This is a genomic window from Methanobrevibacter curvatus (assembly GCF_001639295.1).
GTDB classification, from domain to species: domain Archaea; phylum Methanobacteriota; class Methanobacteria; order Methanobacteriales; family Methanobacteriaceae; genus Methanoflexus; species Methanoflexus curvatus.
This window is the reverse complement of record NZ_LWMV01000170.1, coordinates 1-53,628: the sequence shown is the minus strand read 5'-3', so window position 1 is coordinate 53,628 and position 53,628 is coordinate 1. Positions and strand designations below refer to the sequence as shown.

At 25.1% G+C, this 53,628-nt stretch carries 50 protein-coding genes and 1 pseudogene; 30 read left to right on the top strand and 21 right to left on the bottom strand.

Translation table 11 applies throughout. From position 1 onward, the window contains the following. The first annotated feature begins 280 nt into the window (after positions 1-280). Positions 281-2,812: a RecQ family ATP-dependent DNA helicase gene (locus MBCUR_RS05645; protein WP_067091358.1), complete on the top strand. Its 2,532-nt coding sequence runs from the start codon at positions 281-283 to the stop codon at positions 2,810-2,812. A gap of 110 nt (positions 2,813-2,922) precedes the next feature. Here the strand turns inward: MBCUR_RS05645 and MBCUR_RS05640 are convergent, their stop codons facing one another. After that, entirely contained in the window at positions 2,923-4,029 is a 1,107-nt protein-coding gene (locus tag MBCUR_RS05640; protein ID WP_067091355.1) for a DUF362 domain-containing protein, read from the bottom strand. 298 nt (positions 4,030-4,327) lie between these two features. Between MBCUR_RS05640 and MBCUR_RS05635 the strand changes: the two genes are divergently transcribed. From MBCUR_RS05635 to dph5, 5 genes are all read left to right on the top strand, one after another. Then, positions 4,328-4,939: a hypothetical protein gene (locus tag MBCUR_RS05635; protein ID WP_067091353.1), complete on the top strand. Its 612-nt coding sequence runs from the start codon at positions 4,328-4,330 to the stop codon at positions 4,937-4,939. After that, positions 4,939-5,604, top strand: a complete 666-nt coding sequence (locus MBCUR_RS05630; RefSeq protein ID WP_067091350.1) for a hypothetical protein — start codon at positions 4,939-4,941, stop codon at positions 5,602-5,604. Before MBCUR_RS05635 ends, MBCUR_RS05630 begins: the two co-directional genes overlap by 1 nt. A gap of 389 nt (positions 5,605-5,993) precedes the next feature. After that, positions 5,994-6,455, top strand: coding sequence for a hypothetical protein (locus MBCUR_RS05625; RefSeq protein WP_067091346.1), 462 nt, complete (start codon positions 5,994-5,996; stop codon positions 6,453-6,455). A 4-nt stretch (positions 6,456-6,459) separates the two neighbouring features. Beyond that, positions 6,460-7,143, top strand: coding sequence for a hypothetical protein (locus MBCUR_RS05620; RefSeq protein ID WP_067091344.1), 684 nt, complete (start codon positions 6,460-6,462; stop codon positions 7,141-7,143). A gap of 110 nt (positions 7,144-7,253) precedes the next feature. After that, positions 7,254-8,135: a diphthine synthase gene (gene dph5, locus MBCUR_RS05615; protein WP_157077686.1), complete on the top strand. Its 882-nt coding sequence runs from the start codon at positions 7,254-7,256 to the stop codon at positions 8,133-8,135. Positions 8,136-8,842: 707 nt separating this feature from the next. Here the strand turns inward: dph5 and MBCUR_RS05610 are convergent. Continuing rightward, a complete protein-coding gene (locus MBCUR_RS05610) occupies positions 8,843-10,456 on the bottom strand; it encodes an ATP-binding protein (RefSeq protein WP_067091338.1) in 1,614 nt (537 codons plus the stop codon). An 860-nt stretch (positions 10,457-11,316) separates the two neighbouring features. Between MBCUR_RS05610 and cas10 the strand changes: the two genes are divergently transcribed. From cas10 to MBCUR_RS05550, 12 genes are all read left to right on the top strand, one after another. Further along, positions 11,317-14,085 carry a type III-A CRISPR-associated protein Cas10/Csm1 gene (cas10, locus tag MBCUR_RS05605; protein WP_084269540.1) on the top strand — a complete coding sequence of 923 codons (2,769 nt, stop codon included), beginning with the start codon at positions 11,317-11,319 and terminating at the stop codon, positions 14,083-14,085. Then, the gene (csm2, locus tag MBCUR_RS05600) at positions 14,072-15,310 is read left to right on the top strand and encodes a type III-A CRISPR-associated protein Csm2 (protein WP_067091336.1); all 1,239 of its coding nucleotides are present in this window, start codon (positions 14,072-14,074) and stop codon (positions 15,308-15,310) included. Before cas10 ends, csm2 begins: the two co-directional genes overlap by 14 nt. Before the next feature lie 10 nt (positions 15,311-15,320). Next, positions 15,321-16,100: a type III-A CRISPR-associated RAMP protein Csm3 gene (gene csm3, locus MBCUR_RS05595; protein WP_067091333.1), complete on the top strand. Its 780-nt coding sequence runs from the start codon at positions 15,321-15,323 to the stop codon at positions 16,098-16,100. A 35-nt stretch (positions 16,101-16,135) separates the two neighbouring features. After that, positions 16,136-17,125: a type III-A CRISPR-associated RAMP protein Csm4 gene (gene csm4 / locus MBCUR_RS05590; RefSeq protein ID WP_067091330.1), complete on the top strand. Its 990-nt coding sequence runs from the start codon at positions 16,136-16,138 to the stop codon at positions 17,123-17,125. Beyond that, a complete protein-coding gene (csm5, locus tag MBCUR_RS05585) occupies positions 17,125-18,354 on the top strand; it encodes a type III-A CRISPR-associated RAMP protein Csm5 (protein ID WP_067091328.1) in 1,230 nt (409 codons plus the stop codon). Before csm4 ends, csm5 begins: the two co-directional genes overlap by 1 nt. 64 nt (positions 18,355-18,418) lie before the next feature. Next, the gene (locus MBCUR_RS05580) at positions 18,419-19,795 is read left to right on the top strand and encodes a TIGR02710 family CRISPR-associated CARF protein (RefSeq protein ID WP_067091325.1); all 1,377 of its coding nucleotides are present in this window, start codon (positions 18,419-18,421) and stop codon (positions 19,793-19,795) included. A gap of 81 nt (positions 19,796-19,876) precedes the next feature. Further along, complete coding sequence (locus MBCUR_RS05575) at positions 19,877-20,125, top strand: AbrB/MazE/SpoVT family DNA-binding domain-containing protein (protein ID WP_067091323.1); 249 nt, start codon at positions 19,877-19,879, stop codon at positions 20,123-20,125. Next, positions 20,112-20,504, top strand: a complete 393-nt coding sequence (locus tag MBCUR_RS05570) for a type II toxin-antitoxin system VapC family toxin (RefSeq protein ID WP_067091320.1) — start codon at positions 20,112-20,114, stop codon at positions 20,502-20,504. The genes MBCUR_RS05575 and MBCUR_RS05570 overlap by 14 nt, the downstream gene beginning before the upstream one ends. 122 nt (positions 20,505-20,626) lie before the next feature. Further along, positions 20,627-21,295: a CRISPR-associated endonuclease Cas6 gene (locus MBCUR_RS05565; protein WP_067091368.1), complete on the top strand. Its 669-nt coding sequence runs from the start codon at positions 20,627-20,629 to the stop codon at positions 21,293-21,295. 284 nt (positions 21,296-21,579) lie between these two features. Further along, complete coding sequence (gene cas2, locus MBCUR_RS05560) at positions 21,580-21,864, top strand: CRISPR-associated endonuclease Cas2 (protein ID WP_067091318.1); 285 nt, start codon at positions 21,580-21,582, stop codon at positions 21,862-21,864. A gap of 590 nt (positions 21,865-22,454) precedes the next feature. Continuing rightward, a complete protein-coding gene (locus tag MBCUR_RS05555; RefSeq protein WP_067091315.1) occupies positions 22,455-22,727 on the top strand; it encodes a DUF6364 family protein in 273 nt (90 codons plus the stop codon). A 1-nt stretch (position 22,728) separates the two neighbouring features. Further along, entirely contained in the window at positions 22,729-23,136 is a 408-nt protein-coding gene (locus MBCUR_RS05550) for a type II toxin-antitoxin system VapC family toxin (protein ID WP_067091312.1), read from the top strand. A gap of 140 nt (positions 23,137-23,276) precedes the next feature. Here the strand turns inward: MBCUR_RS05550 and MBCUR_RS11020 are convergent, their stop codons facing one another. The 4 genes and pseudogenes from MBCUR_RS11020 to MBCUR_RS05540 all read right to left on the bottom strand — a co-directional run bounded on the left by MBCUR_RS11020 (position 23,277) and on the right by MBCUR_RS05540 (position 25,692). Continuing rightward, entirely contained in the window at positions 23,277-24,086 is an 810-nt protein-coding gene (locus MBCUR_RS11020) for a PD-(D/E)XK nuclease domain-containing protein (RefSeq protein ID WP_245637293.1), read from the bottom strand. 165 nt (positions 24,087-24,251) lie between these two features. Continuing rightward, a pseudogene (locus tag MBCUR_RS11125) lies at positions 24,252-24,461 on the bottom strand (AAA family ATPase); the annotation flags it as partial. Positions 24,462-24,472: 11 nt separating this feature from the next. Next, positions 24,473-24,841 carry an AAA family ATPase gene (locus MBCUR_RS10935; RefSeq protein ID WP_084269534.1) on the bottom strand — a complete coding sequence of 123 codons (369 nt, stop codon included), beginning with the start codon at positions 24,839-24,841 and terminating at the stop codon, positions 24,473-24,475. A 206-nt stretch (positions 24,842-25,047) separates the two neighbouring features. Further along, positions 25,048-25,692 (bottom strand): hypothetical protein, encoded by a 645-nt coding sequence (locus MBCUR_RS05540; protein WP_067091310.1) that lies wholly within the window; start codon positions 25,690-25,692, stop codon positions 25,048-25,050. Between the two features lie 381 nt (positions 25,693-26,073). Between MBCUR_RS05540 and cas1 the strand changes: the two genes are divergently transcribed. Beyond that, positions 26,074-27,075: a CRISPR-associated endonuclease Cas1 gene (cas1, locus tag MBCUR_RS05535; RefSeq protein WP_067091307.1), complete on the top strand. Its 1,002-nt coding sequence runs from the start codon at positions 26,074-26,076 to the stop codon at positions 27,073-27,075. 397 nt (positions 27,076-27,472) lie between these two features. Here the strand turns inward: cas1 and MBCUR_RS11120 are convergent, their stop codons facing one another. Next, complete coding sequence (locus MBCUR_RS11120; RefSeq protein WP_449405515.1) at positions 27,473-27,607, bottom strand: hypothetical protein; 135 nt, start codon at positions 27,605-27,607, stop codon at positions 27,473-27,475. Between the two features lie 282 nt (positions 27,608-27,889). On the opposite strand from MBCUR_RS11120, the gene MBCUR_RS10350 reads away from it, so the two are divergent. Together MBCUR_RS10350 and MBCUR_RS10345 are read left to right on the top strand one after the other, a co-directional pair. Continuing rightward, positions 27,890-28,174 (top strand): hypothetical protein, encoded by a 285-nt coding sequence (locus MBCUR_RS10350; protein WP_157077684.1) that lies wholly within the window; start codon positions 27,890-27,892, stop codon positions 28,172-28,174. Positions 28,175-28,186: 12 nt separating this feature from the next. After that, positions 28,187-28,339: a hypothetical protein gene (locus MBCUR_RS10345; RefSeq protein WP_157077683.1), complete on the top strand. Its 153-nt coding sequence runs from the start codon at positions 28,187-28,189 to the stop codon at positions 28,337-28,339. A 174-nt stretch (positions 28,340-28,513) separates the two neighbouring features. Here MBCUR_RS10345 and MBCUR_RS10340 read toward each other — a convergent pair whose 3' ends face one another. After that, positions 28,514-28,705 carry a hypothetical protein gene (locus tag MBCUR_RS10340; RefSeq protein ID WP_157077682.1) on the bottom strand — a complete coding sequence of 64 codons (192 nt, stop codon included), beginning with the start codon at positions 28,703-28,705 and terminating at the stop codon, positions 28,514-28,516. Positions 28,706-28,953: 248 nt separating this feature from the next. On the opposite strand from MBCUR_RS10340, the gene MBCUR_RS05530 reads away from it, so the two are divergent. The 5 genes from MBCUR_RS05530 (at position 28,954) to MBCUR_RS05510 (ending at position 33,423) form a co-directional block, all read left to right on the top strand. Continuing rightward, positions 28,954-29,220 carry a hypothetical protein gene (locus MBCUR_RS05530; RefSeq protein ID WP_067091304.1) on the top strand — a complete coding sequence of 89 codons (267 nt, stop codon included), beginning with the start codon at positions 28,954-28,956 and terminating at the stop codon, positions 29,218-29,220. After that, entirely contained in the window at positions 29,217-29,645 is a 429-nt protein-coding gene (locus MBCUR_RS05525) for an HVO_A0114 family putative DNA-binding protein (protein ID WP_067091301.1), read from the top strand. Before MBCUR_RS05530 ends, MBCUR_RS05525 begins: the two co-directional genes overlap by 4 nt. A gap of 165 nt (positions 29,646-29,810) precedes the next feature. Next, complete coding sequence (locus MBCUR_RS05520) at positions 29,811-30,590, top strand: hypothetical protein (RefSeq protein WP_157077681.1); 780 nt, start codon at positions 29,811-29,813, stop codon at positions 30,588-30,590. Positions 30,591-31,384: 794 nt separating this feature from the next. Further along, entirely contained in the window at positions 31,385-32,302 is a 918-nt protein-coding gene (locus tag MBCUR_RS05515; protein ID WP_067091296.1) for an Rpn family recombination-promoting nuclease/putative transposase, read from the top strand. A gap of 302 nt (positions 32,303-32,604) precedes the next feature. Next, complete coding sequence (locus MBCUR_RS05510) at positions 32,605-33,423, top strand: DUF368 domain-containing protein (protein WP_067091365.1); 819 nt, start codon at positions 32,605-32,607, stop codon at positions 33,421-33,423. A 197-nt stretch (positions 33,424-33,620) separates the two neighbouring features. Here the strand turns inward: MBCUR_RS05510 and MBCUR_RS05505 are convergent, their stop codons facing one another. From MBCUR_RS05505 to MBCUR_RS05495, 3 genes are all read right to left on the bottom strand, one after another. Beyond that, on the bottom strand, positions 33,621-34,661 hold the full coding sequence (locus MBCUR_RS05505; protein WP_067091293.1) for a site-specific integrase: 1,041 nt from the start codon (positions 34,659-34,661) through the stop codon (positions 33,621-33,623). An 86-nt stretch (positions 34,662-34,747) separates the two neighbouring features. After that, positions 34,748-35,086, bottom strand: a complete 339-nt coding sequence (locus tag MBCUR_RS05500) for a transposase (RefSeq protein WP_169805800.1) — start codon at positions 35,084-35,086, stop codon at positions 34,748-34,750. Between the two features lie 542 nt (positions 35,087-35,628). Further along, complete coding sequence (locus tag MBCUR_RS05495) at positions 35,629-36,114, bottom strand: helix-turn-helix domain-containing protein (protein WP_067091288.1); 486 nt, start codon at positions 36,112-36,114, stop codon at positions 35,629-35,631. A gap of 881 nt (positions 36,115-36,995) precedes the next feature. On the opposite strand from MBCUR_RS05495, the gene MBCUR_RS05490 reads away from it, so the two are divergent. From MBCUR_RS05490 to MBCUR_RS05480, 3 genes are all read left to right on the top strand, one after another. After that, on the top strand, positions 36,996-38,429 hold the full coding sequence (locus MBCUR_RS05490) for an ATP-binding protein (RefSeq protein ID WP_084269532.1): 1,434 nt from the start codon (positions 36,996-36,998) through the stop codon (positions 38,427-38,429). 755 nt (positions 38,430-39,184) lie between these two features. Continuing rightward, positions 39,185-40,396, top strand: coding sequence for an ammonium transporter (locus tag MBCUR_RS05485; RefSeq protein WP_067091285.1), 1,212 nt, complete (start codon positions 39,185-39,187; stop codon positions 40,394-40,396). A 536-nt stretch (positions 40,397-40,932) separates the two neighbouring features. Beyond that, positions 40,933-41,271: a P-II family nitrogen regulator gene (locus tag MBCUR_RS05480; RefSeq protein ID WP_067091282.1), complete on the top strand. Its 339-nt coding sequence runs from the start codon at positions 40,933-40,935 to the stop codon at positions 41,269-41,271. Between the two features lie 51 nt (positions 41,272-41,322). Here the strand turns inward: MBCUR_RS05480 and cobM are convergent, their stop codons facing one another. The 10 genes from cobM to MBCUR_RS05430 form a co-directional block, all read right to left on the bottom strand. After that, on the bottom strand, positions 41,323-42,078 hold the full coding sequence (gene cobM, locus MBCUR_RS05475) for a precorrin-4 C(11)-methyltransferase (RefSeq protein ID WP_067091280.1): 756 nt from the start codon (positions 42,076-42,078) through the stop codon (positions 41,323-41,325). A gap of 56 nt (positions 42,079-42,134) precedes the next feature. Further along, positions 42,135-43,277, bottom strand: a complete 1,143-nt coding sequence (locus MBCUR_RS05470) for a site-specific DNA-methyltransferase (protein WP_084269530.1) — start codon at positions 43,275-43,277, stop codon at positions 42,135-42,137. A gap of 23 nt (positions 43,278-43,300) precedes the next feature. After that, complete coding sequence (locus tag MBCUR_RS05465) at positions 43,301-44,080, bottom strand: restriction endonuclease (protein WP_067091277.1); 780 nt, start codon at positions 44,078-44,080, stop codon at positions 43,301-43,303. Between the two features lie 25 nt (positions 44,081-44,105). Continuing rightward, positions 44,106-45,530, bottom strand: a complete 1,425-nt coding sequence (locus MBCUR_RS05460) for a 2-oxoacid:acceptor oxidoreductase family protein (protein WP_245637292.1) — start codon at positions 45,528-45,530, stop codon at positions 44,106-44,108. A 138-nt stretch (positions 45,531-45,668) separates the two neighbouring features. After that, complete coding sequence (locus MBCUR_RS05455; RefSeq protein WP_067091274.1) at positions 45,669-46,832, bottom strand: 3-methyl-2-oxobutanoate dehydrogenase subunit VorB; 1,164 nt, start codon at positions 46,830-46,832, stop codon at positions 45,669-45,671. Positions 46,833-46,836: 4 nt separating this feature from the next. Continuing rightward, entirely contained in the window at positions 46,837-47,085 is a 249-nt protein-coding gene (locus tag MBCUR_RS05450; protein WP_067091272.1) for a 4Fe-4S dicluster domain-containing protein, read from the bottom strand. A 470-nt stretch (positions 47,086-47,555) separates the two neighbouring features. Beyond that, positions 47,556-49,241 (bottom strand): AMP-binding protein, encoded by a 1,686-nt coding sequence (locus MBCUR_RS05445; RefSeq protein ID WP_067091269.1) that lies wholly within the window; start codon positions 49,239-49,241, stop codon positions 47,556-47,558. Positions 49,242-49,413: 172 nt separating this feature from the next. Further along, positions 49,414-49,968 (bottom strand): helix-turn-helix domain-containing protein, encoded by a 555-nt coding sequence (locus tag MBCUR_RS05440; protein WP_067091266.1) that lies wholly within the window; start codon positions 49,966-49,968, stop codon positions 49,414-49,416. Positions 49,969-50,166: 198 nt separating this feature from the next. Continuing rightward, on the bottom strand, positions 50,167-51,837 hold the full coding sequence (locus MBCUR_RS05435; protein WP_067091263.1) for an AMP-binding protein: 1,671 nt from the start codon (positions 51,835-51,837) through the stop codon (positions 50,167-50,169). Between the two features lie 180 nt (positions 51,838-52,017). Further along, complete coding sequence (locus tag MBCUR_RS05430; RefSeq protein ID WP_067091261.1) at positions 52,018-52,572, bottom strand: helix-turn-helix domain-containing protein; 555 nt, start codon at positions 52,570-52,572, stop codon at positions 52,018-52,020. A gap of 529 nt (positions 52,573-53,101) precedes the next feature. Between MBCUR_RS05430 and MBCUR_RS05425 the strand changes: the two genes are divergently transcribed. Next, complete coding sequence (locus tag MBCUR_RS05425; protein WP_067091259.1) at positions 53,102-53,467, top strand: hypothetical protein; 366 nt, start codon at positions 53,102-53,104, stop codon at positions 53,465-53,467. Positions 53,468-53,628: the final 161 nt, after the last annotated feature.

The window sequence follows — 53,628 nt, the reverse complement described above, 5'->3', positions numbered from 1 at the left end:
ATAATGAATATAATGAGTATAATTAATTTAATATTTTTTTAGAACTATAATACATTTTTAAAATTTAATATATTTTTAAAATTTAATATATTTTTAATAAAAAAGATATTATATTTCTATTCTTTTTTTTAAATTTTCAATTATTTAAAATATAATTCAATTATATTTAAGTTTAATGCTATTTTTTCTGTATCATTATGTCTACTTTTAATTTCTTCTTTTTAAAAACTTTAAAATAAGTAAATAGCTATTTAAACTATGTAATTCTAAATATATAATAATGGTAAATCATTTAAATTCATCAAATAATTTAATTAGTTCTAAGGATTCAAAGCATTCAAATAATTTAATTAGTTCTAAGAATTCAAAGTATTCAAATAATCCAAATAATTCAAATAATTCAAATAATTTAGAGCCATTAAAATTTTTAAAGAAGTACTTTGGTTACAATGAGTTTAGAGAAGGTCAAAAAGAAATAATTGAAGCCATTTTATCTGGTCGTGATGTCTTAGGAATTATGCCTACTGGCTCTGGAAAATCTATTTGCTACCAACTTCCAGCAATGATTTTTGATGGAATGTCAATTGTTATTTCTCCACTTATTTCTTTAATGAAAGACCAAGTATATTTATTAAATCAAGATGGAATAAATGCTTGCTATATTAACTCTTCACTATCCAATAAAGAGTTTTTTAGTTATTTAGATGGTATTCGATTAGGAAAATACAAAATTGTATATATTGCTCCTGAAGGAATGTTTTCTAAGACTTTTTTAGATGCAATTTCTGCTGTAGATATATCTATGGTTGCTGTTGATGAGGCACATTGTGTTTCACAGTGGGGGCACGATTTTAGGCCATCATATTTAAAAATTAAAAAATTTATTAATTCATTACCTGCATCTCCTGTAGTATCAGCTTTTACAGCAACAGCTACAAAGCAGGTTGAAAGAGATATTTTAAAACAACTAAAGCTTTCAAATCCATTAACAGTTAAAACAGGTTATGATAGAGGAAATTTATATTTTGATGTTAGGAAAAACTCCAATAAAAATAATGACTTACTTGAAATTTTAAATAATCATAGGGATAAAAGTGGAATAATATACTGCAACACTCGAAAAAATGTTGAATCTGTATATAAACTGCTAATTAAAAATGGATACAATGCAAGCTATTATCATGGTGGTTTAAAAGATTCTATTCGCCATAAAAATCAAGAAAACTTTATTGAAGATATTAACCCTATTATAGTTGCTACAAATGCATTTGGAATGGGAATAGATAAGTCAAATGTAAGTTTTGTAATTCACTACAACATGCCAAAAAATATTGAAGGATATTATCAAGAAGCAGGGAGAGCTGGACGTGATGGGTCTAAAGGAGACTGTATCTTATTTTACTCTCCTCAAGACACAATTACAAACAGATTTTTAATTGAAAAAAGTGGAGATTCAAAGAGTTTAAAAAGTAAAAACTTTAAATTGCTTCATAAAATGGAAAAATATGCTTTAACATCCTCTTGTTATAGAAAATTTATATTAAATTACTTTTCTGATACTTCAAAAGATGATATGGACAACTGTGATAACTGTTACAATTGTAATGGTAATTTTAAAGAAATAGATATTTCTCATGAGACATATTTAATAATGACTACTTTAAGCCAGTTAAAATCAAGAAATAAATCTTTTGGAAAGAATATTATAATTAATATCTTAAAAGGTTCTAACAATGAAAATATACGAAAATATAATCTTGATTCCTTAGAAAGTTTTGGTTCATTGTTTAGTAAAACTAAAAATGAGATTAAATTAATCCTTGAATATCTTATATCCAATGAATATATACTAACCAGTCAAGGGAGATTTCCAGTATTAGAGTTAGGAAGAAACTATGAGTCAATATTAAAATATAATCAGCAAGTCATTATGAAAGCTGATTTTCGTGATTTAAATGATTTATCTAAAAATATTGTTGAAATACCAGATACACAAATAAGAGATAAGCCATTTAACAGTTCATTTAAAAACAGTTCATTTAAAAATGGCTCATTTAGCAATAATTCATTTAATCAAATTTCTAATAAAAATTATGTATTATCCAATACAAATAACACTAAAAATGAAATATTATCTGTTGAAAATAGTGCTAAAGAGGATTTATTAAAAAAATTAAAATCTCTTAGATTAAGCTTTGCAAAAAAAGAAAATGTTCCTCAATACATGATTTTTAATAATCTAACCTTAGAACATATGGTTAATTATAAACCACAAAATGAAGAAGAATTTTTAAATATTTCTGGTGTAGGAAAGATAAAATTAGAAAAATATGGCAATGAATTTATTAAATTAATTAAGGAGCATAATTTTAACATGGATTCTCACAACAATCAAAATTCTAATAATTTTATTTCTAAAGAGAATAATTCTAAAAAACTAAATTCTAAAAATTCTAATTATAGCAATAAACCTAAAATCAACAGTAATAAATCTAAAAATAATAAAAACAATAAAATTAGTAAAAATAATAAAATTAATAAAAATAGTAAAAGTAATAAAAATAAATCTAAAATAGAGATTAATGATAAGATTGATATGGAATTATTTAATAAGCTAAAGCAATTAAGGTTTTCAATTTCAAAAAAAGATAATATTCCTGCATACATCGTTTTTCATGATACAGTATTAAAAGAATTAGCTATTAAAAAGCCTAAAACAAATAATGAATTTTTAAAAGTAAAAGGTGTAGGAGAAGTAAAATTAGAAAGATATGGAGATAAATTCTTAAATTTAATTAAAAATAATATTTAAAATTTAATTAAAAACTACAAGAAGTGATCAATTATGAAAAATGAAAAATTAGATAAAGTAAAAATAAATAATTATTAAGTTAAATTAAAAAATTTAACAATTTAATTTAACTATAAATTAATCAATTCAAAATCTTGAGTTCCTAAACCAATCTCTTCTCCATATCTTAATATATGACTTCCATCAACATTTTCCCAGACTCCTTGAAACTTATCTTCACCATGGTTACAATTTTTATGGAGCATTGAATCATGATTTCCTTTTTGTTGATTTATAAGATAATAGCTAGCTGCATCAATGGCTACAGGATCATCACTTGCTAAAAATCCAATATCTGGAACAATTGGACTATCAGAAAATGGAAGACAATCACAATCAGGAGTAATGTTAGTTAGAAAATTCATATAAGCCATTTTTCCATTTTTATTTTTAACTGCAGCTAAAGCATATTCAGCCATTCTCTCTATAAAATTTGGAATATCTTCATCCCAGTCTAAATCAATGGCTTTATTTGGACTACCATCCCAACAGTTCATACATGCGATACAATCATCATATATTATTCTAAATTTTCTATTTTCCTCTTCTATTGCATTTACTGGACAAAGGGTTTTACATATCCCACAGTTTATACAATTATCTTTCATAATTGGTTTTGAAGCTTCATGTTGATTTAATTTCCCCCCAATTGTTGCACATCCCATTGCAAGATTTTTAATGGCTCCTCCAAACCCACATAAGCCATGTCCTTTTACATGTGAAGCTACAAGTAAGCCATCACTTTTAGCAATGTCTCCAGCTATTTTTGCTTCTTTGATATGTTTTTGATTAATTTCGACCTTAATTTCATTGTCACTTTTAATTCCATCAGCTATTATCAATGGAGCATTTACTACAGAATATGAAAAGCCATTTAAGGTTGCTGTGTGCAAGTGGTCTACTGAATTATGTCTAAGTCCATAATACAATGTATTTGTGTCAGTTATGAATGGATTTGCACCTGTTTTTTTAATTTCATCTACAATGTACCTAATAAGAACTGGAGAGATGTATCCATCGTTTCCTCGCTCTCCAAAGTGTATTTTAATTCCTATTAACTCATCTTTATTATAATTTTTATTAAATCCTGCTTTATTAAATAGCTTGATGATTTTATTTCCTTTGTTGTCATTGTCAGTTCTTGTTCTTAAATTAGAAAAATATACTTTTGATGTCATCTAATGTCTCCAATTTCTTTATTTTTTTATTTTATTTTATTTCCATTTTATTTTTTAATTATTTTTTTCTATTTTTTAATTCAAATATAAAGTTTACATGATTTTGTAATAATATTTTATGATTTTATATTTATTCACAATATTTTATAAACTTTTCAAATTCATAAAAGCTTAAAAGCATCATATTTAAATAGTGAAAAAAGTAATGATTATATTGATAATAATATTTTTTTTAAAAAGCATATTAAAAAATTATTATTTCATATATGCTTTTTTTAATAATGGATGAGGCATTGTAATGGTTTTAAATACAATACATTATACTCAAGAAACAATTCAATACGACCGAAGAGATTATGATAATACAATTAATAGTATATTAGACCTACTTAAAAAATTCAAAAATTATCTAATATCTAAAGTTAAAAATGAAAAACATAACATTCAGGATACAGAAATTATTGAAGAATCATATAGTCAATTGGTTCAAAAATGGTTTGAAGACACAGAGATATTTGCAGAATTTGTTAGAGAATATAACTTCATTAAAGAAGAGTACACTGCTTTTTTAGAAATAAAGAATATCATGGATATAATAATTAAAAAAACTATTGGTGAGTTAAATACTGATGATTTAGAAATATTATTAATGATCTTAGAAGATTATATAAAATTACATAACCTTAAATTTAAATTAATTAAAAAAACTTACAAAAATAATGTATCAAAACTAAATTTAGACGATTTATCAAAGGAAGACAAATTAAAATATTTAAATGAATTTGATAATTTTATTTATAATTTTTTTGAACAAAAAGTTAAGTTTTATTCAATGCAAGAGAAAACAAATAATTATTCCCAAACAATACATAAACTATTTAATGAAACAATAGATTTGGAGAAAGAATAATGGGATTATTTTTAGATACCAATGTACTAATATCTTTCATTTTTGATTTACACCCATGGAATGGATATGCTGAAAATCTTTTTAAAACTGAAAAAAAGAAACATTGGTCAAATACTGTAAAGAATGAATCAATTAAAGTAATAGATTCCTTAAAAAATAAGTATATTTATATTTTTGAAGAGATTATTAATAAACTATCTTTGATTGATCGGATTACAGAAAAGAAGTTTATAACAACAGTTATTAACATTTCAGGTAATGAATTTTCTAAAAAAGATAAAAAAGTAATTGCAAACATTATTTGGGAAAGAGGAGGATGGTACAGAGACATTTTAACATATGAGATTATTGATTTAATTAAAACATTACTTTATAATTTAAACATTGATTTAGCTAATAGATACAACAAATGTGTAAATATTTTGAATAAACCATATTTTAGAGCTAAAAATGAAAAATATCTTTCTGTTTTTAATAATTTAGAAAAAATAAAAAATATACACACTCCTGATGACATTATAATAGTAGATGCACATCATTTGGCAATTAAACAAATGATTAATAAGTTTATCACAGGAGATTTAAAAATAATAAAATTGAAACAAGATCTTATAGATTGTACTGCTATTTCGGATTTTGTTTCTTTAAATTCATTTAATTATTAAAAAAGCTTTTTTTTTAAATGGGAAATAATGTTCCCTGACATGTATTTGGCAACAAAACCTTGACCAAAAGATTTCTCAAAAATAAAGAAAATTATTAAACAAAAATTTAGCTTTATTAAAACTCCACAAATTGTATTCTAATTTTAAAAGTTTGATGAAATATTAAATGACTCCAAAAAAAGAATAAATGAACATAACATTGATTCAATTGATGAATTAAATCAAAAATTAAGAGTATAATTAGAGTATAATTAGAATATATAAAATTTTAAAATAACATAATATTAAAAAACATTATATTTATATATTGAAAAAAAGTAATTATTACTGTTGAATACTGCTATTTTTTTTAAACATTTTATTACTTTTTTTTATTGGAGGAATATTTTATGATTATAAATCAAGAAACAGTCATAAGCAGGGAAGCATATAAAAAACCTGTGGATATAATTATAGATTTTATTAAAATAGTTAGTGAAAAATTAAAAATACAAAATAATATAGAATCAAATGAAGTTACAGTTGACTTTGATACAGTTAATTTGTTGCTAGATTCCTTTCTTTCCGAATTATATGAAAGTAGTAGCCCTAATTTTTATTTATTCTATAGGTTAAAAAACATATTCAATATTTTTTTCACAATGGAAAATAAAAATGAAGGAGTTAAAATCATAGGAAAAATATTATTATTAATTCAAAAGTATTTTGGTAAAAATAAAGATTTTTCTGATATGAAATTTAAACATGAAATTACTCTTCTTGAAGGTGAATTTTATGAATTAATAGATACAGATGAAGAGGAGGATAAAAAGTTATTATCTGGAATTTATGATTCTTTAAAGGAGATATGAATTAATGGATTCTATATTTTTAGACAATAATATTGTTATAGGTTTCTGTTTTAATGCAGAACCTCAACATGCTTTTGCATTAAATATTTTTAATCATAATTTTAACAGACTATGGTCAAATAATGTTGAATATGAGTTTCAGAAAATTTATCATCGAAAAATAGATAAATTTGGAGATTTAATTTTTAAACTAATAATTAAAATAAGAAATGAGAGAGTACTAACAAAAAATGAGCTTATTAAAATTGCTAAACATTTAAATATAGATGGTTTTGGATATTATCAATGTTCAAAGATAATTAGTGGCATATGGGATTCTTTTTTATTTGAAAACAATCATTTTAAAACTAATGAAATAATATCTGCAATTAAGAAATATGAAAAAAAGTTTAATAAATTAAGCATTAAAAATTATACTTTAGTTTTTAAAAACTTAGGTAATGCTTATGAAAGAATATTAGAATATCCTATTGTAGAATCCAATTTAAAGGATGTTGTGAATGGAAAAGATAATTTAAGAAAGCTTGGTGGAGATATGAATATTTGTTTGGATGCTCATGAGCTAGGAGAAAAAATACCTAAATTAAATTTTTGCACAGACGACAATAAATTTTTAGATAATAGTGTCATTATTTGCAATCATACCAAAATATATAAGATTATTGGTATTGAGGATTATATATTTTGATATTTTTTTATTATTGATTATTGCTTTTATATTCTTCTGTCATTAGAGGCTAATTAATTATTTTTTTATATATCTAAATTATCAGGTTTATATTAATTAGAGGTAGAATAATGCTTTATTTTGTTGGATTAGGATTATTTGATATTAAAGATATTTCAATTAAAGGGTTGGATACTTTAAAAAAAGCAGATAAAATCTATGCTGAATTTTTTACTTCAAAGCTATTTGGTTCATCCATTGAAGCTATTGAAGAGTTAATAGCTAAAAAAATCATTATTTTAAACAGGCAAGAAGTTGAAGAAGACAATTTATTTTTTAATGATGCAGATAAATTAAATGTTGCTTTAATAACGGGGGGTGATCCATTAATAGCCACCACCCATACAGATTTTTTAGTTGAAGCAAAAAACAAAGGAATTGACTATGAAGTAATTCATGGATCATCTATTCTTTCAGCTGCACCTGGTTTAAGTGGGCTTCAAGCATATAAATTTGGCAAAGTTACAACCATTCCTTTTCCAGATGAAAATTTCTTCCCTAAGTCTCCATACTTAAATATTATATCTAATCTTAAAAATAATGCCCATACTCTTGTTTTATTAGATATTCAAGCCCATAAAAATAGATACATGACTATTAATCAAGGTTTAAAATATTTAATGAAAATCAATGAAGATTTAAAAAATGATTTGAATAAAAATTTGAGTAGTGATTTGAATGATGGTTTGAGTAGTGATTTAGATGAATCTAATCAAATTAATTCAAAAAACAACAATGAAGCCATTCTAAATGAAGAGTCCTTAGTTATAGGAATTGCAAGGGCAGGTTCTCCTGATGTTTTAATCAAAGCAGGTAAAATTAAAGATTTAATTGATTTTGATTTTGGAGGACCTCTCCACTGTCTTGTTATTCCTTCAAAACTTCACATTGTTGAAGGAGAATATCTTGTCTCAATAGCTGGAGCAAACAAAGATATTTTAGATGATTTATAATTGAATAAATATTTTATTTTACATTTTAAAAAAATAAATAGTTTTAAAACATTTTATAAACTTTTATAAATTTTTATTAACTTTTATACTCTTTTATTTACAAAAATAAACAAGTTTTTATAAGTTCTTATTTACAAAAATAAATAAGAAAAATATTTCTAAAATTTAATATTTCTCTTTTTAATGAAAGTGATGAAACATAATGAATAATATAATTTAAAAAATGACTTTAAATAAATGAAAAAATCTTCTAAAACTATCAAAGCCTAAGTTTATTTCATTTTTTTATAAAAACATTTATATATGATTAAGTCTTAAATAATAATTGATATGAAATATTATACATATCCTCTAAAAAATATAATCACCAATATATTTTATTAGAGCTTTAAAAATAATTTTACAAGTAAATAGTAATTTTTAATGATTTAATCAATTAAATTAAACATAATTACAAAAATCCTATATAATTACAACCTAAATTTTAAATCAAAACATTTTCTACCATATGTTGCTATTTACTTGTCATTATTTTTATATTTTTTCTCTTTTTTTTTAAGTTTTTTTTTTACTTTTCTTTAGTGATAATCTTCTTGTTTTTTCCTTTTTTAATATATTTATAAAATTTTGGAATATAAATCATATTTATTCAGGCTATTAAAAAAATTATTATTAATATATTCTAGTTTATATTAATAGTCAATGTTTTAAGTGTTTTCATTTTTATATGTATTTAAAGCTTTTTCAAGGTCTAATAGCTTACATTTAACATTTCTTGGTTGGAAAGCTATGGATAGTAAAATAATATTCTTGTTTTGGTATGGTTTGTAATACTCATTTTTTATAATTTGATTTAATCCATCATCTAGCATAGTATCCATGTTTTCTGTTTTGCTAAATTTAAATTCTATAAGTATAATATTGTCTTTTTGCTTAAGTACAGCATCCATTCTTCCTTTAATGCTCATGACTTCTCCTTCGACATCAAAACCTAATAGTTGCAACCAAGAAATAGCTAAAATTTGATAATGTGCTTCAAATTCTTTTTTAAGTTTACCATATAGTAGGTTTGGGATTTTATGGAGTAGAACCTCAAAAGATGTTTGTAAATTTTTTTCATCTAAATTTAATATGTATTTAATCATATTATCTGTCATTGGTTGCACTTGGCTCTCGTCATAGTTAGTGTAAGTTCCTAAGATGTAGCTAAACAATGAATCATGAACTTCTTTATTAGGAATAGCTAGTTTATATTCTGATGATTCGCCAAAAATCCTCTTTTTTTCTTCTTTTATTGTTAAATAACCTGTTTGCAGGAGTGCTGTTGCAAAGTCTAAATTTTCAAGTTTAAAACTGGGGAATGTTCCTGAAAATCTTGTGTTTTTATTTAGTAAGACTTCAGTGTCCACTCCTTTTTTATCAATAAGATCTACAAGTAGTTTTGGTGTTCCTGTATCAAACCAATAGTTATTGAATTTACCATTGTTAAAAAATTCAAGAATTGAAAAAGGATTATATAAAAAGTTTTCACCATTCCATGAATAACCATCATACCATTTTTTAATTAAATCCAAGGTGAGTTTTGGAGTAACATTATTGTTTTTGCTGATTTTATCAGTATATTCTTTGAAGTTTTCCTCAAGATCTTTTTGGGTGTAACCACAGATATTAGCATACTGTGGATTAATTGTAATATCATCTAAATTGTTAAAATCTGAAAATATTGAAGTTTTACTGAACTTACTAATACCTGTTACAAAAATAAAATGAATATATTTATCATTCGGCTTTAAAACTTGATAAAAGCTTCTTAAAATATCACGATTGTCTTTAGCTATTTCAATATTATCTAAGTGGCTACTGATAGCCTTATCATATTCATCAATTAAAATAACAACTTTTTTATCATGTTTTTCATATATTCTCATGATTAATTCGCTAAATTTACTTGTTAAATCTTCACTTACAAGTTCTATAGAGTGCTTCATTTTAGTCATGTTAATGAAATCATTTAAAGACCTCTCCAATGTTTCAGGATTTTTATGACCTATAGTTGCAAAATCTAAATAAATCACAGGATAAGTTTGAGTCCAATCATACTTATCATAAATATAGAGACCTTTAAACAATTCTTTATTACCTTTGAACAAGTTTTCTAAAGTGCTAACGAGTAAAGATTTACCAAATCTTCTGGGTCTTGATAAAAAGTATATTTCACCTTGATTAAGCATTTTATAAATGTATTCTGTTTTGTCAATATAGGTATAGTTATCTTCTATTAATTTAGAAAATGTTGCAACACCAATAGGTAATTTTTTCATTATATTTCTCCTTTAAAGTTTAAACCGTAATTTGTTATATTATTTTTATAATTAATAAATTTTCCTAATTTTTTAGAGAGTTTGGTTATGTGACAAATCTATGAATTTTTATATCAAAGTTATTTAAAGAAGAATTTTCCACTAATATTTCCTAAAAATCAGTAATAAAAATTATCATTATTTATTCCTAATATTTATCACGGTTTAAACTAAGTTAATAAATTTAAGATTTTATACAATAGAAATTCTAGTGTCAAAACTTTGTACCAATGGAAATAATTGAAAATACAATTAACTTATCATAAACTGAAAGCTTGTTTTTATTATTATTTCTAAAATTAAGAAAGAAAACGAGAATATTGCAAAAAACTTAAAAGTAATATAATAACAAATATTTCTTAATTTTATTATAATACATTATAAAATTAAATGTGTTTTTTCCAAAAAACCCCACACTTTTTACACTCTCTATTTTTTGATTTAAAAAGTTATAAAAAGATTTATTTTCAAATTTAAAACCTTATTTTTTTTATTTTGATAATTAACAATATTTAATCTTTTTTTTATTTTTTTATTCTTTTTTTTTAAATTTTTTAAATTTTTAAATTTTTCATAAAATACTATATTTTTTTTAAACAAAGTTTTAAATGGCTAATAAAAATCATTTAGTAAAGTTTAAATATAAAAAGGAGCATAATAGATTATAAATAGAATTTTACTTTATTTAATATAAGCAAAAAAAAAAAAACGGTTTTTTATGAGTGGTTTTAAAATTTTAAAGGGAATTTAAAACTTGTATTAAAATATTAAGCTGTAAAAAATGAATATTAATGTAAATATTAATAAAATTAGGTGAATATATGGAATTAGATATGGAATTAGAAAACATAAAAATGGCTGCATTGTTACATGATATTGGTAAGTTTTATCAGAGAACAGATAAACCACATAGTGAGGAATTTTCAAAACTTACTAAAGATGATTATGGGTATAATGGAGCTCATGGAAAGTGGTCTGCTACTTTTATTGATAAATATAATTTAGGAGAAGAGGTTAAAGAAATAGCATTGTATCATCATTTACCAAAGCAATCAATTAATCCTGAATTAACCTATATTGTTCAAAAAGCAGATCATCATGCTTCAAGTGAAAGAATTAAATCAGAAAAAAATGATGGTGTTAAGAAAGAGCCACTAATATCTATTTTTTCTAGAGTTAACTTAGATGGTAGAAATAAGCTTGATAATGAGTCATTTCTTCCTTTAGAACAATTATCTTTAGAAAAATATGGTGAAAACTTTAATGATTACTACGATAAAATAACTCCTAAAAAAGGTAAAAATGTCAATTTAGACTATCTTGCTTTATGGAATAAATTTGAAGGAGAATTTAAGAAGTTAAATACTATAGGCTTCGATAGTGATTTTAATACTACTTTATCACTTCTAAAAAAATACACATCAACAATGCATTCTGCAGCTTACCGTTCTGTTGCTGATATTTCTTTATTTGATCATTTAAAAACAACAGCTGCTTTGGCAACATCTCGCTATATATTTTCAAAAGATGGACATGAAAAATTAAAAAAGACAGTGGATGGCCAAAAAGTTTATTTGGTTATCACTGGAGATATTTCAGGGATTCAAAAGTTCATTTACCGAGTTTCATCTCCACAAGATGCTCAAGCAGGAATGAGTAAAAGATTAAGGGGTCGATCATTATATATAAACCTCCTTAATGATTCAATCGCTTCAAGAATTACAGATGATTTAGGTTTAAACCAATCTAGCATTCTTTTCTGTGGTGGAGGAAGGTTTGTCATTGTTGCAGCAAATACAAAAAATACAATTGAAAAACTCAATGAATTAAGGCAGAAAATAAATAAAATGTTTATTGAAAAGTTTAATGCAGAGTTATATTTGGCTGTAGCCTATGAAGAATCCAGTGGTAATGATTTAGAAAGATTTGGGGATATAACTTCAAATTTAAATGCTAAACTTACATTAGATAAAAAACAGAAATTTATAAATCAGTTAGATGAAGTATTTAAATTAGAAGAATCTGTAAACTATGATAAAACATGCTCTGTATGTGGAAAACCAACGAAGTCTGAAAAAGGTATTTGTGGTTTTTGTAAGGATCATGAAAGGTTAGGTCAAGCAGTTACCAATGCTAAATTCATGATAAAAGCTTATTCTAAGAATAAAACTAACTTTAATTTCTATGAAAAAGATTTAGGCATAGGTTATAAGTTTTTAGGATATACTGCAACATTAGAATTTGTAGAAAACCTTAAAAATGATTTTCCATTTGAAAAATTAGAACTTATTAAATTAAATGATACAGAATTTTTAGATAAAGATATTCTTCAAGCTATTGGTGAGGTAAAAGAATCTCAATCAATTGGAGATTCAAATAAAATATCTTTAGGATTTAATTTCTTAGGTAACACTGTTCCAAGACATAGCGAATATCCATTATACTTTGAACACCTTGCTCAAATCAGTACAGGTGCAAATAAGTTAGGCATAGTTAAAATGGATGTAGATAACTTAGGAAAAATATTTACAAGTGGTTTTAAATTTCTTGAAGAAGATAAAAAAGATAAGGATGGAAATTTAATCTATGATGATAATGGAAATCCAATTAGAGTTAAAGGTGCAACCATATCAAGAATATCTACACTATCAACTCAATTGGACATGCTTTTTTCAGGTTTTATAAATAAAATAGCTGAAAATTACAGAGTGTTTCCTAAGCTTTGTTCAGATTGTGAAGAAAAAATTAAAAATGGACAAATTAAAAAAATTAAACTTAATCTTCAGAAAGACGATGATTCTTACAGTTTGTTTAAGCATTCTATAGGTGATGAAGATAACTTTTATGTCTATAAAGAATTAGATAAAAACAACAAAGAAGCTAAAGTCTGTTCAGAGTGTGAAAAGAAATCAATTCCTACAATACACATTAACTACTCTGGTGGAGATGATTTACTTGTTTTAGGTCCTTATGATGACATTATGGAATTTTCAAAAGAATTTAGAGATAAATTTAGAAAATGGACATGTGAAAATCCATCAATAACTTTATCTGCAGGAATTAACATTGTGGATGCTAAGTTTCCTATTGGTAAAGCGATTATTCAAGCAGATGAGTTTCTTGAAGCTTCTAAAAATTGTGGTAAAGATAAAATTACAGTTTTTAATGAAGTGGTTAAATGGGAAAGCAACAATGTTTATTCTGCATTTTCTGGATTTAATGGTGAAAGTGGATTGTTAGAATTTGGAAAAAAACTAGAATCATATGTTCCTGGGAAAATCAGTAGAAGTTTTTTATATACTATGCTTAATTTATGGAAAAAAACATTTATTGATGAAAACAAACATTTTTCAGAGTTAATTTATAATGAAAATGATTGGAACTATGATTATAACAATCGCTGTCGAAATAAAAAGTTTACACCAATGTTTAAATATAAATTAATACTAATGAAAGGTAAAAATTTGTCAAAAGAAGAGAAAGAATTCCTTACAAAATTCGATAAAGAAGGAAGAAAATTCATGCCATGGATTAAAATTCCAGTTTCATTGGCAAGTTTAAAATCGAGGGATTTAAATGGCAAGGATTAATTCTTCAGCCAATGATAAAAAAGATGATTGGCCCGAAAAAAATGCTTTAGCTGTGGCAAAAATAAAAAAAGTGGAAAAATATGATGCAAAGGCTGTCTTAGTTGACTATTCATATAATAGGGTATTTATACATATTTCCGAGATTGCCAATGAGCATGTTGAAAACATCAATAACTATGTTTCAAAAGATGACGTTGTAGTAGTTAAATATACTGGAATCAGAAAAATTGAAAAAAAAGGTAAAAAACCAATAATTCAGCACCAAGCTTCTTTAAAACAGGTTAATGAAGAAGATAAAAAAAAGACATTTTTATCATGTAAAAATGATAGCTTACGACATAAATTCAAAATAAAATATAATATTCAATATTTAGATGAAAATAAATTCTACAATTTTGATAACATTGATATGTATGATATTTGTGGTTTTTCTTATGAATTAGGAAAATCTTTTGTTAAATCCGAGAATGATTTGAAAGTTACTCAACTAAGAAGATTCTTTGATGATTTGAGGTTGATTGAAACTAAAGATAATTGGGAATTAATAAAACCTAAATTTCACTTATTTAAAGTTCAATTGGAAATATCTTTAAACAGAAACTCTATTCCTCAATTGTTTTATAATTTAATGATTAAATGTTTAAGTCAAATAGAAACATCTAAGGAGAAAGAAGAGAATTTTAAGATTTTTGTCAGATTTGTTGAATCAATTGTTGCTTATCATAAATTTCATACTTTTTTAAGTGAAAATAAATCCTACTCTGAAGATATTTTTGATGAAGAATCGTTTGAAATCCATCCATTAGTTACAATTTATGAGCTAAATGATTTGATAGATGATGAAGAATGTGGTGAACTTGAATATGCTAATTCAATAGCTAGAAGATTTTTAAAATCTAAAAATCCTAAAAATAATTTGAACATTAATCAGTTACGCAAGATTTTTAATGCTTTAAAAAATATTGAACTGTACTCAAATAATAAACTCACAGATTTTTATAGATTAAAACCACAAATTTCTTATTCTTTTGGAAGAGGGCTAATTCCTTATGATTTTTATAGATTACTAATGTTTTTAATGGATTTAGTTTATTATGATAATTTATCAAATGAAAATGACAATTGGGAGAAAGAATTTATAAATAATTTAAAGATTTTAATTAAACTTTTAGAATCGGTTATTGCTTATGGAAAATTTATTGAAGTTATAGATATTTTAAATTAAAGGTGATGTCATGTCAGAAAATGGATATTTTATAGCCAATTATTTAATTACTGGAACTATAAATTTAAAAACTGGATTACATATTGGAGATTCAAAGGATTCTGTTGAAATAGGGGTTATTGATAATCCTATTATTAAAAATAGGATTACAGGTTATCCTTATATTCCTGGATCTTCTCTTAAAGGCAAGTTAAGAACTTTGCTTGAATTAAGTGATATTAAATATAAAAACTCTGGGGATGGGAAGAAAGGTATTCCATCTAATGATTTAAATGTTGAATCTGCTAAACTATTTGGAATTTCTCCAGACAATAAAGAAATAAGTGAAAAACCAAACTTTCCAACTAGATTAATTGTGAGAGATTCTTTTCATGTAGAAGGCATGGATGAAAAATGGAATAATGCAGAGGATATAGTTCAAGGTGCTGAAGTTAAATATGAAAACACTATTGATTCAATTACCTCTAAAGCCACTCCACGACCTGTTGAGAGAATTCCTCAAAGCTCTAAGTTTGATTTTGAAATGGTTTTAAGTCAATATGAAAGTGATGAGATTGTTGATAATTTTGTTAATTTATTTAAATCGATGTTTCTTTTAGAAGATAATTATCTTGGTGGTTCAGGAAGTAGAGGATATGGTAAAATCAAATTTGAGAATATAAACATTGAAAAAAGAGATGATAAATTTTATAAATTTGATGAAAACAATAATGGTCAACCTGTTAAATTTGGTTTTATAAATAAGTTTAACAAAGAGGATATTGAAAAATTAATCAATAATTCTCAATAAATTTTAATAAATCTTAATTTAAAGGAGTTTTAAAAATGTTGGTTTATATTAAACCATTGTCGATTTTTCCATCTTTACATTCAGGCACGATTTTTGGGGCTATTATATCTGCTATTAGTCAACTTTATTCTGAAAATAAAGTAGATGAATTAATTAATAGTTTCCAAAACACTCCTCCATTTGTAGTGTCTTCTGCCTTTCCAGTGATTTTAAATGAAAATAAACTAAATGAATCCATTAAATTTTTTCCAAAAATCATTAATATTTATTCTTCTGATGGAGTTCATGACAAAAGAAAAAAATATAAAAAAGTTGATTTTATTCAAGAGAGTATATTTTTTGATTTAATCAATGGAAGATTAGGTGAAAATGAATTGCTAAATAAAATTGATGATGAATATTTAATAAAAAATAATTTATTATTTAAAAAAGAATTAAAAGGTAAATTAAATAATAACAAGTTTAAACAAACTGTTATTCCAAATAATTCTGTTAATAGATTAACAAATTCTAGTGATAACATTTTTTACACTGAAGGTTATGAATTTAGTAATATGGGTTTGTTTTTTTTAATTAATTTTAATAATAACAATGAAGAATATAAAACTCTTGTTAAATCTGCTCTTAAATTTTTAAAAGATAAGGGCTTTGGTAGAGATATTTCAAATGGTAAAGGTCATTTTGAGTTTCTATCTGAGGATATTTTAATTGAAAATGATTTTAATATTAATGAAAAAGAAAATAGAAATAATGATTCATTATTAATTTTATCAAGAGTTATTCCAGATATAGAATCAAATGATTTAAAAAAATTTGAACCTATTGCCTATGAATTTGGTTCAAAAAGAAGTAGAGGCTCTGCTGGTGATTTAAGAAAAGAAGTAAAATTTTTTAAAGAAGGTTCCACTTTTAAATGCAATTACGAAGATTTTTTAGGTCAAGTAGTTAAAGTAAACTCAATTAACACTCCACCAGCAATTGAATATGGACTTGCATTTCCTTTATTTTTTAGGAGGGAGATTTAATGGATTTTAAAACAAATACTAAAAGATATAAATGTGATATGCGAATTTTATCTCCAATTCATATTGGCTCAGGTAAAAATTATACTCAATCAGAATTAGTTCCTTGTAAAGACGGAAATAATAAAATATCTCGTTGTAGGATTAATATTGAAAAATATTTATCTAATTTCCCAGAAAAATTCCAAGATACATTTATTGAACGTGTTTTAACTCCTACTTCTCAAAAGAAAGGTTTTGGTGAAGAATATGAATTTCAAAATTTACTGAAAAAATTTGATAAAGAATTTAATAAAAATTCTAAGATAACTAAGTTTAAAAGGTATTATTTAGAAACGGATTTAGATGGAATTAATGATAATATTAAAAAAATTCCAACAAGAATAGATGAACATATAAAAACTTTTGATGAATTTTTTGTTCCTGGTTCTTCTGTTAAAGGTTCAATTAAAGCAGCAATATTACATAAAGCAATAACAGATTCAATTCTAAAAAAAGAAATCACCATGAATGATAATAAAAAGAGTATTTTAGATATAAGTAAACTTTTAGATGGATTTTTTTCTTATTCAGTTGCTAAAAATAATAATAGTTATTATAATATTTCTCGTTTTTTACATGTAAGTGATTCTACAACTATAAAAAAACCTAAACTTTACAATATAACTAAATTATCTGTTTCTAAGGATAAAAACCCAAAATCTAGGAATAACAATACAAATTATCTTAAAACTGGTGTGGATGTTGATTTAGAAACTATTCCTGCTAAAAATATTTTATATTTTTATATATCAACTAATTACGATTCTGAAGTTTATAAAAAATTAAGTATTGATTCAAAAAAAGAATTAATTTCTATAGAAACTATTAAATCTTCTATTTATGAATTTTCTAAAGATTTGATTGATACTGAAAGACATATATTGAAATATGATAATGACGAATTAAACAAGCTTAATAATGTAGATATTTCTCAGTTGAAAAGTTTTTATTCAGAAATTGAAAAAAAGAATAATGAAGAAAGTCCTCTGCTAAAAATAGGTTCTGGTTCAGGTTTCATGGCAACTACATTAGCTATGAGAATAAAAAAGACAGATAAAAATTTATTTAAAGAAATAGTTAAAAAAGCAGTGAAAGAATATGATGAGAATTTTCCAAAATCTCGATCAATTGTTACAAATTTAAACATGCCTTTGGGATGGGTTAAGTTAAAATTTGAGAAAGTTAATTAATTTTAATTCTTTTTCTAAAGCCTGAATTTTTAGATAAATATATTTATTAAATAATGTGGTTTTTATGATTAATAAAAAAGCATTGGTATTAAGTGTTGGTGGAACTGAGGATCCTTTGATTACTTCAATTAAAAAGTTTAATCCAGATTTAGTATACTTTTTACCCTCTGAAGATACAAAAAAAACTGTTGAGAATGTTTTAAATGGCACAGATTTTTCATCTGAAAAGTCAAGAACTAAAATTATAGCTAATCATGAAGATTATGTTGAGGCATATGCTAAATCATATGATGCCATAATGGAACTTAAGAACGAAGGATATGATGTTTCAATAGATTTTACTGGAGGAACAAAACCTATTACTGCAGGATTGGCATTATCTGGAATTGGAACTGGATGTAAATATTTTTATGTAGGTTCTAAAGACGATGAAGGTGCAAGAGATAAAGGTGGAGTTGGGGTTGTCAAAACTGGCTTTGAGAAAATTAAAGAACAGAAAGATCCTTATGATATTTTTGCTGTTACCGAGTTAAACAGAGCAAAAGACTTTTTTAACAACTACCAGTTTGTAGCAGCATTAACTAATTTAAACTTAGCAAAAAATAAATTAGATGATGAAAAATTAAAAAATGAAGCAGAAGTATATGGTAAATTAACATCCTTTTATGATGATTGGGATAAATTCAACGATAAAATAAAAGGTGATGGTGAGTATAATGGAACAGGGTTATTATATGACTATTTGAATTATTTATTGGAGATAATAAGAAAAAACAGTGTTTTAAATGAAACAATTGATAAAATTAATCCTTGTTTTCTAAACCAAATTGAAAATAATATATCTTTTTTGAAAAAAAAATTATCTCATAAAAATAGATCAATATCATCTAAAATAAAATTTTATTTGCCTGATTTATTAAATAATGCTAAAAGAAGGATTGAAGAAGGAAAATATGATGATGCAGTTGCAAGATTATACCGTGCTATTGAATTAATTTCCCAGATAAAACTCAATGAACTTAAAATAATTGATTCAGAGAATCTAAGAATTTCTAAAATTTTTTTAATTAATAAAGAAAATTTTAAAAATGAATTATCTAAAATTTACTCTCCTAATCGTATAGATAGTATTTTTAATTATCATGTTAAAAAGGATTTTAAATCATTTAATGATAAAAAAACTTTTAAATTATCTTTAAATAACAATTTTTTGCTTTTAGAAGACTTTAATGTAGGTTTTGCAGGCAAATATTTTAAAGATGAATCATTTAAAAATAATGTACAAAAAAGAAATAATTCCATTTTAGCACATGGTTTAAATCCTATTGATGAAAAAACTGCTAATGATTTGTTTGATTCTGTTTTAGAATATTCAAAATCTCTTTATTCAGATATTGATGAAGATATGAAATTATCCAAGTTTCCTAAATTTAATATATAATCTTTAATATCTAATTTTTAATAAATGATTCAATAGGAAAAGTTAAATAGTTAGGTAAACATAATATTGTTAGGTGATTTAATGGTACCTATTACTAAAGTTTATGATAAATATCAAACTGTTATTCCTAAAGAAGTTAGAAATAAGTTAGACATTAAAAAAGATGACACTATTGAATGGATATTACTAGAAAACAATGAGGTTAAATTGAATTTTCGTAAAAAAACCAACTTTAAAGATATTATTGGAATAATCGAAACTAAAAAACCTACCAATGCTCTTAAACTTAAAAAAAAGGCTCAGAAAGGTGAGAATATTGATCTTCGTTGATGCTTCAATAATAATAGCTCTTATAAATAAAAGAGATAATCTCCATAAAAACTCCCTAAATTTAGTTAGTTATCTTGAAAATCAAGAAAAAGTCATATCTAACCTAGTGATTACAGAAATATTAAATTCGCTTGGTAAATTTCTTGGTGGAAAAGCTGGAAAATCGCTTTATGATAACTTTAAAGACAATTACATAATTTTTAGCGAAAATAGAGACATTTATGATTCATCTATTTATACATATAGGAAATATGATGGAACTATTGGTTTTGCTGATTGTGTATCAATAGAAATAATGAAAAAATTGAATATTAAAGAAATAGCTTCATTTGACTCAGATTTTGACAAAATTAAAGAAATTAAAAGAAAATTTAAATGAATTTAGAACAAACTTTTAGGAAAAGTTTGATCAAAGGCTATTTAGAAAATAAAGTATTTTATTTTATAAGTAATGCTTTTATTAATTTGAGAAAAGATTTTAAGTTGTTAACTGGAAATAAAATGAAAATTAATACTGCCCATCTAACCCTAAAAACAGACAAGAAAGTCACTGAAGAAGTAAGTAAGCTTAGAGGTTACATAGGAAATAAATTCAAAGACTACCCTCTTTTACATAACCACTTCTCAGAAAATAAGTTTCTTTACTCATATCCTTTAATTCAATATAAAATAGTAGATGGTGAGGTATCTATTTTAGCTATTGAAGAGGGAATTAGCACTATAAAGGAAATTTACTCCGATATTGAAGAGTTAAAACTTAAAAATACTTATGAAGTAAGGGAGAAAATACTTAGAGAGAAAACTACAGATATCAGAACCACAAATGAGGAAATTCATTACAAATTCCTTTCACCTTGGGTGGCTTTAAATCCAAATAACCACTCTAAATTCCAAAATTTAAAAATGTGGAAAGATAAAAAGCTATTCTTAAATAGCATACTAATTGGAAATATTTTATCTATGTCTAAAGGACTTGGAATTATTGTTAATAGAAAAATTTACCCTAAAACTCATTTAGATGAATGTGAGGTAATATTTAAAGGTCTTAACATGATAGGTTTTACAGGTGAGTTTAAAATAAGATATAAAATTCCTGATTTCTTTGGTTTAGGTAAAGGAGTTAGTCAAGGTTTTGGAACCATTAAAGAAATTACTGACAATGAAATATAATTTTTGCTTAAAAATAGATTCAATAAAAATTAATGCTTAAAGACTTAATGAAAAATTAGAAAAAGTAGCCATAAAATAAAGTCAATGCCCTTATAGCCACAGTATCCAAAAAGGGATTATCATTACCAAAGGGCAATAAAACTATAGGGACTTACTAAGACTTATATATACTATTGTTTTAAATAACATATAAATTTTTCCATTGCCTAAAAATGGCTGTCTAAAACTAATATTAAAAATAATACCTAAAAACAACATTCAATAAATAAATTAGTAGTGAAAATATGTTAACCTTTGTTTCTTATGATATTTCTAATAACAAAACAAGAACAGACTTAATTAAATTACTCAAACATTTTGGAATGCATAGAATTCAAAAATCTCTATTTTCTGGAGATTTAGATTTAAGTGAAAGAATGGATTTAGAAGGAGAGTTTGAGTCATATCTTTCATCAGAGCATGATAGTATTATTCTTTTTCCAATGTGTGAAAATTGTAAAGAATCTATTGACATTACTGCAGATACAGAAATAAATTTGCCTGAAGATAGAGAGTTTAAGATTATTTAATTATGTTTCTCTTTAGGCATTTTATGTGGAATATCCAACAAAAACTTTTCTAAATAGTGACAATAAAAGAATGTTTTCTTAATTTTCAACAAAACTTTTATAAGGAAGTGTTTAAAATCATATTATTTTGCAAGGAGATATAAATATAAATGGAAACAGGGTGTCTGATTTTTATGAAAAAATTAAGAGTTTAAAAGATTATTCAATATGTTTTGAGATAAATATGTTATGATTTTCTAAAAGTACAGATGAAATCAGTTTTAATTTTAAAAAAAACTTAATAAAACCATTATATTTTAATTTAAACTATTTTCATAAAGTCAATTTTTTAATGATAATAAATATTGTGGATTTTTTTTCATTGTTAAAATCAAAAGAGTAACTTTTAGAATATTGTTTTTAAAGACCAGATAAATTGTACTTTTATAAAATACTAATATAATAACCTCTAAATATATTAAATAATATGTCAAATCTCTTCAATTTTTTTCAATTATCAGACACCCTGAATGGAAATAGTTAATATTATATACTAATAATACAGAGTATATAATACATATTATTTTAAAAAACTTATAAGGTGTAAATAAATGAAAGCTAAAACCAGTATAAATTTGGATACAAAGCTGATTAACACAGTTAAAAGAATAGCTAACAATAGAAATATTACACAAACAGAAGTAATAACAGAATACATAAAACAAGGAATAAAAAAAGAACCTAAAAAGAATAAAATCAAATTAAAAATGCTTGTAGAACAAGACCCTGATGCATCTATTGATGATATGATAGGAGCTATAAAAGCCCCAAAAGGATTTAATTCAGTCAAAGCAGTTGATGAAATAAGAAAAGGGGAATACTAAAATGATATTTTTAGATGCTAATTTTATAATTGATTTGTTTGTTGATACTGAAGATAATCATGAAAAAGCAGTGAAAATATATAAAAAAATTAAAAATAAACAATTAATAATATCTAATTCAGTAATTTTAGAGGTAATTACTGTTTTAAATATAAAATTAAAGGTTTCAAAAGAAACATTAGAGAAATCATATAGTAGATTAAATGGTGGAAAATTCAATATAGTTGAAGATGTTCCATTATATAATGAGGCTATGGAAAGAGTTGTTAGTTATTTTCCTCAAAGATTACCTTTTTGGGATTGTTTATATCTAGAGCTAATGGAACAATTAGAAATAGAAAAAATAGCTACATTCGACAAACATTTCAAAAATAAAGGAGTTGAAATAATAGGGCAGAAAGCTAAGTAAAAGATTTTTTTATAATTAACTTTTATTTTGATTCTAATGTATTTTAAATTGCTTGATAACAGTTTAGATAAGTAAGATTGTTTTCATTTGAATTTTTATAAACTTGTTGAAAAAAGTTATATAATTGATATATGTTTTTTTTAGGTATTTTTCCTAAATTCACATAGATTATCTTTTCTGTTGAAAGCTATTGCAAGCAGTTTACTGTTTTTATGTTTTAAATATTTCTCAAAGTATTTTTTCTCATTTATTGATTTAAATGCTTTTTCTACTCCTTTTTTTAAATCCTTTTGCTTTTCAGTTTCAGAGTATTTAATTTCTATGACTACTGTTTCTTTATCTTTAATCAAGACTGAGTCTATTGAGCCAATATTTGTTGAGTCTTCATTTAGTATTTTAAATCCTAAGGTTTTAAGCCATATTAAGAAAATACTATGGTAGTAGTGTTCTTTTTTAACATGAAGTTGATAAGGTATTTCTGATAACAAATATATGGTTATTAAATCTCTCAAACCTTCAGCATCTTCATTTGTTATTGCTTTAAGTATATTTCCTCTTATTTTTTGTATTTCAACTAAACTTTTTTCACTAACAAGACTTAACAATCTCTCAAATAAAGATTCTTCAACTTCACGATTAGGAATTCCTAAGGTGTATTTGACCCTATCTTCATTTTTAACACTTTTCACTGTTAAATACCCTGTTTGAAATAGAAGTTGAGTGTTATTTATTTCTATTGGGTCAGCATTATCTAAAAGACCACTTTCAACTTCTCTGTTTTTTAATATAATTTCAGAATCACTTTTTAAAGCATTTATTAAAAATGTTGGAGTTGCTGATGAAAACCAGTAGTTGTCTATTCTTCTTTTTTTAAAAAAGTTGAGAATGGAGTTTGGATTGTAAACTTTTTCTCTTCCATTCCAAGAATAGCCATTGTACCAAATTTTCATCTTTTCTAAAGCTTTCTCTACTGAGAAATTTAAACTTTCAGCAGTTTTTATAATATGATCCTTAAATTCTCTTTCTATATCTTTTTGTGTGTATCCACAAATAGAATTGAACCCTTCCTCTAAGGTAATGTCATCTGGATTCTTCATTCCAGAAAAAAGGGAAGTACCAGTGAATTTAGAGACTCCAGTTATAAATAAAAATTCTATATATCTATCATTAGCTTTTAAAACTTTATAAAAATCATGTAAAATTATTAAGTTATCTTCAATAATTTTTGGATTATTCATATTTTGGATGATTGGCTGATCATATTCATCAACCAAAATCACAACTTTTTTTCCAAAATGATTAAAAATTTCTTCAAGTAGTTCACTTAATTTTAAATTTAAATCAGGGCTGTTAGCTTAATGTCGTATCTTTTAGCTATTTTGTCTAGTTTAAAGCTTAAAGTTCTAGTTAAGCTTTCTTTTGTTTTAACATTCACATCACCAAAGTCTATAACAATGACTGGGTGAGTTTTATTCCAATCCCATTTATTGTAGATAAATAAACCTTCAAATAGCTTTTTATTTCCTCTGTAAAGTTCTTCAATAGTGCTAACTAAAAGAGATTTTCCAAAACGGCGTGGACGAGATAAAAATATCCTTTTTCCTGGACGAGCCATTTTATATATGTATTTTGTTTTGTCAATGTAGACATAATCATTTTCTATAAGTGTAGAGAAGGTTTCAAGCCCAATAGGCAAATCTTTCATATTATCACATTTTTAGTGTTTTTTATTATTTTTTAATTATTGTATTGTAATATGTTTTTTATTGTTTAAAATATTTTCTAAGTTATAAGAGTATAAAAATTATGAAGTTTTTTTTTGAAAAAATTGTATTTTTTTTAAATTTTACAAACGAGTGACCTTATTAAATTAAAGTAAGCATAGAATAATAGAGTAGAAAGTGCCAAAATTTAATCATCCCAAGATTCATATTCAGGGTCGTCGTATTCTTCTGGATCAAAATCATCATCTGGATAATCATCTAATCCATCATCATAATAATTGTTACCACGGTTATATTTATTGTAATTGATTTTCTTTTGTGTGCTATCTGTTGATTCTGTATTTTCCTTTAAAGGTGACTTATAAATTAGATTTGGAAGTGTAAATTCTGTAGAGCTTTTAACTAGATTGCTAATAAGCATATTTTTAATAATATTTTTATTAAGTGGTGCAAAAGATTCAACGATATAGTAGTGTCCATTTAAATTAAAAATATAATTATAGCTACGATTATTTTTACCATTATAATTTTTATATTCTTTATAAATAATATGAATTCCATTTATTGTCATATTTTTAGATTTTAATGAAGTCCACTCTGTGTTGTATTTTTCAACTCCTTCTTTATCGGTTTCATATACAAAAATTGCATTTGAACCATCATATAATTTAAGAACAGCAGAATCCTCTTGGGTAATTTCATATCCTTCTGGTGCAACAATGCCAATATGTTCTAACTTTGGATCTTCTTCTTGAGGAATAATAGCAATACAAGCAAACATTAGTATAATGCCTATTAAAATTCCAAAAAATAGTAATAATTTTGTTTTCATTTAATCAATTTTTATTTTTATTTTTTTATTTTATTTTTTTTTTAAAGTTTTATATTTTATTTTTTTGTTTCTTGTTTTTAATATACTTTTTCTCTATTTTATAACTTTTTTATCTTAAATTTGCTTATTTCTTTCAATGAGTCTATATTTTTATTAAAATATTTTATAAAAATAGCATTAAAAAGATATTTCAAAAAAATATCACAATCTAAAGATTTTAAAATGTAATTTACTTATTGATAAAGCATTTATTTGATGAACATTTGCTTGATAAATATTTATGTGAATTTCATAATATTTCTAATAATAAGAACTTTTTCAAAAAAATTTAAATATTAAATAAATCAAAATTTTTATTAACTATATTTTGCGAGGAAGTTTATGAGAATATACATAGAAGGTTTTGGAAAATCAATTTCTAAAAGAGACAACCAAATTGTAATTAAAGAAAAAGGAAAAGAAATAGATTATTTTTTAGTAGAAGATTTAACCCAAATTGTAATTACTGGAAAAGGATCAATAACTTTTGATGCACTTAGATTGTTAGCAGAACATGATGTTGATTGTATAGACATAGATTGGAAAGGCAGACTAGATTATAGACTTTCTCCTCCAGAGAAAAAAAATGTATTTATAAAAAAAGAGCAATATTCATCATTACATGATAAACGAAGTGGAATATTAGCAAAAGCATTTATAAAAGCCAAAATAGAAAATCAAAAGGCAACATTATATACTTTGTCAAAATCAAGAGACAATGAAATACTTACTATACAAAAAGATAAATTAACACAATACTCAAGAAAAATTGATGGACTTGCAGATTTACCTGCCGATGAAATTAGAGGAACAATCTTTGGTATTGAAGGACAGGCATCAGTAGAGTACTGGAAAGGATTTAAAACTGTAATAGATGAAAAATTTAATTTTACAGGAAGAAATGGAAGAGGTGCAGCAGATCCTGTTAATTCAATGTTAAATTATGGATATGCGATCATACAAAGTGATATTTGGAGAACCATACATTTAGCAGGGCTTGACCCTTATTGTGGTTTTCTACACTCTGATAAAAAAGGGAGAACAAGCTTAGTGTTTGATTTAATGGAGGAGTTTCGCCAACAAATAGTTGATAAATCAGTAATAGCTATTTTTAACAGAAATCAGTTAGATTTAGATGATTTTATGATTTCTAATGGATTAATGATTTTATCGGATAAATCAAGAAGAACTCTAATAAAAACTATTCAAGAAAAGCTTTCAAATAAAATTAATTTTAATGATAAAGAAACAAAATACTCTGATATTATACATTATCAAGCAAAATTAATTGGAAAATTTTTAGAAGGAACAGAAGACTACATTGGATTCTATAGACGATGGTAAAAAGAAGAAAATTAAAGCCATTTTGAGAAGATTTTGAGCAAACCTATTAAATAAGTTGAACAAAATAAAAAAATATAAAATTTTTAGAAAAAATTAATTTTATTAAAGTGAATTTAATTTTGTTTAATTGATTTTTACCTCATAAAAATAAAATTAACAGCTATTTTTTTTAAATTTTTTAAAATAAAACAATTCGCTAATAAAAATTAAATAAAAAAGTATTTATATAAGTTGAGCAAACCTTTATATATGTAGTCATCCAAATAGGTTTGCACAAAATGACTACAAAAAGCAGAACTTTGAGTATATAAAATCCAATTTTCAAGGAAAATTTGGGTGCTATTGCACAGAGTGTTCTACTAAAACAAGGATTGCGACATTTATAATTCATACTATCTTACTCCTTTTTTCTTAATTGCACAGAGTGTTCTACTAAAACAAGGATTGCGACCTCAAAGTCTTCATCAAAATATAATTTTAAATTATATTGCACAGAGTGTTCTACTAAAACAAGGATTGCGACTCCATTCATGTTAATTTAGGAACATGTAACACTCGTTTCAATTGTAATAAAAAGTATATTAGTACTTATTATTATGAAGGCATAGTTGGATGTGTTGAATTAGAAAAAAACAATACTTTATGGGTTGAATATAATGATAAAACTTGTTGGTCAGGTAATTGTCAATGTGACTATGAAATATTAACTGATTATAGTGATTATAAGAATATAATTAGTCAATTATCTTATGATGAATTAAAAAAATTAGATAAAACTTATAGTAAAAATTATCCTGAAAATGTAAAAGATGCTATGAAAGTTTATTATGATAACAGTAATGTTGTTAATGATTGTCTTAGAAATTATGGTGGAAAATGGAATTCTGCATTAGAAAATAAATATGGATTCAGTGAAAAAGAATTTAAGAATATGGTTAAAAATTTAGATAATAGCCAGATTAAGTTTATTAAAGATACTACTATTTTTAAATGTTGTAAAGACACTATTTATAAATTTGAAATAGATAAACTTATTAATGAAAATTGTTTCATGTCTACTAGTTTTGATAAAGGAGTTTCAAAGTATTATGGAGTTTAAACTGGAGCTATTTTGCAAATTGATGCTCTTAAAGGAACTAAAGGAATTTATATAATGCAAAATTCTCTGATACCTGAAGAAGTAGAATTTTTATTGCCATGTGGAACTGTATTAGAAGTTTACAAAATGGATAAATCAAATGGAATAGTTCATTGCTCCATATAAGTATATATAATATATCCACATCTTCTAAAGCCAATAAACCTCAAATGGTTTGTTGGCTTTTTTAATCGAAATTTTACGGAACTAATTTTTAAACCAAATATAACAAGTTATTTTAGCGATAGCTTTAAATAATCAAATTAAATCCTGGGGATGTTATTTTTATGCATATTAAAATTAAAGGTGAACCCCCACTATTTTATTCAATAAAAAAAGGGGAATGAATAATATATAAAAGATTCCTTTGGTGTTGTTATGTGCTTTACTTGTACCTGGTGAGATTCTTGATTCGTAGTTGAATTCGTCTTGAGGTTCTCTTGCAAAGCAAGATGGTTTTTTTATGTAATTTTGGTTTTGTGTGTATTTCATTTTTACTAGCCTCACACCTATATTATATGCACAGTAGGAAATAGTAGTTTTTTCAGGTGTTTTTTATACTTTTTTGTCTGTGACAGTGGGTGAGTGGTTGTTCAATTGTTATTGTTTTTAGGTTTTTCATTAATCGGACACAGCACGGACTAAGTGTTTTTTTAATATTTTATGTTAAAAAATAGAAGCTTAAGTTATAGTATAAAAACAATAACATTTATATATGATATGGGATTATATTATATAATATGAAAAGTGGTTTAACAAACACGATAAAAATAGGGCAATATGATATTTATGCAAGAGAGAGCCCCAGAGGATGGGCAATAATCATAATGCCTACAAATATAAGAATTGACACATTTCATGGCTATCCACACATACACTTTTCACAAAAAGGAAAAAAACACGAAATAAAAATAGAAAACTTTGACACTGCTTTAAAAATTATAGATAATCATATTTATAAAAATATTACAATCAATAAAAAAAGATTATTAGAGGAATTATTATGATAAAAATTAGAATGATAAATATAACTAATGGAAAAGGAATAATTGAAAAATATGAAAAACAATATGGTAATATTGAGAACTTAAAACAGGTCATCAAATCTGATCCTGAAAATACTTTAACTAATTTTGACCTTGAAGAATGGGAACACTATATTTTACATCCTAACGAAGAAGTTAAAGATAGTAAAACCATATACAGAGACTACAGTTCTATCAGTATGTTAGAAATGGAATTAATGACTTTTATTAAACATGAAAATCCTAAATCAATAAGTGAATTAGCAAAATTAATACATAAAGATATTACTACTATTCAGAAAAAAATCAGTAATCTTGAAAAAGAAGGATTTATAAAGTTAATAGATGGTAGAAAAAATAGTAAAATTCCAATTTTAAATTACGACAAAATAGAAATAGCAATTTAAAAAAACAATCAATAAAAAAAGGAAGTGGTAATATTTATAATTGCACAGAGTGTTCTATTAAAACAAGGGTTGCGATGGGAATTAGGTCTTGTAAAATCTATTATAACTATTATTATAAATTATTATCACTGTAATTATTATCATTTTTTTTGGTGGTTGATGTATATGAATTTAAAAAAACTTTATATTCTTTTAATTTTTATTTTAATAGCTATGTCTATTGGTTGTGTTAATGGAAATGTAACAAATAACTCGAATATCTTTGAAAAATCTCCAGATATCTTTGAAAATATTGAAGAGGTTTATAGTCCATATTTATTTATTTCTCACCATGATTTAGATTATTTTGGTCTTTTTGATTATGGTTTTAATGATACAAATAAATATAATTATTATATTTTAACGGGTTTAGTTGAAGAAAAATTTGATTCATATGTTGAAATTTACTCAAGAGATTCTAGTATTGAAGTTGTATATCTTAAAAAGGGTTCTCAGGAACACTCTGCTTTACAGGAATTCAATCTTACATTAAAAATCCCAAAGTCTATTAACATTACAAATCTTGTTATGTTTGTCAAAAACAATGACGAAAAAGTTTTAAAGGCACATACATTAGTTCTTGTAGAATATAATACCTCTAAAAAACTATTTAGCTATTGTGATAGTGAATCATGTGCAGTAGAGGATCCACAAGAATATTGTTCTAAATGTATAGGCGAATATTGTTTTGATATAACTGATGAATGTGATTGTGGATCTTATTACTATGATTACCCTCATTATGAATATGAAAATAATGAAGTTTCAGAATTTAAATCTTGGCAAGATGCTGGTTCATCTCAATCTGGTGAAATTTTACCTAAATTAATTTTATATAAATCATTTTTACTTGGTGATGGTTATGAGAATAAAAAACTCTATAAATTACAAACAATAGCTTTTTAGCTAAATAATTTACTAAATTAAATAAACTTTTCAAAATTAAAATCAAAATTTTCTATATAGCTCTTTGATCAATAGCTATTTTAAAAAATAGCTATTATTTTAGAAAATGGATTTTAGATTATCATTTAATTTAACATTTATATGTAGATATATAGGTTAATATATGGAGATTAGAAAATGTCATTGAATTTTCCAAAATCAGAAGGTAAATGTGTGTTTTATTGCGCAAATGTTCTACTAATAAGGATTGAGACATATAATATCCATTTTTAATAACACGAAACCTAACATTGCACAAAGCGTTCATCAGAATAAAAATGCTTTTTTTAATTTTATTTACTAAAAATTGAGGCACTAAATCTGTTTGTGATTTTGCCATAAATTTTTCACAGAATTCAATAAAAATTCTATCATATGAATAAAAACTAAAGTTCTCGATTTTGAATATTTTAAAATAGCTAAATCTCCAGTAAGTTTACTGTTTTATTTAATGATTTTTTTTACTTTTTTTTATTTTTTATTAATTTTTTTGTTTTTTACTAGTTTTTTTATTTTTTTATGCTTTTTTTATTTTTTAATAATTATTTAAGCTTTTAGTTGAACTATTTTATCAAATACAAATAAAATTTATATATTATTTAATAAAATAAGTATAAAATAGAGAAAAATAGTTTGTTAGTAATTAATTTTCTAATAATTTTTTAATAATATTTTAATTGCATTTTTATCTTAAAATTGGTAACAATAGCTATTTCATTGTTATTCACTACAATTAATAATAAAACGGTAAAAACATGAAACTAGAAAAAACAAATCAAAATACATGGAATTATAATCCTTTAAATGACTTTCTCTTTAAAAAAACCTTTGGAGAAGAGGGATGTGAAGAACAGCTTAAAGGACTGATAAATGCAAACCTAAAAGCAAACAAAGAATCATTAGTCAAAATGATTGAAATATTAGAAAGTAAAATAATAATGCCCGAAATCCAGGGACTAAAAATCAGTATATTAGATTTAAAAGTCAAAGACGAAAACAAGAACATCTACATAATAGAAATGCAACAATTCAAGACACCAGATTTTAAACTAAACAAGCTACACTACCTAACCTCCGAATTCTCAAGATCAATAAAAAAAGGAACACTACTCATACCTGAAAATGTAAATAAACATACACTAATACTAATTACAACATTCAAAATATCAAAAAGTAAAAAATACAAGCAAAAGTTCAACCGAAAGTTTAATATTATGGAAAATACAGATAATAATACACAAGGTGAAGTATACACAGACAAACTAAAAATTATAAACTTAGACTTAAAAACCTACATACAAAATATTAAAACCTCTGATATCCAAATAGAATACAACAACGAACTGCACCAATGGTTAATATACCTTAACCAAGAACATTTCAACAAAAAAATAGTAAAAAAAGTGATAAAAATGAACTCCCAAATAAAAAATGTACATGACAGAGCAATAGAAGTAATACGAACGCCAGAAGAATATAGGGAATATGAAAGAATAGAACAAATAAAAAGAGAATATCTAGGACACATACACTACACAAAAGAAGAGGGAATGAAATTAGGTAAAGAAGAAGAAAAAATAGAAAATGCTCGTAAAATGAAAGAAGATAACATTCCTTATGAAAAAATAAGACAATACACTGGTCTTTCAATTGAAGAAATTAAAAACATATAAAAAAATTATATTGTGTAAGATAAAAAATTTTTTATATTTTAAAAGTTTTTTTTGCATGTAAAATTAATAGCTAAAAAACTTAAACAGAAAAATAAAACAATACAAGTTTATTGATTGCTTTATCACTATAGTAGAATATACTACTTAAGAATTCTATAAAACTTAAGTAAATCTAAAATATATAACAGCATTTAAATAGAATAAGTTAAAATATAAAATAAGATAGCATAATAAATTAAAAGGAAGTTGTTATGATAAATAAATTTATAGAACCATTACTTATATTTGTTCGTGGATTGTTTATGGGGTCTGCTGATATTATCCCTGGAGTTTCTGGGGGAACAATTGCTTTAATTACTGGAATATATGAAAGACTTGTACATGCTATTGGGAAAATAAACTTTTCATTCGTTAAACCTCTTATTAAAGGTGATTTTTCATTATTTAAGAAGAATTTCTTAGATGAAATTGATTTTCAGCTATTTGTACCACTTCTTTTAGGAATAGCTATTGCAATGTTAACACTTTCCAAAGTAATTGGATTCCTACTTAATGAATATACTGCATTCACTTTTGCATTCTTTTTAGGGCTGATAGTGGCATCTTCCTATGTTTTATACACTCAAGTCGTCCATTTCTCACCTAAAATAATTTTAGTGTCCGTAATTGGATTTATACTAGCTTATATATTCGTTGGTTTAAATCCAGTAGCTACCAATCATACTTTACCAATATTGTTTTTCTCAGGAATGATAGCTATATGTGCTATGATTCTTCCAGGAATCTCAGGAGCTTTTATCTTATTGCTATTAGGTCAATATCATTATATGTTAAATGCATTAAACTCTTTTAGCTGGGTTGAAATCATTACATTCTGTTTAGGTGCACTAATTGGAATTTTAGGATTTTCAAAATTGTTAGATTATCTATTACAGCATCACGAAGAAATAACTCTTGCTCTCTTAATAGGAGTTATGATAGGAACACTTAGAATTCCATTTGACCAGATAACAACTACTATCGGAGGATCCCCATTTGATATAGCTATTTGCATAATATTAGTTATCATTGGCTTTGCTTTAATTGTTTTACTTGAAATGAAGTTCAAACATATTGAATAAATAAAATTAAATATATTTAAATAAAAAACCTTTAAAATTAAAAAAAATTGTTTGATAATAAAAGATGAAATTGGTAAAATATTCCATAATAGTTGATGAAATATCTTTTGTCGAAAAATGGATAGATAATTATATTGTCAAAAAGCAGGTATCATAATATAATATGATTTTTTTGAAATTAAAAAACAATAGCTATTTTATGCATGTTTTTCTAAAATAGCTATAATTTTATCTAATTTTTCATTTGTCTTTTTAATTTCACTTATTAACTCTTTATTCAATACTGTTCTTTCATCATCTTTTAAATTGTCTTTTAAGAACTTTTCAAGCTCTTCATCTGGAAATATTGTTAAGCTTTTTAGGTGTTTAATGTACTTTTCTTTTACTCTTTTTGGATTTATTTTAAAATAGCTTTCAACGATTTTATTTGGTTTTCTGCCTTGAATTATATTTGCAAAATCAAGATCTTCAATTGTAGTTGCATTAAGTTTCCTTAAACCATGGCTGTGGAAATAACTGTGGTTGTTTATCATTGGAAAATTGTGTTTTTTATTTAAGTGATAGAAATAATTGATTATAGATTCTTTTTTTCCTTTAAATAGCTTATCCTCAAATGATTCATATTCATTTTCTTTAATGTAAGATATTATTTTTTCTGTGGCTTCAATTGAACAACAGGTATAATAAAGATAGTTTGTTTTTTCTCTTATCTTTTGTATTATTGGAATTTTATCTGTTTTTTCTAATTTTTTAAGTAATACATTAATATTTTCATCACAACTTATATTAAATCCTTTAAAAAAGCTTTTCAAACTTAAATTCATTGTTTCATGTATTGAACTTCCACTACTTAATATAAATAAAATAATAGCTTTATACTTTAAATTATTCAATGATTTAAGAATTGTTTCAACATCTTCTTTTTTTATCATTTCCTCAAATCCTTCATGTATTTCATTGAGTTGGACTTTGGGAATTTGAGGAATTTTAATATCATAATGTTTGTAAAATGTTTTAATCTTAGACATTCTCATTTTAATAGTGTTTGTAGCTAATTTTTTATCTATTAAATAATTTCGATATTGAATTAATCTTATTTTTAAATCATTTTTATCTTCAAAAAGTATTTCTTCTAAATCTTTAGAAAATAACTTACAATATTCTTTTAAAACAACTTCATAACTTTTTATTGTAGTTAATTTTAAATTTCTTATTTTTATAAATCTTTTAAAATACATATTATTATTAATATTTAATTAATGTAAAATATAGTGAAAGACAAAAATTTTTTTAAGTAATGTGATTTATATTTGTATTTTTAATTTTACGAGTTTTTTGTTGTGTAAATGTAGAAATAATGTTTAAATAGTTCTTTTAAATAAGTATCATTTTCGATATATTTTGTGGATAATTTATGCTTTACAGAGTACCATACTCTTTCTATAGGGTTTATATCTGAAGAATATTTTTCTAAAAATACTAATTTAATATTTAGTATTTTTGCAACTTTTTTAGTGAGAGTGGCTCTATGAATTTTTGCATTGTCTAAGACAATCACTATTCTTTTTTCTTTTTTGAAATCTTTAACCCATTCTTTTTCTGTTAAGTTAGAAACAAAGTTATGTAAATTAGATTTTTCATTCTGTTTCTTTTTTTCTTTCATTTTTTTGATATTTAAGTAGTTTTTTGTCATCAATTTCTTTTTTCTATGTTGTTTAGGTCTATTAATTCATCGAGTTTTCCTGCTTTTTTGTATTCTTCAAATGAATTAGTGGTTTCTTCGTTTGCTAAGTTATTGATTGTGTGGTTTAATGTTTGTCTTTTTTGTTCTATTATTTGTTTTTTAGCATCTGTTTTTTTAATATCTTGTTTTCTAATTTTTTTATTTCTAATATTTTTAAGAATTTTTTCATGGTAGTTTACTAAAAGTTGTAATTGGCAGCTGTTTCTTTTTTTTCCATATTATAAATGCGGATTTTACAAGGAATGTTATTATGTCAAATGTTTTTGAGGTGGATTTGAATTTTATTATGGAGTTTCCGCTTTTAGTTTGAAATCCAAAGCCATTTAATGGGAGATATTCGCCATTTCTTATAGTAATGTTTTTTGTTCCTTTTTTATAGTATGTTTTCCTTGAATAGCATTTATTTGAATATCCTACTTCATCTAAATAACTTAATATATTTTTTTCAGAATCTACGTCTTTTAAGTTTTTTTTAGCTCTTTATCAGCATTATCAGGTTTTTGTGAAAATATTTGATAAGCTTTACCATAATTATATCCTCCACTTTCAACAATCCTACAAACATGTCTTATGGAGTAATTGAGGTTATATCTATTTTTAATGATTGAATGAGCTCTTTGAGGTGTTAAATTATCTTCATTTTCAATTATTTTAAAAAATTCTTCTTTATTTTCCTCTGACATCTTGGAAGGTCTACCGACCTTTTCATAATTAGGACTTAATCCAGCTAAATCTTTTTCATTGTAGTTATCTAACCATCTATGTCCTGTAGGTTCACTTATTTGTAAAAAATCACAAGCATCAGAAACTTTATAACCTTTCTTAACAGCTCTAATAAAAATTAGCTTTTGAAACAATTTACAATTCTTTTTATTGTTCTTTATAGTTTCTTCTAACTCATCATCAGACAAAAAATCCGCAACTTTCTTTTGAACCATATTAACCATAAAAAAACAGCTCCATATATTATATAAATATATAAAATTTATTACTTATAAAAATTTTGTCTAACACTATAATTAAAACTTATTTTTAATTTTCTAATTATCCAAGAGCTTTAATGTTTATTTTAAGAAATTAGATGAAAGTTTTGATAAACTTCAGAGAATCTCTATAAGCTATAGATGATATCATAGACAAAACAACTAGAAATAATCCCCTTAAACCTTCACCAAAAACTAAAAAGCAAAAAAGTAGTCCATAAAAGACCACCAGGAGAAAGACAATATATTATACAAGTATACAAACATGCAAATATAAAAAAATGTAAAAATCTTGTAGTTCAATGAAAAAAATTTCCATAAGAATACAATTTTAAGAAAAATAAAAAAATTAATTTTAAAAAAAGCACTAAAAAGTAGGTTAATAAAAAATACCTTAGAAAAAGCTTTCAAATTCCTTTTTTGGAAGGGATTTTAATCAAATATAAATATTCCAATAAAATTAAAAGTTTTTTTTGGATCTTACCTTAATTTGGCTGATAAATGCCAACTAAATTCTAAGTATTTTTCCATTGTCTTTAGGTGAACATTTACAATTCTGTCAAGTTAAGGAATTTTTAATATAATTTTCATGATAAATATTATAAATTGAAATCTTTGCATATAATCAATTTAAATCTTTTGATGAAACTAATGATAATTTTGAAAAAGATTTTTCTTAAGTTGACAGCATTGTGACTAATTTACATGGTTTTTCAAATTCAATAATTTAAATATTTTAAATTTGGAAAAGTATTTATATTTTTATAACAAATATATAATTAATTTAAATGAATTAGTACATCATTTATTTAAATAAAAACAAATAAAATTTGGAGATTACTAATATGCAAAAATTACCTATTGGAACTCAATCATTTTCTATATTACGGAATGAAAATTATCTGTATGTAGATAAAACACCACAAATACATAAAATGATAAACAATGGTAGAGTTTACTTTCTTTCAAGACCAAGAAGATTCGGAAAATCCCTTCTAGTCAGTACATTAGAAGAGTTATTTTCAGCAAACAAAGAGTTATTTAAAGACTTATATATCTATGATAAATGGGATTGGAATAAGAAATATCCTGTGATTAAAATAGACTTTGGATCTATGGACTATGAAAATTCAGATGAATTAAAAGTTTCTTTATTTGATTTTTTAGATGAGACTTCAGAAAAATTTGAAATAGAATTAAAAAGAAGAAATTTAGCTCAGAGATTTGGAGAACTAATTAAAAAAATTAATAAAAAACTTAAAGAAAAAGTTGTGATTTTAATTGACGAGTATGATAAACCTATTATAGATCATATAACAAATTTTAAAATAGCTGATGAGAATAGAAAAGCTTTAAATAATTTTTATCAATCTTTAAAAGCTAATGATGAATTTTTAAAATTTATTTTTATAACTGGAATATCCAAATTCTCGTCAACATCAATATTTTCAGGACTAAACAACCCTAATGACATTACACTAGACAAAGATTACACTAAAATTTGTGGCTACACTCACAAAGAACTAGAAGAATGTTTCAAAGACCATATTGAAAACTTAGCAAATGAAGAATCCCTTAACTACAAAGAAACATTGGGTAAAATCGAACATTGGTATGATGGCTACAGCTGGGATGGAAAAACTAAAGTATACAACCCTTTTTCAACATTATTCTTATTTAATAAGAGAGAATTTTCAAATTACTGGTTTAGCAGTGGAACACCAACATTCCTAATGGAAACACTTAAAAAAGAAAACAACCTACAACCAATAATAGAACCTATTGTTGCAACAAAAAATGATTTAGACACATTTAAAATAGAAAATATACACCCCACAACATTACTATTTCAAACAGGATACCTAACAATAAAAGAAAAAAGCAAAAAATATGGAGCTACTGAGTATATATTGGATATTCCTAATTATGAAGTTAGGGAGTCTCTAATCAATGAAATTATCTTGGCTTACACAAATTTAAGTAATGGTCACCTAAAAGAATTAAAAAACAAAACATACACAAGCATTTTAAATAAAGATTCAAAAAAATTCATAGAAGTCCTAGAAAACATATACCACAGACTATCTTATCCATTAAAAGGAGATGATGAGAAATATTACCATGGAATCTTTTTAGCAGCACTATACCTACTAGGAATTGACTCACAAGGAGAGGTAACAACATACTCTGGAAGAGCAGACACAGTGTTTAAAATAAAAGACAAAACAATAATTAAGAAATCAAATACTCATCAACAAAAAATACAAAGGCAATCATAAAAGAAGCATTCAAACAAATTAAAGAAAAAAAATATTACACAAGATACAAGAATGAAAACCCAATTTATTTAGCATTAGCCTTCTCAAAAAATAACATAGACTGCGAATTTAAAGAAAAATTAGAATAATATAAAATAAATCTACAATAATAACAAATTAAATAATTTTTCCCTAAATTTATATTTTTTGTATCTTTATATTTTCATATTTTTTATATTTTTTAAAAATTTATTTAATTGCAATTTATAGCAAAATAAATTAAAACATAATAATAATAATAATAATAACAATAACAATAATAATAATATTAATTCTGTCAAGTTAAGAATTTTTTGGTTTTTAAATGCTTTTTTTTTGCTTTTAGGAGATGTCCCATATTTAATTTCATAAAAAAATTAATCTCTTTAAAATTGATTTAATCAATAAATTATTATTTAAATATAAATTAATAACTTATTAAGCATTATTTTAGTAAATAAAATTGTAATTAATCGTTATAATAAAATTAATCAATTAAATTTTGAATTGTGGGACACCTCTTAAAATGTAAAAATATTTATATAATTAATTTAAAAAATATCCATAGGAAATGGGTTTCCTCTAGTTTTTTTAATATAATATTAATTTTTTTATATTAGTTATTTATATTAGTTATTTATATCTATTAGTTATTTAATTGTTTATATCCGTTATTTTTTCAATTATTTTTTAAAGCAAATTTAAATAAGTTTTTTAATCAACTATGGATGATGATTATGGTAAATGTTTTAAGTGCAGGTGACACTTCTTGGGTGCTTGTTGCTACAATTATGGTTTTGTTAATGAGTATTCCTGGATTAGCTTTTTTTTATGCAGGTTTAGAGAAAAAGAAGAATGTTTTAAATACCATGTTTCTAACGTTAATTGCTTTTGCAATAGCTAGTATTATATGGTTAGTCTATGGCTATCAATTTGCTTTTGGTCCAACAATGAATGGTTTTATTGGTTTTCCAGAGCATTTGTTCCTAAATGGAATTGGAATAAATACTTTACATGGTACAATTCCTGAATTTGTTTTTATTGGCTTCCAATTAACTTTTATGGGAATTACTGCTGCTCTTGTTTCAGGAGCCATTGTTGGAAGAATGAAATTTACATCTTGGATATTGTTTATTACAATTTGGATGAGTATTGTTTATATTCCTATTTGTCATTGGGTATGGGGAGGTGGATGGTTACAACAGCTTGGTCTTATTGACTTTGCTGGAGGAACAGTTGTAGAAACGTGTTCTGGTTTATCTGCTCTTGCAATAGCTATTTTAGTAGGTCAAAGAAGGGATCAGACTCTCCTACCACATAATCTTGGATATGCCGTTTTAGGTGCTGGATTTTTATGGTTTGGATGGATGGGTTTTAATGGTGGCTCTGGTTTAGCTGCCAATGGTTTAGCTGGCTCTGCTCTTTTAGTGAGTAATTTAGCTGCAGCTGTTGGTCTTGTTACTTGGGTTATTTTAGATTCAATTCAAGAAGGTAAACCAACAGTTCTTGGTGCTTTATCTGGAGCTATTTGTGCTTTAGTTGCCATTACTCCTGCAGCAGGTTTTGTTGATGTTAAAGGTGCTTTAATAATTGGTATGGGGGCTTCAATTATTTCATACATTGCAGTCACATATATTAAACCTAAATTTAACTATGATGATACTTTGGATGTATTTGGAATGCACGGTATGAGTGGTATTTGGGGAACAATTGCCACTGGTATTTTTGCAGTTCCAGCTATTGGTGGTGTTGCAGGTTTAATTGCAGGAAATCCCCAACAAGTATTAATTCAAGTAATAGCTGTTGTTGCAACTATTGTTTATGCATTTGTTGCTACTTTAATCCTTGGAAAAATAATTGACATGACTATAGGATTAAGAGTTAAAGAAAAAGCCGAAGTTGGTGGATTAGATACTCATGTCCATGAAGAAGTAGGTTACAGATTATAAATACTTCATGGATAAAAATATTTATGCTTTTAAATTTTAATTTTTAATTCTATATGTTCCATTTTTTTATTTTTTTAATTTTAAATATTTATATTTTTTAAATTTTAAGTTTTAATTTTTTTATATTTTTTAAATTTTAATGATGATATAATTAAATAATATAATAATCATAATCTAAATTTTAGAAATAACCTTTTTTGTCATGATTTAATAATTATAGTTCATGACAGAAATTTTTTAATTAATGATTATAAAAAAATTTATCTAAATTAAATAATTTAAATTAAATTTTCTTTAATTTCATAAAATATTAGTATATATGCTTTATTTTTGTAAATATTGAGTATAATTAATTATATTATAAAATAAATACAAAATAAAGACAATAAAATAATATGTAAAGTAGTATTTAAAAAATATTTAAAATAATGTTTAATTACAAATTTTTTGTCCAAGATTATAATATAAGATTATAATATAAATTATTTTTATAAAAAATATAATATACAAGAATTAAAACTTATTTAGGTGATATTATGAAAAGAGTGGTAGCTATTTTTAGACCAGAAAAATATGAAGATGTAAAAAATGCCCTTTCTGATGCAGGATTTAAGGGAATGACTGTTTCTGAAGTTAAAGGAAGAGGACATCAATTAGGAATCAAAGAATCTTATAGAGGATCTAATTACTGTATTGATTTAATTCCCAAATCTAAAATTGAACTTGTTGTAAGTGCTGAAGAATTAGAAAAAGTTATTGAAACAATCACTAAAAGTGCCAAAACTGGTGAGGTAGGGGATGGAAAGATATTTGTTTCTACGATTGATGAAGTTATTAGAATAAGAACTGGTGAAAGAGGACAAGAAGCTATTTAACTAATTAAAAACTTATTTTTTTTAAAAATAAAATCATGCCTGTTGATTCATTTATTTTCTATATTCATGTTTAAAATCAGCATCATAGAGTTTAGATGGATTAAAATCACCAGGATTTATCACATTTCCAACAATTATCATTGCAGTCTTTGTAATTTTTGCACTTTTAACTTTTTGAGCTATGTCATTTAGTGTTCCTTTTATAATTTCTTGATCTGGCCAGGTGGCTTTTTTAACAACAGCTATTGGAGTATCTTCACTGTAACCCTTTTTTAAATCTTCTACAACTTTATCTATCATTCCAATTCCTAAAAAAATACACATTGTTCCATTGTGTTGTGCCAAACTGCTTATAGATTCTTTTTCAGGAACTGGTGTTCTTCCTTCAGGTCTTGTAATTATAACTGTTTGTGAAACTTCAGGAATTGTCAATTCAAGTTCAAGAGCTGATGCACTTCCAAAAACAGAGCTTACTCCAGGAATAATTTCAAAATCAATATCTTTTTTTTTAAGTTCTCTAATCTGTTCACCAATAGCACCATAAATTGAAGGATCACCAGTGTGTACACGTGCAATTATTTTATTATTTTTAACTTCTCTTTCTACAATTTCTATAATTTCATTTAAGTCCATTTGGGCACTGTTGTAAACCTTTGAATCTTTTTGTCTATGATTTAAAACTTCTTTGTTAACAAGTGAACCTGCATATATAATAGTATCTGCATTTTTAATGGCTTCATATCCTTTAATAGTTAGAAGTTTTGGATCTCCTGGTCCTGCCCCAATAAATATTACTTTTCCTTTCATATTTTCACAATCAATCATTAATAATAATTATTTTTAGGATAATACATTATGGAGTACTAAGTTTTTTGACTTAAATCAAAAAATTTGTAATCTATTTTTAAATTGTCTAAGGTCGTTTGAATCTCATTAAGTCTATTTTTTGTAACTTTAATTGCTTTTTCAGATTCATCAATACCTATCCAATGTCTATTTAATTTTTGAGAAGATAACAATGTTGTCCCAGATCCACAAAAGCAATCTAATATAACATCCTCTGGATTTGAGGATGTTTTAATAATCTGTTGCAACATATCCATATTTTTTTCAGTGGGGTATTTTGGATTTTGTGAATCTTTATATGTCCAAATATCTTGTAATAATTTCCCTTTTCTTTTTTTTTCATCAGCATAGACTTTTTTTCTAGGAACTCCATTTTTAGACCATTCAATCATTCCATTTTCCTCTAATTTATCTAATTCTTTAGGATTGCATCGCCAATGTCTACCTTTTGGTGGGTACATTCCTTTCCATTTAGATCCTGTAGGTCCATTTTTTGTTTCGCCAGGTGCATGTAATGGGACAGTAGTATATCTAAGACCTTTATCGTCAATTTTAGAACATAATTTTTTAATATCTTCGTCATCAAGGGGAATTCTTGGTTCATTCCAAGTGTAATTGTTGGTTTTTGTATAAAATAGGATTAAATCTTTCATGTTCCCATAAACTTTTCGTTTGAAGTTTTTTGGATTACATTTTATTCTTGCAATATCACCTCTAAAATTTTCAATCCCAAAAACTTCATCCATCATAATTTTTACATAATGTCCAATTTTATAATCAATATGCAAGTATATTGATCCCTTATCTGACATTAGCTCTTTTAAAATAATTAATCTTTCTCTTAAAAATTCTATAAATGTGCTTCCAGTTAAAGAGTCTGTGTAAGCTATTTCATCATTTAAGCTAGAACTAATAGTATTTGCTCGATCTCCACTAATCTTAAAAACATTATTTGTTGAAAATGGCGGATCAATGTATATTAAGTCAATTTTGCCTTTCAGATTTAAATTATATAGCATGCTTTTCAATACTTTCAAGTTTTCTCCATGAACCAATAGGTTATCATACTCAATATTAAATTGAATATTTTTAAATAGATTATTATCCCCATTAGATAATATTTTATTTTTCGATTTTTTATTAGAATAATCTAAAATCATATTATTTTCCTATATTAATTAATTTAGATTGAATATAAAAATTCTCTTAAAAGTAGACTACTTAAAATAATTTTGTCATCATTTTTTTCAATGTATTTGTACATTTTATTTTTTCCTTTTATATACAAAACTCCATCAAGAATAGCTATTCTAATTGCATTTACTGAATCATCATTTAATAATGCAGTTGCATCTCTAAATTGAGCATTTTGATGACCTCCAAAATCTGTTAAGAACTTAGCTTCAGCAATTACATATTCATTGTTAAATCTACCAATGAAATCTAAACCTTTGTTTGATGTGTAATTCAAATGTTCTTCTGCAAAGTTTTGTAATTGTAAATCTGAACCTTTTAAAATAGCATCATCTTTTGACTTTAAAAATTCGTCAGAGTTTACTAAATCAAATCCTAAAAACCCTTTATTAATCCAATTTTGGAATTTTGGTCCCATTTGTCTATTTGTTTCTTTAGGCTCTGTGGATTTGTTAAAAATTTCATTTAACCCCATTTCATACAATCTACTTGACAACCTGTTAATTGTTTTAGGGTTTAAATCAATTGATTTTGGATATTTTCTTAAAAATGCAACATAAGAATCTTTAATTGGAAATAATTCTAGTTTTAAAAGATTTTTTATTAAATTTATATTATCTCTTAGCTTGAAAGAAGTCTCTACATCTTTCCATAACTCATTATCAATATCTCTAATGCCCTCAGGAATTGTAGGGTAAATCTGAAATAAATCATCTAAGTATGATTTTTGTGAAGCATAATCTACACTTAATTTTGTCCAATAATTCATTGTTTTTCCTCATTTTATGTTTCTATTAAAATTTAAAATCTAAGTTTTCTCTAGCCCATTTAGCTCCAGCTTCAAGTATTTGAATGTTTTTGCCAATTAATTTTTCTTTAGAAGCAAAAGTTTCTTCAATACCTTTGATGTATGATTCTTTTGATAGAATATTGTTTTTAGTTCTTCCATATTCCATTAAAACTCCTAACATAACTGTATTAATAGCTTTTGGAACATTTAGTTTATTGGCTATTTCATAAACTGGAACACAGTAGTTTTCAATATTGTTGTATCCTTTAAATTCTCCAACGCGGGAATCATAGAATATTACTCCATCTTCTTTAACATCGCAGATAAATTTTTCAAGTGCAGGCTTGTTAAATGCAAGTAAGATGTCTATATTGTCTGCTACTGGTGAACCAATAGGATGACCAGAGATTACAACAGAACAGTTAGCTGTTCCTCCTCTTTGTTCTGGTCCATATGCAGGATACCAAGAAACATATTTTTCTTCAAAACATGCTGCTTGTGCTAAGGTTAAACCTGCACTTAAAACTCCTTGACCTCCAAAACCAGCTATTTTAACATTTAATCTATTAAATGAATAATCATCTACAATTGACTTTCCGTCATCTCTTTCAACATTAAAAATCCTATCAAGAGATTCAATAGAAAAATCAGACTGTTTTCGTAAAACTGATCCAACATCTCTTGATTTATCCCTAAAAACTTTTACTGGGAATTCTTTTTTCATTTGCTTGTTAATGAAATCTTCTGTTCCTTTAACACCTTGTCTTAAATTAGTTGGACAAGGAGATAGAACTTCTATAAATGAATATCCTTTTCCCTCTTTTTGAATTTGAAGGGCTTTCCTAATGGCTACTTTTGCTAATCGAATATCCATAGGATTTGCAAGTGAGACTCTTTCAATTAAAACAGGGGCTTTAAGATTGTCTATTAGTTCACACATATGAATAGGAAACCCTGTATAATTTGGATCTCTTCCATTTTGGCTTGTTATTGTAACCTCACCAATAAGGGTTGTTGGAGCCATTTGTCCTCCAGTCATACCATAAACAGTGTTGTTAACAAAAAAAACAGCTATTTTTTCACCGCGGTTTGCAGCTTGTAATGTTTCATTTAAACCAATGGATGCTAAATCTCCATCTCCTTGATAACTCATTACAATAGCTTCTTCTTCTGCTCTAGATATTCCTGTTCCTACTGCTGGTGCTCTACCATGAGCTGTTTGGACATTTCCACAGTTGAAGTAGTAGTAACCAAATACTGCACAACCAACTGGAGAAATCATAACAGATCTCTCTTGAATTCCTAATTCGCTCATTACATCTCCAATAAGCTTAGTCAATATTCCATGACCACATCCTCCACAGTAATGTGTTGTTTTCAATGAATTTCCCCTTGTAAATTCATTGTTTATTGATTCTGATTTTTTCATTATTATTGTTTCATATTCATTTTCAATAGATTCATTCTTTTTATCATAATTTTTAATAGTTTCATTATTTTTATCATGATTATTATTTTTGTTATCCTCAACATATCTAGTGTTCTTATTAGACATTAGTTCACCTCCTTAATCTATTATGCTTTTAAAACTTTCTTTATTGACTTCATCTTTACTGAATCCATTGAATTTAGAATTGTCATCATTTTGATTAAAATTACAATATTTAGGGTCTAAAATACTCTTATTTCCACTAACTTGAGATATTTTTCTTAAAATGTCTCCTATATTTAGGAGATTTCCACCCATACGATTCACTAATTCAACATCATCTGATTTAATGGCTAATTTAACATCCTCAAGCATTTGCCCATTACTCATTTCAACAGAGATGAAATTATCTATTTTTTCTTTTAACTCGGATAATCTGTTATATGGAAAAGGATATAATTTTATAGGTCTAAACAATCCAACTTTTAAGCCATTTTCACGACATATGTCCACAGCAGTTTTAGATATTCTACTACTGATTCCATAGGAAATTAAAAGAATTTCAGCATCTTCGACATGGTATTCAAAGTATTCAACTTCATTTTCTTCAATAGCTTTGTATTTTTTCTGTAATTCAATATTAAAATGTTCTAATTGGTCAAAATCAAGATATATAGACGTGACAAGATTTTCCATAGTTTCTTTATTTCCTCTTACACTCCAGCTATTATCTGGAATGTGTTCAATAGCTTTTTGAGGAAATTCCAAAGGTTCTGCCATTTGACCAAGTACTGCATCTGCTAAAACATAAACTGGACTTTTATACTTGTCTGCTAATTCAAAAGCTTTAATAGTAAAGTCACACATTTCTTGAACTGAATTTGGGGCTAAAACTATGTTTTTATAGTTTCCATGACCTCCACCTTTAACTACTTGATTGTAATCCCCTTGTTCTGGACCAATATTTCCTAAACCTGGTCCTGCTCTCATAATATCTACAATGACAGCTGGAAGTTCTGCACCTGCTAAGAAAGTTATTCCTTCTTGCATAAGACTTATTCCAGGACCTGATGATGCAGTCATAACTCTGTGTCCTGCTGCTGATGCTCCATAGACCATGTTAATTGAAGCTTCTTCACTTTCAGCTTGAACAAAATTTCTTCCAAGCATTGAGAAGTATTTACTTGCCTCGTGAAGTATTTCACTTGCAGGAGTAATTGGATAACCAAAAAAACAGTCACATCCTCCGTACATTGCCCCAACAATTACTGCAGTATTTCCTTTAACCATTTGATTAGCCATTTAATCACCTTTTAATTATTTTTTTTGGAACATGTACTTCAACTGCTAAAGGTTCTGGACAAGTGTAGTAACAGTCTCCACAGCCATTACATCCTTCACCTTTATATTTAGCATACTGATATCCTATATCGTTTAGTTCATCACTCATTTCAAGAGCTTTTTGCTTACAAAAGTAAATACATCTTTCACAAGCTTTACATTCGTTTTTATGTATAATTGGATAAGGTTGAGGTATTGATTCACTTTCTGACATATATTTCACTTAATTTTATTATTTCAGATGATTTTTTTTATTTATACTCTTAATTATTCATAATAGGGTATTTAAAATTAAATTTGCAATTATTACTAAAGTTAATATTTAATTTAATTAAATTAATCTTTATAGAGTAATATTTATATTTATAAAAATTTAGCATGGTTAATTATTCATTATTAAATATGTTTCTATTATAATAAATATTTTTTCAAAAATTGTTTTTTTTTAAACAGCTGTTTCTTTTAAATAAAAAAACATATTTATAAAATTTTATTATTTTATCAATAATTTTTTAAAAAAGTGAATATAAAAAGGAAAAATAATTTATGAATATAGCTAATAATTTATGAATATAGCTAATAATTTATGAATGTTAGTAATAATTTATGAATGTTAGTAATAATTTATGGAAATAATATTAATAGTAATAATAATTATAAATATGAAAACTTTTTAAAAAAAATTTAAGCTTTTTTTAAATCTTCATCACGGATTTGTGCTCTTTTTATTTTGCCACTAATAGTCTTTGGGAGTTCATCAACAAATTCAATGATTCTGGGATATTTGTAAGGTGCAGTTACTTTTTTCACATGATTTTGAATTTCTTTTTTTAAATCTTCGCTTGGACTATATCCTTTTGTAAGGACTACTGTGGCTTTAACAATTTGACCTCTAATTTTATCAGGATAAGCACTTACTGCACATTCAAGAACAGCAGGATAAGAAATAACAGCACTTTCTACTTCAAATGGACCTATTCTATATCCAGAACTTTTAATTATATCGTCATTTCGTCCTACGAACCAAAAATAACCATCCTCATCTTTCCATGCTGTATCTCCACTGTGATAAAATTTATTTCTAAAAGCAAATTTGGTTTTTTCTTCGTCTTTGTAGTACTCTTTTACTAATCCTGGTGGAAAACCATTTTTAACTGATACTGATATTTCTCCCTCTTCACCAAGCTCGGCTATTTCTCCATCTTTATCCAATAAATCAACATCAAAGCAAGGGGCAGGTTTTCCTGTTGAGCCAGGTTTTGGTTCCACCCAAATGAAGTTTCCAAGTAAAACAATACCTTCACTTTGACCAAAGCCTTCTCTAATTTTTAAACCAGTTATTTCATTAAATTTATTATATACTTCAGGATTTAAAGGTTCTCCAGCAGTTGTAGCATAAGTAATACTTTTTAAATCATATTTAGATAAGTCCTCTTTTATTAAAAATCTGTATATTGTCGGAGGTGCACAAAATGTAGTTACTTTATATTTTTCCACTTTTTCAAGAAGCTTTAAACCATCAAAACGCTGATAATCATAGATAAACAAAGCAGTCCCAGCAATCCATTGACCATAAAGTTGCCCCCAACTTGTTTTAGCCCAGCCAGTATCAGCAGAAGTGTGATGAAGTCCATCTTCTACAATGTTATGCCAGAATTTAGCTGTTATAATATGTCCAAGTGGATATAAAAAGTCATGTAAAACCATTTTTGGTTGACCAGTTGTTCCTGATGAAAAATAGATTAAAAACTTATCACTATTTTCTATTGTGTAATCTAAGTCTTTTTTAGTTAAAACAATACTTTCTTCTTTTATCTCATTTTTTAAATTATACCACCCTTTAATTTCTCTATTTTCATCGTGTTCACCTATGAAAATTTTTTTAAAAGATGTTTTAACTTGTTTTTCTGTTTTTTTGTAAGTATTTATAAGTTCATCAGTATCTATAGTTATAATGGCTTTAATTTCAGCTTTTTCTATTCTATAGATCATATCTTTTGTTCTCAGCATATGTGTAGATGGAATAGCTATTGCACCAATTTTATGCAAAGCCATTACTGAAAACCAGAATTCATAACGGTTTTTTAAGGTTAATATTACACCGTCTCCTTTTTTAATTCCAATTTTTCTTAAAAAATTAGCTATTTTATTGCTTTTTTCTTTAATGTCTTTAAATGTGAAAGTTTCTTCTTCACCTTCGTCATTACACCATACAATAGCTATTTTTTCAGGATAAAGCTCTGCATACTTGTCTACTACATCATATCCAAAGTTGAAATTTTTAGGTATTTTAAATTGAAAGTTTTCTTTAAAATCTTCATAAGAGTCAAATTCAACTCTATTAACAAATTCTTTTATTAATGATGACATTATTTTCTCCTAAATACTTATTTTTAAATAAATCAGTTTAAAAAATTAGAATTTTAAATTAAATATTTTTAATAAATTTAAGTATTACTAAGTTTAAGTATTAATAAATTTAAGTACTTTTAACAAATTTAAGTATTGGCTAAATTAGATTTTTTAATAAATTTAAGTATATTTAAATAATAACAGCTAAAAATTTAGCAGGCTTATTATTTAAAGGAACCATTGCATGCTCATATTTTGAATCAAAGTAAATTGAATCTCCTTCATTTAAAATTACTTCTTGATTATGAATCAATAAATTTAATGATCCTTCTAAAACATAATTAAATTCTTGTCCTATATGTGAGTTTCTAACAGGCTCTTTATCGTCATATAATGGATCTATTGTAACAATTAGAGTTTCTGCTTGCTTATGAATAAATCTATCGGCTAAACTAATCCCTTCATATCCTTTTCTCATTTCTATAGGTCTGCCTTTCCCTGCTCTTGTCACATGAAATATATGCATTCTTGTTTCCTCTCCACTAATAAATAGTCCCATATCTACCTTTAAAATATGAGCTATTTCAAAAAGAATACTTACTGGAATATCTTTTTCTCCATTTTCAAATGATTCATAATTTTTTGAATCAATTTCAAGCTTTTTAGTCATTTCATTAACTGAAATATCAGAAAGTTCCCTTAATTCTCTAACACGGTTACCAATGTCTTTGATTATTTCTTTCATATACTCACTTTTTTTATTTTAAGATTAAACATTTTTTAAAATTAAATAATATTTTAGAATTAAACAATATTTTTTAGGAATTAAATAATATTTTAAGAGTTAAACAATATTTTAAAATTTATTAACAATATATCCATTTTATAAAAATTTAGCTATTTCTTATAAAAAATTTAGGTATTTTATTTTTAATCTTTATTTTTAATTTTTATTTTTATCATCTTTTCTTATTTGTGCACGGCTTATTTTTCCATTTATGGTTTTTGGAAGTTTATCTACAAATTTTACAACTCTTGGGTATTTATATGGGGCTGTAACATGTTTTACATGATTTTGAATATCTTTTTTAAGTTCTTCACTTGGTTTAAATCCTTTTGCAAGGACTATTGTGGCTTTAACAATTTGTCCTCTTATTTCATCTGGAATTCCAGTGATTGCACATTCTAAGACTGAAGAATGGGAAATAACAGCACTTTCTACTTCAAATGGGCCTATCCTGTATCCAGAGCTTTTAATTATGTCGTCGTTTCGCCCTACAAACCATAAATATCCATCTTCATCTTTCCAAGCAGTATCTCCACTGTGGTAAACTCCGTCATACCAGACTTCTTTAGTTTTTGCCTCATTTTTATGATATCCTTTAAATAAACCTGGTGGGGAGTTTATAGCATCAAGACATATTTCTCCTTCATCACCAATATCTACTTCTTTATTTTCTTTGGTTAATAGCTTCATACCATAAACAGGAGCGGGTTTACCTAATGATCCTGGCTTTGGTTCCATCCAAAGAAAATTACATGCAGATATAATGGTTTCAGTCTGTCCAAATCCTTCTTTAAGTTTTAAATTAAAAATTTTCTCTACTTTTTTGTAAACTTCTGGATTCAATGGCTCTCCAGCAGTTGTAATGTAGGATAATGACGAAAAATCATATTTGCTTAAATCTTCTTTTATTAAGAATCTAAAAATAGTTGGTGGTGCACAAAAGGTTGTTATTTGATATTTTTCTATTTTTTCAACTAATTTTAATGGGTCAAATCTATCATAATCATAAATAAATACTCCTGTTCCAACAATCCATTGTCCGTAAAGACCGCCCCAAACAGCTTTCATCCATCCAGTATCTGCAGAAGTATGATGAATTCCATTTTCTACTGCATTATGCCAGTATTTTGATGTTATGATATGTGCTAAAGGATATGTATAATCATGTATAACCATTTTTGGTTCACCAGAGGTTCCTGATGAAAAATATAAGATCATCACATCATGGTTTTTAGTCTGCTCAGCATTTTTTCTTTCAAATACTTCACTTTCATTTAAAAATTCTTTTTTATAATCTATCCAACCTTCAGGTCTTTTAGTTCCTACTGAAACTTTTAAAATGTCTCTATTTATTTCATTAAATCCTTTTTCAAATTCATTAATAAGTTCTTCATTTTCATCTATAGAAATAACCATTTTTGCTTCTGATTCGTTTAATCTATAAACAATATCATGGCTTTTTAGCATGTGTGTTGCAGGAACAGGAATGGCTCCAATTTTATGTAGTGCAATGATTATAAACCAAAATTCATACCTATTTTTTAAGGTTAATAATACAGTATCTCCTTTTTTAATTCCCAAATTCACTAGAAAGTTTGCTGTTTTATTACTATATTTTTTAACATCCTTAAATGTAAATTTATGCTCTTCTCCATGATCATTACACCAAATAAATGCTAATTTCTCTGGATTTTTATCAGCATATTTATCCACAACATCGTATGCAAAGTTAAAGTTTTCAGGAACTTTAAATTGAAAATTATCTCTAAAATCTTCGTAAGACTCAAATTCTATTCTATTTACAAACTCTTTTAATAATGATGACATTTTTTCCCTCAAAAAGTACATGGTTTTTTAATTAGTTTTAATTAGTTTTAATTGCTTTTAATTCTTTTTAATTCTTTTTAATTAGTTTTAATTGCTTTTAATTAGTTTTAATTAGTTTTATTATTTTTTAAAGCTTTTTTTTTTAGTTTTTTTTTTAAATAATTACATATTTTTTTTAAATTATTCACAAATAAATGCTAAAAATTTTGCTGTTTTATTGTTAAGGGCTTTCATTGAGTGTTGATATCTTGAATCAAAATAAATTGAGTCTCCTTCATTTAAAATTATTTCATTTTCTTTTATAAAAAATTTTATAGATCCTTCAAGAATATAATTAAATTCTTGACCTGGATGAGTATTAGTATCTGGTTTTTCATGTGAGTTTGGCTCAACAGTCACTATAAAAGGTTCTGTTTTTTTATGAATAAATTTATCTGCTAAATTTTCATATGAATACTCTTTTCTTCGCTCTACAATAGACCCTTCACCTTTTCTTGTAACTGTAAATATTCTCATTCTTGTTTCTTCTCCAGTAATAAGTAAACCCATATCTACATTAAATTTTAATGAAATTTCATATAATAAATTGGCAGGAATTTCTTTTTTTCCATTTTCATATTCTAAATATTCTTCTTTGTTAATACCAAGCTCTTTGGAAACCTCATTGGCACTAATTTCATAAATTTCTCTTAATTCTTTAATTCTTGTCCCAATGTCTTTATTATTTTCTTTCATTAAAACACCAATTTTTAATTTAATTTAATTTAATTTAATTTAGTTTATTTTAATTTAGTTTATTTTATTTTAGCCTATTTTATTTTATTTTAATTTTTTTTTTTTTTTTTTTTTTTTTGAAATCATGCATGAAAAATTATAAATCCTGTAATTTTTATAAAATATATAAATTAGGATATATAATATAAGCAATAATGATATAAATTTTAATAGTTATTAATATAATATATAAATTAATTAAAATATAATAATTATTAAAATATAATTCATTAAAAACATAATTTATTAAAAGCATAATTTATTAAAAATATAAATTATTAACATAATTATTTTTAATTTCAATTAAAATTGTTTGGAAAATATTATATAAAATTATATTTTATAATTAGATATATATAATTGTTAATATAAGACTTATTAAATAAAGACTTGTTATAAATTATATAATAAATTCGGATTGTATAATAAAGTTAAGTTATTTTTAAAAATATTTTATTAAAATTTTATTAAATGCACTAAACGTGATAGAATGCCAGAGATTGATGATAATGTTTTATTTAAATTAGAGGATGGAAAAGTTTTAGAATTGCATCAAAATCTTGTTAGGTTAAAAACAAGGGAAGGTGGACTTCTAACTGTAAATATTAGGTCACCTACTCGGATAATGGAGAAAATTCAGGAATTTTTTGAAGGGTTACACTCTAATGTTCTCCTTTCAATGGATATAGGTGGAACAGGAGATATAAAAACCTATTTTAGGGGAGTTTCTCCTGTTTTACAACAAAAAAATGAAGCAGGATTACCTTATTCTTTTCTCTCAATTACACTACAAGAAATAAAGAAATTTGTTCCTGCTGATGATGAACCTCACTGTGGTTGTAATATTAATTTATAAATTTATAAATTTATTTTAATATTTTTCACTTTTTTATCTATTTTTATCTCTTTTTATCTCTTTATTGCTTTTTTAATTCCTTTTAATTTTTTCACTTTTGCATTTTCATTTTCATTTTCATTTTTTTTTTTTTTTTTTTTTTTTTTTTTCTTTTTTTTTTA

Coding starts and splice junctions, on each gene's coding strand:
- MBCUR_RS05645 (WP_067091358.1), top strand. CDS start 281: ATGGTAAATCATTTAAATTCATCAAATAATTTAATTAGTTCTAAGGAT.
- MBCUR_RS05640 (WP_067091355.1), bottom strand. CDS start 4,029: ATGACATCAAAAGTATATTTTTCTAATTTAAGAACAAGAACTGACAAT.
- MBCUR_RS05635 (WP_067091353.1), top strand. CDS start 4,328: ATGGTTTTAAATACAATACATTATACTCAAGAAACAATTCAATACGAC.
- MBCUR_RS05630 (WP_067091350.1), top strand. CDS start 4,939: ATGGGATTATTTTTAGATACCAATGTACTAATATCTTTCATTTTTGAT.
- MBCUR_RS05625 (WP_067091346.1), top strand. CDS start 5,994: ATGATTATAAATCAAGAAACAGTCATAAGCAGGGAAGCATATAAAAAA.
- MBCUR_RS05620 (WP_067091344.1), top strand. CDS start 6,460: ATGGATTCTATATTTTTAGACAATAATATTGTTATAGGTTTCTGTTTT.
- dph5 (WP_157077686.1), top strand. CDS start 7,254: ATGCTTTATTTTGTTGGATTAGGATTATTTGATATTAAAGATATTTCA.
- MBCUR_RS05610 (WP_067091338.1), bottom strand. CDS start 10,456: ATGAAAAAATTACCTATTGGTGTTGCAACATTTTCTAAATTAATAGAA.
- cas10 (WP_084269540.1), top strand. CDS start 11,317: ATGGAATTAGATATGGAATTAGAAAACATAAAAATGGCTGCATTGTTA.
- csm2 (WP_067091336.1), top strand. CDS start 14,072: ATGGCAAGGATTAATTCTTCAGCCAATGATAAAAAAGATGATTGGCCC.
- csm3 (WP_067091333.1), top strand. CDS start 15,321: ATGTCAGAAAATGGATATTTTATAGCCAATTATTTAATTACTGGAACT.
- csm4 (WP_067091330.1), top strand. CDS start 16,136: ATGTTGGTTTATATTAAACCATTGTCGATTTTTCCATCTTTACATTCA.
- csm5 (WP_067091328.1), top strand. CDS start 17,125: ATGGATTTTAAAACAAATACTAAAAGATATAAATGTGATATGCGAATT.
- MBCUR_RS05580 (WP_067091325.1), top strand. CDS start 18,419: ATGATTAATAAAAAAGCATTGGTATTAAGTGTTGGTGGAACTGAGGAT.
- MBCUR_RS05575 (WP_067091323.1), top strand. CDS start 19,877: ATGGTACCTATTACTAAAGTTTATGATAAATATCAAACTGTTATTCCT.
- MBCUR_RS05565 (WP_067091368.1), top strand. CDS start 20,627: ATGAAAATTAATACTGCCCATCTAACCCTAAAAACAGACAAGAAAGTC.
- cas2 (WP_067091318.1), top strand. CDS start 21,580: ATGTTAACCTTTGTTTCTTATGATATTTCTAATAACAAAACAAGAACA.
- MBCUR_RS05555 (WP_067091315.1), top strand. CDS start 22,455: ATGAAAGCTAAAACCAGTATAAATTTGGATACAAAGCTGATTAACACA.
- MBCUR_RS05550 (WP_067091312.1), top strand. CDS start 22,729: ATGATATTTTTAGATGCTAATTTTATAATTGATTTGTTTGTTGATACT.
- MBCUR_RS11020 (WP_245637293.1), bottom strand. CDS start 24,086: ATGAAAATTTGGTACAATGGCTATTCTTGGAATGGAAGAGAAAAAGTT.
- MBCUR_RS10935 (WP_084269534.1), bottom strand. CDS start 24,841: ATGAAAGATTTGCCTATTGGGCTTGAAACCTTCTCTACACTTATAGAA.
- MBCUR_RS05540 (WP_067091310.1), bottom strand. CDS start 25,692: ATGAAAACAAAATTATTACTATTTTTTGGAATTTTAATAGGCATTATA.
- cas1 (WP_067091307.1), top strand. CDS start 26,074: ATGAGAATATACATAGAAGGTTTTGGAAAATCAATTTCTAAAAGAGAC.
- MBCUR_RS11120 (WP_449405515.1), bottom strand. CDS start 27,607: ATGAATGGAGTCGCAATCCTTGTTTTAGTAGAACACTCTGTGCAATAT.
- MBCUR_RS10350 (WP_157077684.1), top strand. CDS start 27,890: ATGAAAGTTTATTATGATAACAGTAATGTTGTTAATGATTGTCTTAGA.
- MBCUR_RS10340 (WP_157077682.1), bottom strand. CDS start 28,705: ATGAAATACACACAAAACCAAAATTACATAAAAAAACCATCTTGCTTT.
- MBCUR_RS05530 (WP_067091304.1), top strand. CDS start 28,954: ATGAAAAGTGGTTTAACAAACACGATAAAAATAGGGCAATATGATATT.
- MBCUR_RS05525 (WP_067091301.1), top strand. CDS start 29,217: ATGATAAAAATTAGAATGATAAATATAACTAATGGAAAAGGAATAATT.
- MBCUR_RS05520 (WP_157077681.1), top strand. CDS start 29,811: ATGAATTTAAAAAAACTTTATATTCTTTTAATTTTTATTTTAATAGCT.
- MBCUR_RS05515 (WP_067091296.1), top strand. CDS start 31,385: ATGAAACTAGAAAAAACAAATCAAAATACATGGAATTATAATCCTTTA.
- MBCUR_RS05510 (WP_067091365.1), top strand. CDS start 32,605: ATGGGGTCTGCTGATATTATCCCTGGAGTTTCTGGGGGAACAATTGCT.
- MBCUR_RS05505 (WP_067091293.1), bottom strand. CDS start 34,661: ATGTATTTTAAAAGATTTATAAAAATAAGAAATTTAAAATTAACTACA.
- MBCUR_RS05500 (WP_169805800.1), bottom strand. CDS start 35,086: ATGAAAGAAAAAAAGAAACAGAATGAAAAATCTAATTTACATAACTTT.
- MBCUR_RS05495 (WP_067091288.1), bottom strand. CDS start 36,114: ATGGTTAATATGGTTCAAAAGAAAGTTGCGGATTTTTTGTCTGATGAT.
- MBCUR_RS05490 (WP_084269532.1), top strand. CDS start 36,996: ATGCAAAAATTACCTATTGGAACTCAATCATTTTCTATATTACGGAAT.
- MBCUR_RS05485 (WP_067091285.1), top strand. CDS start 39,185: ATGGTAAATGTTTTAAGTGCAGGTGACACTTCTTGGGTGCTTGTTGCT.
- MBCUR_RS05480 (WP_067091282.1), top strand. CDS start 40,933: ATGAAAAGAGTGGTAGCTATTTTTAGACCAGAAAAATATGAAGATGTA.
- cobM (WP_067091280.1), bottom strand. CDS start 42,078: ATGAAAGGAAAAGTAATATTTATTGGGGCAGGACCAGGAGATCCAAAA.
- MBCUR_RS05470 (WP_084269530.1), bottom strand. CDS start 43,277: ATGATTTTAGATTATTCTAATAAAAAATCGAAAAATAAAATATTATCT.
- MBCUR_RS05465 (WP_067091277.1), bottom strand. CDS start 44,080: ATGAATTATTGGACAAAATTAAGTGTAGATTATGCTTCACAAAAATCA.
- MBCUR_RS05460 (WP_245637292.1), bottom strand. CDS start 45,530: ATGAAAAAATCAGAATCAATAAACAATGAATTTACAAGGGGAAATTCA.
- MBCUR_RS05455 (WP_067091274.1), bottom strand. CDS start 46,832: ATGGCTAATCAAATGGTTAAAGGAAATACTGCAGTAATTGTTGGGGCA.
- MBCUR_RS05450 (WP_067091272.1), bottom strand. CDS start 47,085: ATGTCAGAAAGTGAATCAATACCTCAACCTTATCCAATTATACATAAA.
- MBCUR_RS05445 (WP_067091269.1), bottom strand. CDS start 49,241: ATGTCATCATTAATAAAAGAATTTGTTAATAGAGTTGAATTTGACTCT.
- MBCUR_RS05440 (WP_067091266.1), bottom strand. CDS start 49,968: ATGAAAGAAATAATCAAAGACATTGGTAACCGTGTTAGAGAATTAAGG.
- MBCUR_RS05435 (WP_067091263.1), bottom strand. CDS start 51,837: ATGTCATCATTATTAAAAGAGTTTGTAAATAGAATAGAATTTGAGTCT.
- MBCUR_RS05430 (WP_067091261.1), bottom strand. CDS start 52,572: ATGAAAGAAAATAATAAAGACATTGGGACAAGAATTAAAGAATTAAGA.
- MBCUR_RS05425 (WP_067091259.1), top strand. CDS start 53,102: ATGCCAGAGATTGATGATAATGTTTTATTTAAATTAGAGGATGGAAAA.